Genomic DNA, 57,671 nt, shown 5'->3' on the forward strand with positions numbered 1-57,671 from the left:
AAATCACCACCCCACCCGCATGTTTACCGGCGTTACGCGTTACACCTTCGAGCTTGCGCGCCATATCAATGAGGGCCTTAACTTCCTCATCGGCCTCATAAATTTCCGGCAGCTGCGGCTCTGCGGCAAAGGCTTTTTCCAGCGTCATGCCTGGATCGGGCGGCACCAGTTTTGAAATACGATCGACAAACCCATATGGGTGCCCGAGCACACGCCCTACGTCACGAATAACCGCTTTCGCCGCCATCGTACCGAAGGTAATAATCTGTGATACCGCATCACGACCGTACATTTCCGCAACGTGATCGATAACTTTATCGCGTTTTTCCATACAGAAATCGACGTCGAAGTCAGGCATGGAAACACGTTCAGGGTTGAGGAAACGTTCGAACAGCAGGTCGAACTCTAGCGGATCCAGATCGGTGATTTTCAGCGCATAGGCCACCAGCGACCCGGCACCGGAACCACGCCCCGGCCCAACAGGCACGTCGTTATCCTTCGACCATTGAATAAATTCCATTACGATGAGGAAGTAACCGGGGAACCCCATCTGGTTAATCACGCCCAGTTCAATATCCAGACGCTCATCGTACTCTGGTCGCCGCGCAGCGCGCACTTCCGGGTCAGGGAACAGGAACTCGAGGCGCTCTTCCAGCCCCTTTTTCGAGCACTCAACCAGAAAGTCTTCCGTGGTCATGTCACCCGTCGGGAACTGCGGCAGGAAATATTCACCCAGACGAATCGTTACGTTACAACGCTTGGCAATTTCCACGCTGTTCGCCAGCGCTTCGGGGATATCCGCAAAGAGCTCGCACATTTCCTCTTCGGAACGCATGTACTGCTGCGGGCTGTAATTACGTGGGCGTTTAGGGTCGTCAAGCGTGTAGCCATCGTGGATAGCAACGCGGATTTCGTGAGCGTCAAAATCATCAGTGCTGATAAAACACACTTCATTGGTCGCCACCACGGGCAGCCCGTGCTTCGTTGCCAACTCGACGGCAGCGTGCAAATAGCTTTCTTCGTCGGGGCGTGACGTGCGGATAAGTTCCAGATAGTAACGCTGAGGGAAGTGCTCCTGATAAAACGCCAGACACTGCTCTGCCTGTGTCTGGTTGCCGCGCAGCAAGAATCGACCAACATCACCCCGGCGACCACCAGACAGTAAAATCAGTCCTTCACGATGCTCAATCAGCCAATTCCGGTCAATTGTCGGCCCGGCAGCACCATAACCCCGCTGGTAAGCCTGAGAAATCAGCAGCGTGAGATTCTGGTAGCCTTCATTATTCATGGCCAAGATAGTGAGATGCGCGAGTTCATCCCCTAATTCGTCGCTTTCGACACAGAAGTCTGCGCCGATAATAGGCTTGATGCCCGCGCCATGCGCGCCACCATAGAACTTAACCAGCCCACACAGGTTGGTGAAATCGGTAATCGCCAGCGCTGGCATGCCAAGTGCCGCCGCTTTTTTTACCAGCGGACCGACTTTAGCCAGCCCATCGATCATGGAATAGTCACTGTGAACACGCAGGTGAACAAAACGTGGTTCGGCCATCTCCAGATCCCAGAATTTATCGATTAGTCAGCATGGCAGGCACGACTACGTGCGCACGCCACACCGAGAGTTAATGATGATGTTTTACGCCAGCCCTAATGCTCGTTTGACTGGCGCGAAGCTCCGACGGTGAAACTCAGTGGCACCCAGCGCGGCCAGTTTCTCAAGATGGAAAGCCGTTGGGTAGCCTTTGTGTTGGGCAAAACCATAAGCGGGGAAGCGTTCATCCAACTCGACCATCTCACGATCGCGAGTCACTTTCGCCATAATCGAGGCCGCGCTGATTTCTGCCACGCGACTATCCCCTTTAACAACCGCCTGAGAAGGCATCGGCAATGCCGGGCAACGGTTACCATCAATCAGAACAAAATCGGGTACAACAGCCAATCCGGCCACCGCTCGCTGCATTGCCAACATGGTAGCATGCAGGATATTCAGTTGATCAATCTCTTCCGGCTCAGCCCGGCCAAGGCTCCACGCCAGCGCCTTCTCTTTGATTTCATCATAGAGTGCTAGCCGGCGTTTTTCACTCAGCTGTTTAGAATCTGCCAGCCCGACAATTGGCCTAGTCGGATCAAGAATCACCGCCGCCGTCACGACAGCACCAACCAGAGGACCGCGCCCCACTTCATCAACGCCAGCGATACAGGTCGCCTGCGGATAGATAAATATTTCACTCATGGCTTTATTAACATGGTCTTACGAATAGGGTTTTATTAACGCGGCTTGACTAATTCCAGTACCGCCTGAGCCGCTTGCTCATCAGCGTTACAGCGAATCTGCTGATGCAAATCCACAAATGTCGTACGCAGCGCAGCCGTTTTATCCGAATCTGCAAACAGCGGCAATAGCGCAGCGGCCAGTTTGTCAGGTGTACAGTCGGTCTGAAGCAATTCCGTCACCAGTTCGCGCCCAGCCAGCAAATTCGGCAGCGACACCCACTGTGTTTTGACCAGACGCTGTGCCAGCCAGAAGGTAAAGGGTTTCATGCGGTAACCCACCACCATCGGGCATTTTGCCAGCATACACTCCAGCGCCGCCGTACCGGATGCCAATAGCGCCGCATCACTGGCAATCATGGCTTCCCGCGCCTGTCCATCCAGCAGATGCACGCGCAAATCGGGGGCCACACTGCTTTTGATCTGCTCAAACTGTTCACGCCGCTTGCTGTTCACCAGCGGAACGACAATTTCCAGATCGGGAAAATGCTCGCGCAGCAGCACAGCGGTCTTGAGGAAATCGGCGCTAAGCATTTCTACTTCTGCGTTGCGGCTACCCGGCAGCAGCGCCAGACAGTGCGCCTCTGGCGCAATGCCCAACGTCGCACGTGCGGCCTGCTTATCGGGATGCAGCGGCATTGCATCGGCCATCGTGTGGCCGATAAAGCGGCAAGGCACATTGAAACGATCGTAAAACGCTTTTTCAAAAGGCAAAAAGGCCAGCACCAGATTGGTCGCTTTACCTATTTTGAAAACGCGTTTTTGACGCCATGCCCACACGGACGGGCTGACGTAGTGAATGGTATTGATGCCGCGCTGCTTGAGGTTCCCCTCCAGCGTGATGTTGAAATCAGGTGCATCAATCCCCACGAAGACATCGGGCTGAAGCTCGCTGAAACGTTGGGTCAAATCCCGCCGAATTTTCAGCAGGCGAGGAAGCCGACCCAGCACTTCAACAATGCCCATGACGGCCAGCTCTTCCATCTCGTACCAGGCTTCACAGCCTTCAGCCTGCATACGCGGTCCAGCAACGCCGACAAACCGCGCATCGGGCACCTTTTCTTTTAGCGCTCGGATCAGGCCTGCGCCAAGGATGTCGCCGGAAGTTTCCCCGGCGACCAGCCCAATAGTCAAAGGACGTGATGACATGGATTAACGAATGATGCCGCGAGTAGAACGGGCAAAGAAATCGGTAAACGCCTGCACAGCCGGGTGTTCCGCCGCCAGCGCTTCAATTTCCGGCTTCACTTCGTCCAGCGTTTTACCGCTGCGGTAGAGCAGCTTGTACGCGTTACGGATCGCGTGCAGAGTATCTTTCTCGAATCCACGACGCTTCAGACCTTCAATGTTCAGGCCAAACGGCGTGGCATGGTTACCCTGCGCGATAACATATGGCGGCACATCTTGCGCCACACCAGAACATCCGCCCACCATAACGTGAGCACCGATGATGCAGAACTGGTGTACTGCCGTCATCCCACCGATAATCGCAAAATCATCGACGGAAACGTGACCACCCAGCGTTGCGTTATTCGCCAGAATACAGCGATTGCCCACCACGCAGTCGTGCGCGATATGCGTGTTGATCATCAACAGGTTATCGCTACCGACTTTAGTCAACCCACCGCCCTGTGTCGTGCCGCGATGAATCGTGACGCTTTCACGGATGCGGTTACGATCGCCAATCTCAACGCGGGTCGGTTCCCCAGCATATTTGAGATCCTGATTCACTTCACCAATTGACGTGAACTGATAGATTTCATTATCGCGACCAATTTTAGTGACGCCATTGACGACGACATGTGATTTCAGCACCGTACCCGCACCGATCTCAACCTGAGAACCGATATAGCAGAACGGGCCAATATGAACGCCAGCGCCAATGATGGCACCGTCTTCAACAATCGAACTTGGGTGAATAAAGGCGGTTTGATCAATCACGTTATCAGGACTCCCGACGGCGAGCACACATCATTGACGCTTCGCAGGCCACTTCGCCATCAACTTTGGCAACACCTTTAAAGCGTGCAACGCCGCGACGCTCTTTGATGAATTCAACTTCAAGGATCATTTGATCGCCTGGCTGCACAGGGCGCTTAAAGCGCGCTTCGTCCACCGCGGCGAAATAGTACAGCTCACCCGGTTCCAGTTTACCCACGCTTTTAAACGCCAGAATACCAGTGGCCTGAGCCATCGCTTCCAGAATCAGCACGCCGGGAAAAATCGGTTTGCCCGGGAAATGGCCCTGGAAGAAGGGTTCGTTGAAAGAGACGTTTTTCACCGCCCGCAGAAACTTCCCTTCTTCAAAATCCAGTACCCGATCAACCAATAAAAATGGGAAACGGTGCGGTAATAGTTCTAAAATCTCTTCAATATGCAGAGTATGAGTGTCAGTAGTCAAAATACTCTTCCTGTCCATAAAAACTGATGCCATCAACAACACGGCCTGCGCAGACCCTAAATTAGGTGTCTTCAGGCAGGCCGCAAATAAAAACGCGAGTGATTAAACGTTATCGACTTTTCGTTCAACGGCTTTCAACCGTTTGCTTATCTCATCAATATTCATCACCAGCGCTGCGGTTTTACGCCATACTTTGTTGGGTTGCAAAGGAATGCCCGAAGAGTATACCCCAGGTTCTGTGATGGGTCGCATGACCATCCCCATTCCCGTTACCGTCACTTTATCGCAGATTTCCATGTGCCCGTTAATTACGCTGGCACCACCGATCATGCAATAACGACCAATTTTCAAGCTCCCCGCCATAATGACGCCACCCGCTACCGCGGTATTGTCGCCAATCACGACGTTGTGCGCAATCTGACATTGGTTATCAATGATAACACCATTGCCAATGACCGTATCATCCAACGCGCCACGATCGATAGTGGTGCTTGCGCCGATCTCAACCCGATCACCAATTCTGACCGTTCCTAACTGCGGGATTTTCACCCAGTTACCGCGATCGTTGGCATAGCCAAAACCGTCTGAACCGATAACCGTTCCCGACTGGATCAGGCAATGCTCACCCAGCTCAACGCGGTGATAAATCGTTACATTTGCCCACAAACGGGTACCGGCACCAATGCGGGCATCTTTACCGATAAAGCAGCCGGGGCCAATAACAACGCCATCACCCAACTGTGCGCCAGATTCGATGACGGCATTTGCACCAACGGATACCTGCTGCCCCAGCGTCGCGTCTGGCGCGATAACCGCGCTCGGCGCAATATCGGTTGCCGGTTGTGGCGTGGTATCCAGCAGTTGCGCCATACGCGCATAGGTAAGGTAGGGATTCTTCACTACCAGCGCAGTAACCTGACAGTAAGGTAAATCCGCTTCCGTCAGCACGACCGCTGACGCTTGCGTCCCAGCCAGTTGCTCACGGTAACGACTGTCGGAAAGAAACGTAATTTGCCCAGTTTTTGCCGAATGCATAGAAGCAACACCGGTGATGACGATATCGCCATCACCGTGTAATTGTGCATCCAACTGTTGAGCTAACGCGTCCAGTCGAATTGAATACATGTATTATTTAACCTGTTTCAGCACATCAGCAGTAATGTCTTTCGCATTGGCGACATACGCAACAGCGTTAGCGTCAATCACAACATCATAGCCTTCTTTGGTTGCAACAGCTTTCACGGCATCCTGAATACGGCTCAGGATTTTGTTGCGTTCTTCCATCTGACGACGACGGTTGTCCTGGTCAAAAGCCTGCGCTTTGGTAGAGAACTGCTCACGCTGCGCCATGACGTCCTTCTCCATTTTGCTGCGATCGCTCGCTTTCATGGTAGAACCATCACGCTGCAACTTCTGCATCTTGGTCTGTAAATCGTTTTCCATAGATTGCAGTTCAGAAGCACGGCCTTTGAACTCGTTTTCCAGCTGTTTGCCAACGGTTTCACGCTGCGGCAGCTGTTGGAAAATGCTGGAGACGTTAACAACGGCAATTTTGTCAGCAGCCTGAACGCTGGCTGAAGCAGCCAATGCTAAACCGAGGCCTGCGGCACATAACCACTTTTTCACTATAAACTCCTCAACCTAACCTATTTGTGTCTTAACACTTTAATTATGAGCATCGCGTCATAGTATGAACGGCTTATGTTCAACCGTTCATATTCACGAGCAACGATGCGACATTCCCTGCATACGACCTATTGACGTCACACTACCAGGTTTTGCCAATGTTAAACTGGAATTGTTCCGACTTGTCTCCATCGTACTTTTTAACCGGCTGGGCATAGGAGAAGACCAATGGCCCAAGCGGAGACATCCATTGCAACGCGATACCGCTGGAAACACGGAAGTTGCTCGCTTTGCTGTAATCCGGCACGCCTGCGGCAATCGTTTCAGGGGTATTTTCCCAGTTGGTATCCCACACCGTACCACCATCGACAAAGAAGGAAGTACGGACGGAGCTCGCGTATTTGTCGCTGATAAACGGCGTCGGCACAATCAGTTCCGCACTCAGCACGGCCATCGCGTTACCGCCCACGGCGTCATTTAGCCTGGTTTTATCAATTGCGCAGCTCGAATAAGGCGTTGAAGTTGTGGCACAGTTGTAATATGCCGCTTTAGGACCAATGGTATTCGACTGGAAGCCACGCACCGTGCTGGAACCACCGGCATAGAAGTTGTCGTAGAACGGCACTTCTTTACCACCGAGACCATCAGCAAAGCCCGCACGCGTACGGCCCATCACCACCCACTTACCACTCTCGGTCAACGGATAGTAACTCGCCGAATCAAACGTCAGTTTGTAGTATTCGTTATCCGAGCCCGGCACCGTGACTTTCACATTCGCAGACGCACGTGTTCCTTTCGTCGGGAAGTAGCCGCGATCCAGATTGTTATACGACCATCCGGTATTCAGGAAGAAATCGTTCGCTTTAAAGTCCGCACTCGACTTATTACTATTGCCAACAACAACTTCGGGATTTACACCCACAGAATTCAGATAACGCCACATCGCCACCTGCGGTCTCATATCCGACAGATCGTTATGTACATAATCCAGACCGACACGCAGTGAGTTATTCTCGTTAATCGGGAAGCCCAGCGTACTGCCAACGCCGTAACTCACGTTGGTATAGTCGGACAGATCGGCGTCTGACGCCTCAAATTTGTTATAGAAGATGCGGCCACCGAGGCTAACGCCATCGACGGTAAAGTACGGGTCGGTCAGTGACAGTTCAACATACGTCTGGTAGTCGTTTTTCGTCCCGCTGATACCAACAGAATTACCCGTTCCCAGCCAGTTGTCCTGCTGAACCCCGGCCTGGAAGCTCACGCCACTTTCTGTACCGAAACCGACACCAAAGTTGAAGGTACCGGTATTACGCTCTTTGACTTTATACGTTACATCAACCTGATCGACGACGCCGGGAACGCGCTGCGTTTCTACATCAACGCTTTCAAAGAATCCCAGTCGGTTTAGACGCTCTTTGCCCTGTTCAACCAGATCGTTACCTAACCAGGCCCCCTCCATCTGACGCATTTCACGGCGCAGGACAGTGTCTTTAGATGTGTCGTTACCATCAAAGCGGATATGGCGCACATAGAAACGGTTACCGGCATCAACGTTGATGTTTAATCTCACCGTCTTGTCTGCATCATTAATTTCCGGCTGTGTTACCACGCGCGGATAGGCATAGCCATAACGACCCAGCAGTTTCTTGATGTCCTCTTCCATCCGGGTCACTTTCGTCCCGTTGTAGAGTTCACCCGGTTCAATCTTCGTCAGCCCTTCGATTTCCGCGGAGTGACCAGCCAGATTACCTTTCACCGTCACGCCGGACAGCTTGTACTGCTCGCCTTCCGTCATGTTGATGGTGATGTAGATGCCTTTTTTATCTGGCGTCAGACTCACCTGTGTGGAATCAATATTGAAACGCGCATAGCCGCGATCCAGATAGAAACTCCGGAGGGTTTCCAGATCGCCGGACAATTTTTGTTTCTGGTATTTGCGATCGCCAACCACGTTCCACCACGGCACTTCATCACGCAGTTGGAAACGCGAGATCAATTCGTCGGAGCTGAACGCTTTGTTACCGACAATATTAATCTGTTGGATCTTGGCGGAAACGCCCTCCGTGAAGACCAGTTTCAGGTCTACACGGTTACGCGGAAGTGGCGTGACAACGGCTTTAACCGATGCACTGTACTTACCCACGCTGTAGTAGAAATCTTCCAGTCCTTTTTCGATGCTGGTGAGTGCGGTGCGATCCAACGCTTCACCGACGCGCACGCCGGAGGCCTCCAGGTTTTCTTTCAGCATGTCGTCTTTGACTGACTTATTGCCGGAAAACGTGACGCTGGCGATTGTTGGACGTTCTTTCACCTGCACAATCAGCGTTCCGCCGTCTCGCAGGACGCGAACATCTTCAAAATTTCCGGTCGCAAACAAGGCACGGATGGTATTACCGATATCATCGTCACCGATGGTATCACCAACGCGGACTGGCATACTAAGTAGTGCCGCCCCGACGGCAACTCTTTGCAGGCCCTCGAAATGAATGTCCTTCACTACGAACCCGTCTGCACCGTATACGGTTGCGCTGCTGAACAGCAGCGACGCTATGAGCAACTTTTTGATCGCCATCGTTGTTATGCGTTTTTCCTAACCTAATCCCGCGCCTAGAGACGAGAGAAATCATTGAAAAGTGCGAGTCCCATTAACAACATCAGCAACACTGTACCAATGCGATAGCTAACGTCCTGCACACGCTCAGAAACCGGCCTGCCCTTCAGCTTTTCAACCGCAAGAAAGAGCAGGTGTCCACCATCCAATACCGGCAGAGGGAACAGATTGATGATCCCCAAATTGACGCTGATTAAGGCCAAAAACATCAGGTAATAAATCAATCCATAATCTGCTGACATTCCTGCGCCCTGAGCAATCGAAATGGGACCACTCAGGTTGTTCAGCTTAACATCACCCATAACCAGTTTCCCTAACATACTGACGGTCAATTTCATCAGTTGCCAGGTTTTATCTGTTGCCTGGTAGATTGCGCTAAACGGCCCATACTGGCGCACAGTCCTGTATTCTTCAGGCAGTGGCGTCACACTTGGCATAACGCCCGCCAGCCCTTCAACTCTGCCACTCCCCACAGATTTGCTGTCTGGCGTTAACGTCAACGGTACTGCTGCACCGTTTCGCTCTACCTCCAGCGCAATAGATTGTCCGGGGTTATCACGCACGGCGATGACGAAATCACGCCATTGCGCTAGCACCTGCCCGTCGACTTTAACGATCCTATCACCGACTTGCAAACCTGCTTTTTCCGCCGCTGACCCAGCCTGCACCTGATGCAGTACCGGCTCAATTTGCGGACCGCGCGGAATAATCCCGAGCGAAGCGGCAGGATCTTGCTTATCAGGCTCAAACTGCCAATCGCGCAAATCCAGCGTTTTCTGGACGACACGGTCAGAACCTAACGGTGCGGTTCCAATCACCACCTCGCTATCGCCGATTTTACCGATCAGCGCCAGACGCGCAGTATCCCAATCAGGCGTTTCGATACCATCTACTGACTTTAGTTCCATTCCCGCCGACATTTCCGCTTGCGCCGCGATGGAGTTGGGCAGTATTTCACCCACAACAGGACGAACGCCCGGCACGCCGAGAATAAACACCAGCCAGTACGCCACAATGGCAAACAGGAAATTGGCAATCGGGCCAGCGCTGACGATAGCCGCACGCTGCCAGACCGTTTTACTGTTAAATGATTGGTGGCGGAATTCTGGCGCAACCGTGTCGACGCGCTCATCCAGCATCTTGACGTAGCCGCCAAGCGGGATTAGCGCGATCACGAATTCTGTACCGGTACGATCGCGACGACGCCATATTGCGCGACCAAAGCCAACGGAGAAGCGTTCGACCTTCACACCACAGCGGCGAGCCACCCAGAAATGCCCAAACTCATGGACGGTGACCAGCACACCCAGTGCGATGATAAACGCGGCAAGATTCCAGAGAAAACTCAGCATAAATAGCTCTACCGCTTTATTCTAAGCCACTTTAAACAGCAGCAGCATCAGGCAAGAGAACACAGGAACCGCAGCAGTCAGGCTGTCGATACGATCGAGCACACCACCGTGCCCCGGAATCAAATGGCTACTGTCTTTGATGCCCGCCTCGCGTTTGAACATGCTTTCCGTCAAATCACCCAGTACCGAGGCCAACGCAGCGGCGATAGAACAAATCAGCAACGTCGAGGGGGAGACCGTTAATGGCGCATAGAGGCTAAACAGCACGGAGATAAGCGCTGAGGTCGCCAGACCGCCGAGAAAGCCTTCCCAGGTTTTACCCGGCGAAACTTTTGGCGCGAGTTTACGCTTACCAAACAATTTACCGAACATGTAGGCACCACTGTCCGCTCCCCACACCAGCAGCATGACGTACAGCAGCCACCAGGCACCCGTGAACGGATTAATCGCGTAATTATAATGACGAAGCGCGACCATGCCCCAGAAAAACGGCACGATCGTCATGATGCCGAACACCAGCCGCAATGCGCGCGAATGGCGCCAGAAGGAGGCAGAAGCCGGATAGAACAGAACCAACAGCAACGCCACACCCCACCACACCAGCGATGACCAGAGTGCGATACTGATTTGCGGAATATGGACGGAATAATGGTAGGCCGGGAGTGACAACAGCATCAGCGCCAGCAAGAAACCACACAGGATCGCGAGCCACAGGCGTTGACCATAAGAGGCAAACCCTGCCAACTGACCCCATTCCCATGCCGCCAGCATACAGACAGCCAGCGTAACAAGCGTGAATCCCAGAGGAGGCAGCAAGAACAGCGCCGCAATAACAATTGGGATCAAAATAAAAGCAGTAATCAGGCGATACTTCAGCAAAAGTTCCCCCTAGGATGCATCAGCATCGATAGGTGTTGTTCCCCCGAAGCGGCGCTCGCGTTGTGCAAAAGCATTCAGCGCACCTTCAAAGACTTGTTCATCGAAATCAGGCCAGAGGACATCAGTAAAGTAAAGTTCAGCATAAGCAATTTGCCACAGAAGAAAATTACTGATGCGGTGTTCTCCACCGGTTCTGATCACCAAATCAACCGGAGCCAGATCATTCAGACAGATGTACTGACATAATGACGCTTCATTAATGCTATCAGGGCGCAGGATGCCTTCCTGAACCTGCTCTGCAAGTTGCCGTACTCCCTGAATAATATCCCAACGGCCGCCATAATTCGCGGCAATATTCAGTGTGAGCCCCTGATTCTTTTCTGTCAGCGCCTCTGAACGGCGAATGCGTTCTTGTAAACGCGGGCTGAAGCGACCGATATCACCGATCACCCGCAAGCGGACATTATGCTTGTGCAGACTTTTTACTTCGCTGTCCAGCGCCCGAACAAACAGTTCCATGAGTGCGGAAACTTCCTGCGCCGGACGGTTCCAGTTTTCACTACTAAATGCGTAAAGCGTTAGTGCGTCCAGTCCTTGGCTTACTGCAAAACTGACAGAACGTCGCACAGCCTTTACACCAGCCTGATGGCCAAAAATCCGCATTTTCCCCCGGCTTTTCGCCCAGCGACCATTGCCATCCATGATAATGGCAACATGCCGCGGTCCGGCGGGTGGCAGATCGTGAGTATTTTTTTGATTATCGGACGGCATAACGCGTACTTATTTCCTCAAGCAAGAAATACAACAGTCCTTCCGTAACATCAGACCCCGTTAGCGCAAAAAAAGCCGTGAACGATCACGGCTTAGCTTAATGGTCGATTAAACAACTTTCACATAATCAACCACTGAGTGGCGCAGACTATACCACCTCCACCGCACATGAACAAATTGTGCCACGGGTCTATCCGGCTATCGCGCGTAGTGTGTCAGGATCTGTGCTGCGGTCTGTCTGGCCCAGCGATCGATGTCAAGAACATCATCAACGCTGGCAGGCTCTGGTAATGTAAGTTGTTCAATAACATACCGATTTACCGCCGCAATATCCGTAAAGCGAATCTGCGACTGCAAAAATGCCGCTACCGCAATTTCATTCGCGGCGTTCAATGCCGTCGTGGCCGACTGACCCTGATTACAGGCATCAATTGCCAACTGTAAACAAGGATAGCGCGCATAGTCCGGCGCCAAAAATGTCAGCGCGCCAATCTGGCAAAAATCTAACGCTTTTGCGCCCGATGTCACACGTTCAGGGTAAGCCATCGCATGGGCAATCGGCGTACGCATATCAGGCGAGCCTAACTGCGCCAGAACGCTACCATCACGGTAACGCACCATCGAGTGAATCACTGACTGCGGATGAATAATGACTTCCATCTGCTCAGCAGAAGCGTTAAACAGCCAGCGCGCTTCGATATACTCCAGCCCTTTGTTCATCATCGTGGCGGAATCAACCGAAATTTTGCGCCCCATTGACCAGTTTGGATGCGCACACGCCTGATCCGGCGTCATGTCTGCCAACGCCGACACCGCTGTCTCACGAAACGGTCCGCCAGACCCAGTCAAAATAATCCGTTCGACACCATGCTGCGACAATGAAGCGTAGCCTAATTGACGCTGAATTTGCTCAGGTAAACTCTGAAAAATCGCATTATGTTCGCTATCAATCGGTAAAAGCTGTGCGCCACTTTGCGCTACGGCGTCCATAAAGAGACGCCCGCAGGTAACCAGTGATTCTTTATTCGCCAACAAGACCTGTTTTCCGGCATGAATTGCCGCCAGCGTCGGCAATAATCCTGCTGCTCCCACAATCGCGGCCATGACCTGATCGACGCCATCCAATGCAGCAAGGTCACACGCCGCCTGCTCTCCAGCCAAAACCTCCGTTTTGCAGCCGTACTCCGCCAACTGCTGACGCAGAGACGTTGCAGAGGCTTCATCAGCCATTGAGGCATAGGCGGGTTGGAAAGTGAGACACTGCTCCAGCATCAGCTTGACGTTATAACCGGCGGATAGCGCGCGCACAGAAAACTTATCGGGGTTGGCTTTAATGACGGCCAGCGAACTGACGCCAATAGAACCAGTGGAACCAAGAATTGTCAGTTGCTTCATTAAAAATGCTCTGAATAACCGGATTTGATGACAGGAAGGTACACGAGTCTGAGACGATTACCATGATATATCTCTGCTATCGATCACAGTCACGACAGCCGCAGACCTATACATAGCAAAAAATTGTTTACTACCCAGAGGGGCTGGCCTTCACCCATTCCTTGTACAAAAAATAAAGCGCCGCCGGAAAAAGGGGCAAGCCCACACGTTTCCTGCGACGCAATATCTAACAGGCTGATTAGAACTCCATCAGCTCCGCTTCTTTCTCTGCCAGTGCTGTATCTACTTTCTTGATGAAGTTATCAGTCAGTTTCTGCACGTCGTCCTGTGCACGACGTTCTTCATCTTCGCTGATCGCTTTATCTTTCAGCAGCGCTTTCAGTTTATCGTTAGCATCACGGCGCACGTTGCGTACAGAAACACGCCCTTGCTCCGCTTCGCCACGAACGACTTTAATCAGATCTTTACGGCGTTCTTCCGTCAATGGCGGCAGCGGAACACGGATGACGGTGCCAGCAGAAGACGGGTTCAGGCCGAGATCGGAAGCCATGATAGCTTTCTCAACTGCCGGGCCAAGCGTACGATCGAATACCGTAATCGCCAGCGTGCGGGAATCTTCTACGACAACGTTAGCAACCTGACGCAGTGGCGTTGCGCTGCCATAGTATTCAACCTGGATGCCATCGAGAATGCTAGGCGATGCACGGCCAGTACGGATTTTGCTGATCTGGTTTTTAAACGCTTCAACACATTTGTCCATGCGCGTTTCAGCATCTTTTCTGATTTCATTAGTCACGTTGTGAACCCTTGAAAACTGGTTGCCTGGCGGACCATGTCAGTACATGATCCGGTGAATAATTAATGCCAGCGCTCGGCTGACGTATGGAGCAATACTGAGAATATATTACCCCATAATCGGGATTAGCCGTTATTACTGACTAATCAACGTCCCTTCTTTTTCACCCATGACAACGCGACGCAGTGCGCCAGGTTTGTTCATGTTGAAAACGCGGATCGGCAAATTATGGTCGCGTGCCAGCGTGAACGCAGCAAGATCCATCACTTTCAGCTCACGTTCCAGCACTTCCTGATAGGTCAGCGAATCGTATAACGTTGCTGAAGGATCTTTTACCGGATCGGCAGAATAGACGCCATCAACTTTGGTCGCTTTCAATACAACATCTGCTTCAATCTCAATGCCGCGCAGGCAAGCCGCAGAATCCGTGGTAAAGAAAGGGTTACCGGTACCGGCGGAGAAAATCACCACGCGGTTATTACGCAGCAGGCTAATCGCTTCCGCCCAGCTGTAATTGTCACAGACGCCATTCAGGGGAATGGCCGACATCAGGCGAGCGTTCACATAGGCACGGTGCAACGCATCACGCATTGCCAGACCATTCATGACGGTCGCCAGCATTCCCATGTGGTCGCCCACAACGCGGTTCATACCCGCTTTAGCCAGACCCGCGCCACGAAACAGGTTACCACCGCCGATAACCACACCGACCTGAATGCCTAACTCAACCAGTTCTTTCACTTCCTGAGCCATGCGATCCAGAATGCTCGCATCGATACCAAAACCTTCAGTTCCCTGTAAAGCTTCGCCACTGAGCTTCAGCAGGATTCGTTGATAGACGGGTTTTGCATTGGTTGCCATGGTGTTCTTATCCTACAGGCTGTCGTCGTATTGGGGGGTTGTAAACATCAAAACTGTTCCACCCGGCACCTATCTGAATGCAGGAAGCCAAGCGTACTGAAACTATTTGGGCTGGATAAAAAGGAACCGCCAACTGGCGGCTCTTTTTTTTACTGATTAAGACTGCTTACTCATCGCTGCAACTTCAGCAGCAAAATCAGTCTCAACTTTCTCAATACCTTCACCCACTTCGAAACGGATGAAGTTAGTCACGTCAGCATTGTGCTCTTTCAGCAGCTGACCAACAGATTTGGCTGGATCCATAACGAAAGGCTGACCAGTCAGAGAAACTTCGCCGGTGAATTTCTTCATACGGCCTTCAACCATTTTCTCTGCGATTTCTTTCGGCTTGCCAGACTGCATCGCGATTTCCAACTGAACCTGGTACTCTTTCTCTACCACTTCAGCGGACACGTCTTCAGGCTTAACGAATTCAGGCTTGCTTGCAGCAACGTGCATAGCCAGGTGTTTAACCAGCTCTTCGTCAGCACCTTTAGCAGCAACCAGAACACCGATGCGCGCACCGTGTTGGTAGTTACCCAGAACTTCGCCTTCCAGAGCAGAAACGCGGCGAATGTTGATGTTCTCACCGATTTTCGCAACCAGCGCAACACGCTCTTCTTCGAACTGTGCTTTCAGCACGTCAACATCAGTGATTTTGCCTGCAACTGCAGCGTCCAGCACTTTGTCAGCAAATGCCTGGAAACCACCATCTTTAGCAACGAAGTCAGTCTGGCAGTTAACTTCCAGGATCACAGCGTAGTTACCGTCGATCTTAGTCTTGATTACGCCATCAGCAGCAACGTTACCTGCTTTCTTAGCAGCTTTGATTGCGCCGGATTTACGCATGTTTTCGATTGCCAGCTCGATGTCGCCGTTAGCTTCAACCAGCGCTTTCTTACATTCCATCATGCCCGCAGCGGTACGCTCACGCAGCTCTTTTACCAGGGATGCGGTAATTTCAGCCATTCTAAAATCCTCGGAAGATTTGTTCTGCCCGGTCGTCACGACCAAACAGCTTTAAAAGTGAAAAAGGGGCCATAAAAAGGCCCCTAACCAAACTAGTACTACCTGGTTAATAAGGGCTCAACGAGCCAGACTTATTATTCAGCTTCTACTAAGCCTTCTTCTGCCTGCACAGCCAGATCCTGAGAACGGCCTTCGCGGACAGCAGTAGCAACAGCGCTCAGGTACAGGCTAACTGCACGGATTGCGTCATCGTTACCAGGGATGATGTAGTCAACGCCATCTGGATCGGAGTTGGTATCAACCACGGCGAATACCGGAATACCCAGGTTGTTAGCTTCTTTGATTGCGATGTGCTCGTGATCGGCGTCGATAACGAACAGCGCGTCTGGCAGACCGCCCATATCTTTGATACCGCCCAGGCTGTTTTCCAGCTTGTCCAGTTCACGAGTGCGCATCAGCGCCTCTTTTTTGGTCAGCTTGTCGAACGTGCCGTCTTGAGATTGGGTTTCCAGATCTTTCAAACGTTTGATGGACTGACGAACGGTTTTCCAGTTAGTCAGCATACCGCCCAACCAACGATGGTTCACGAAGAACTGATCGCAGTTGTTGGCTGCATCTTTTACCGCTTCGCTTGCTGCGCGCTTAGTACCAACGAACAGAATTTTGCCTTTGCGAGAAGCAATTTTGCTCAGCTCAGCCAGAGCGTCGTTGAACATTGGTACAGTTTTTTCAAGGTTGATGATGTGAACTTTGTTACGCGCACCGAAGATGAATGGCTTCATTTTCGGGTTCCAGTAACGGGTCTGGTGACCAAAGTGTACGCCAGCCTTGAGCATATCGCGCATGGAAACAGTTGCCATGATTACCTCTATTAATTAAGTATGGGGTTATGCCTCCACATGTCCCATTGCGCCGACCCCATCCGGTGAAACACCTCAGGAGCACCCCGGCGAACGTGCCGACATGTGTGTGTTATTTACACAAAGTGAGTTTAGTCGATGTGGTTGGGTACCGTATAACCGATATCCAGCCGGATCATCGGCGCGCTTTATACCATAAATCCCCCAGCGACACCAACATTTGTTATTCAATCGTCCACGAATCAGAATGATAGTTTGGCAAGCCAGCGGCAGGACTGGTAACATAAGTTATTAGTTATTCATCTTAATTCTCGTGTCTTAAATGACACCTGCGGACGACCACCAATGGCAATTTCAATTAAAACTCCTGAAGACATCGAAAAAATGCGCGTCGCTGGCCGTCTGGCTGCCGAAGTCCTGGAAATCATCGAACCCCATGTGGTACCGGGCGTGAGCACTGCCGAATTGGACAGAATCTGCCACGATCATATCACCAACAAGCAGCAGGCTATTTCTGCCAGTCTGGGTTATCACGGCTTCCCGAAATCCGTCTGCATTTCCGTTAATGAAGTGGTGTGTCACGGCATTCCAAGCGATGACAAAATCCTGAAGGATGGCGATATCGTTAATATCGACGTCACCGTCATCAAAGATGGTTTCCACGGTGATACGTCAAAAATGTTCATCGCGGGAAAACCGACCATTCTGGGCGAGCGCCTCTGCCGCATCACGCAGGAAAGCCTCTACCTGGCGCTGAAAATGGTGAAACCGGGCATCCGTCTGCGCACGCTGGGCAAAGCAATCCAACAGTTTGCGGAAGGGAACAATTTCTCCGTAGTGCGTGAGTATTGCGGTCACGGCATTGGTAAAGGCTTCCACGAAGAGCCACAGGTGCTGCACTACGATGCGGATGACGGCGGCGTGGTACTGCAGGCAGGTATGGCCTTTACCATCGAACCAATGCTCAATGCCGGTGATTTCCGCATTCGTACCATGAAAGACGGCTGGACGGTAAAAACCAAAGATCGCAGCTTGTCGGCACAGTACGAGCATACTATTGTGGTAACCGATAACGGCTGCGAAATAATGACGTTGCGAAAGGATGACACCATCCCCAACATCATCACGCATGAACAGTAAACACTAAGCCGGCGAATGCCGGCTTTTTTTGGGCTGCGCTATGACAGATAACCGCTTTTCGCCAGACAGTACGCCACCCGATGCGTCCTCACCAGACAGCCCGGCAGACACCACAGCCCCCGTACAGCTCCCCGCGTCACCGCTGACCTACGCGGATGACATGCTGAATTGCCAGACGTTAAAACAGCAGTTGGAACTGTTTCAACTTTGGCTCGGTTCAGAATTCCGCGCCGGCGTCAGCGCAGAAAAACTCATAGATGCCAGAACCTTATTCATCGATCGCCTGTTACAGCGGCTGTGGTATTTCTACGGTTTTGAAAATATCGCCCAGACCTCGCTGGTCGCCGTAGGCGGATATGGCCGTGGTGAACTGCATCCGCTTTCCGATATCGATGTGCTGGTTTTAAGCCAGACGGCGCTGAGTGAGGAACATTCCCAGCGCGTCGGCCAATTCATCACCCTGCTGTGGGATCTGAAACTGGAAGTCGGCCATAGTGTCAGAACGCTGGAAGAGTGCCTACAGGAAGGGCGCGCCGATATTTCCGTCGCAACTAACCTGATCGAATCGCGCATGATATGCGGCGACGTCGCCCTGTTTCTCACGCTACAAAAACACGTGTTCAGTGACGAATTTTGGCCGTCATCCACGTTTTTTCCGGCAAAAATCGCCGAACAGCAGGAACGCCATCAACGCTATCACAGCACCAGCTACAATCTGGAACCCGACATCAAGAGCAGCCCTGGCGGGCTACGCGATATTCATACGCTGCTGTGGGTCGCGAGACGCCACTTCGGCGCCACCTCGCTGAATGAGATGGTGGGGTTCGGCTTCCTGACAGAGGCCGAACGTAAAGAGCTGAACGAGTGCCAAAGCTTTTTGTGGCGCATCCGCTTCGCTCTGCATCTGATCCTGCCGCGTTACGACAACCGGCTGCTGTTCGACAGGCAGCTTAACGTCGCGCAGCTGTTGCAATATCAGGGCGAAGGCAACACGCCAGTAGAGCGCATGATGAAGGATTTCTACCGCATGACGCGCCGCGTCAGCGAGTTGAACCAGATGCTGTTGCAGCTCTTTGACGAAGCGATTCTGGCACTGGATGCGAGTGAGAAACCTCGTCCGATTGACGATGAATTCCAGCTACGCGGTAATCTGGTGGATCTGCGTGATGAAAACCTGTTTATTAAAAAACCGGAAGCCATCATGCGCATGTTCTACCTGATGGTGCGTAACCGTGACATCAACGGTATTTACTCCACCACGTTGCGCCAGTTGCGCCATGCGCGTCGTCACCTCGCCAGCCCGCTCTGCACCATCCCAGAAGCGCGCCAGCTATTCATGAATATTCTGCGCCACCCGCATGCGGTGAGTCGTGCGCTGCTGCCAATGCATCGCCACAGCGTGCTGTGGGCGTACATGCCGCTGTGGGGAAACATTGTCGGTCAAATGCAATTCGATCTGTTCCATGCTTATACGGTGGATGAACACACGATTCGCGTCCTGCTCAAGCTGGAAAGCTTCGCCGACGAGGAGACGCGGCCACAGCACCCACTGTGCGTAGAACTTTACCCTCGCCTGCCTCAGCCCGAATTATTGCTGCTGGCCGCCCTGTTCCACGATATTGCGAAAGGCCGCGGCGGCGATCACTCTGAACTGGGTGCGCAGGACGTGCTGGAATTTGCCGCGCTGCACGGGTTGAATTCACGCGAAGCGCAACTGGTTTCCTGGCTGGTGCGCTGCCATCTGCTGATGTCCGTCACCGCACAGCGTCGCGACATTCAGGATCCTACCGTCATTCAGCAATTTGCTACCGAAGTGCAGAGCGAAACCCGCTTGCGCTATCTGGTCAGCCTGACGGTTGCGGATATCTGCGCCACCAATGAAACGCTGTGGAACAGCTGGAAACAAAGCCTGTTGCGTGAACTCTATTTCGCGACAGAGAAACAGCTGCGCCGCGGCATGCAAAATACGCCGGATTTACGCGAACGTGTCCGCCATCACCGCTTGCAGGCGCTGGCGCTGCTGCGTATGGATAACATTGACGAAGAAGCGTTGCACCGCATCTGGAGCCGCTGCCGGGCCGATTATTTCCTGCGCCACTCGCCAAATCAGCTAGCCTGGCACGCGCGTCACCTGTTGGAGCATGATGTCAGCAAACCGCTGGTGCTGATCAGCCATCAGGCCAGCCGTGGCGGTACAGAGATTTTTATCTGGAGTCCGGACAGACCTTATCTTTTCGCAGCGGTTGCCGGCGAGTTAGATCGACGCAACCTTAGCGTGCACGACGCGCAAATTTTTACCAGCCGTGACGGCATGGCGATGGATACGTTTATCGTACTGGAACCCGACGGCAGCCCATTGGCGCAGGATCGGCATGAAATGATACGCCACGCGCTCGAACAGTCGCTGACGCACCGGCATTATCAACACCCGCGCGTGCGCCGACCGTCACCCAAGCTGCGCCATTTCAGCGTGCCAACGGAAGTTAACTTTCTGCCGACACATACGGACAGACGCAGCTACATGGAACTTAGCGCGCTCGATCAGCCGGGGCTGCTGGCACGTATCGGTGAGATTTTTGCCGATCTCAACCTGTCGCTGCACGGCGCACGCATTTCCACGATCGGCGAGCGGGTAGAGGATCTTTTCATCCTGGCAGACAGCGACAGACGGGCATTAAAGCCGGATTTACGCCTTAAATTGCAAGAACGGTTGACAGAAGCCCTTAACCCAAACGATAAAGTACCATTGAGTTAATTTTCACAATCAGGAAAGAGAAATCAGGATGCACCAACAACTACAGAACATCATTGAGACGGCTTTCGAGCGCCGCGCTGAAATCACTCCGGCAAACGCAGACACCGTCACGCGTGAAGCCGTCAATCAGGCTATCAGCCTGCTGGATAGCGGCGCCCTGCGCGTTGCAGAGAAAATCGACGGCCAGTGGGTTACCCATCAGTGGCTGAAGAAAGCCGTGCTGCTCTCTTTCCGTATTAACGATAACCAACTTATCGAAGGCGGAGAAACACGCTTTTTCGACAAAGTACCCATGAAATTCGCTGACTATGATGAAGCACGTTTCCAGCGTGAAGGCGTGCGCGTTGCACCACCAGCCAGCGTGCGTCGCGGTGCTTATATCGCACGTAACACCGTACTGATGCCGTCTTACGTCAACATCGGCGCTTACGTTGATGAAGGCACCATGGTCGATACGTGGGTAACCGTAGGCTCTTGTGCTCAGATCGGTAAAAATGTTCACCTGTCCGGCGGCGTCGGCATCGGTGGTGTTCTGGAGCCATTACAGGCTAACCCAACCATCATCGAAGATAACTGCTTCATCGGTGCGCGTTCTGAAGTCGTGGAAGGCGTTGTCGTTGAGGAAGGTTCCGTCATCTCCATGGGCGTGTTCATCAGCCAAAGCACCCGTATTTACGATCGTGAAACCGGAGAAATTCACTATGGCCGCGTCCCAGCAGGCTCCGTTGTGGTTTCCGGCAACCTGCCGTCTAAAGATGGCAGCCACAGCCTGTACTGTGCAATCATTGTGAAGAAAGTGGATGCGAAAACCCGCGGCAAAGTGGGTATCAATGAGTTATTACGCTCCATCGACTAAACTAGAAACGGCGGGTTAATCACCCGCCGTTTTTTTTACCATAGAAGGTGACGCTATGTATGACAATCTAAAAAGCCTGGGCATTACCAATCCCGATGATATCGACCGCTATAGCCTGCGTCAGGAAGCGAACAACGACATCCTGAAGATCTATTTTCGTAAAGATAAGGGCGAGTTTTTCGCCAAAAGCGTGAAATTCAAATACCCACGCCAGCGTAAGACCATCGTGGCAGACAACAGCGGGCAGGGCTATAAAGAGATCAATGAGATCAGCCCAAATCTGCGCTATGTGATTGATGAGTTAGACAAGATCTGCCAACAGGAACAGGTTGAAGTCGATTTGAAACGCAAAATCCTTGACGATCTGCGTCATCTGGAAAGCGTCGTTTCCAACAAAATTACCGAAATCGAAGCGGATTTAGAGAAACTGACCAAGAACCGCTAAACACGATCATCGCTAACAGGCCGCAACGAAAACGGGAGCACGACAGGCTCCCGTTTCTCATTTCAGCACAGAATCACTATGCATCAACCAAATCAGACCATCCTTCAACCCACGGGCATGACATCACTTCCGGTTCTGGATGTTCGACGGCATCAATTTCCAAAACGTCGCCCAGACGCTTAGCACCGATGTCCTGCAATAGTGCATCGAAAAGATGCCCACCCGCGCAGAAATTCGGGTAGCTGCTATCGCCCAACGCGATCACGCCATAGCGCAGCGCAGGCTGGTAACCGCCTTTATCACGCAGTGCGGCGTAAAGCGGAACAATAGAATCAGGCAGTTGGCCTTGTCCCGTCGTCGACGTGACAACTAAAACCGTCTGCTCGCGGTAGCCCAACCAGGATTCCAGCGTCGCATCTTCAAAAACCTTAACCTCATGGCCACGATCCCTGAGGATATTTTCGGCTTCTTCGGCCACCAGCAATGCATTCCCGTAGACCGTACCAACAAAAATACCAATCTGCGCCATGCGTCTGACTCCCTTTTGAATTCGATGTGTTTGATATAAAAGTTATACGGCAGATATTACCCGACGACGTGCTCGCTATCCTGACCCGAGTCGGCAGGAAACTCAACCCCTTCAAACTCAGGGAGAATCCCCTGCCAGCCAAATTGAGTCATCACCCCCTGCCACGGCGCATCCCAGCGGGCCTGCAACGTCAATGGCTGTCCGCTCACTGGATGATCCAGTTGCAGCTCGCTGGCATGTAGCATAAGCCTGCCGCAGGAGAAATGCGTCTCCATGCCGCGGTTGTGTCGCAGGTCACCGTGCGCGGTATCGCCGATAATGGGATGACGGAGGTGTGACATATGGCGGCGGAGTTGATGTTTACGCCCGGTCTGCGGCTTCAGCTCCATCAGACTGTAGCGCGCCGTTGGGTAACGACCGATGGCAACCGGCATTTCGACCTGCGCCAAAGAACGATAATGCGTGACAGCGGGCTGCGGTGCCTTATCAGGATTAGTGAACTTGTCGGCGATCTTGTCCAGTTCTTCGGTGAGCGCATAGTCGAGCACGCCGTCATCCAGCACATAGCCTCGCACAACGGCATGATACATTTTCTGCATCTGGTGTGATTCAAACTGCTGGGATAACGCACGCGCCACCTCGCTGGACAGCGCGAGCAACAACACGCCGGATGTCGGCCTGTCGAGACGATGAACGGTATACACGTGCTGGCCTATTTGATCGCGCACGGTCTGCATCACCACGACCTTTTCTTTGCGATCCAGCCAGCTACGGTGAACTAGCCAGCCGCTAGGTTTATTGACAGCGACCAGATGCTCATCCTGATAAATAATCTCAAGCATCGTGTACTGCGCCATCCTGTGCATCCGGGCGGAACAGCTCATCGAGCAGCCCGATACGCAACAGGATCGCCGCCGTCTCTTCTGGCGTGCCTTCCAGCGCTTCTTCAAAATAGGGAAGCAAAGCCAGCTCAGCGGGCAACGCTAATTCGCTATCCAGTAAAGCATGCATACGCGGTAAAAAGACCCACTGCAACCACTCTTCGGGTTTCATGGTATCCAGGCTGAAAGGCTCAGTGCTGTTAAACGCCTCGTCTTCTGGCGGAACAACCTGCCAGAAAGGGCTTTCTCTCAATGCGCGCTCAATATCGAATAATGACTGACGAACCTGGTTCTCTCTACTCATGCGGTTTCTCGCCCTTGAAGCCAACAGTAATGGCGGCAAAGCATAGCATTGATATCAGCCTGACCCAATCGCCGGTGAAAAGACGGTTCGACTATTCACCCACCCCAGGCACATTCTCCATTTCTTGTTCAAACAACGTGCAAAACCCCTCTAAATGGGAGAAAAGCTGCTGCGTTCGTTCCTGACCCAACGCCCCGAAAACGCGTTCACTTAATATCTGCGATTGCGTCAAAATCGGTTGAGTGCGTTTCTTTCCCAGCTCGGTTAGCGTCAGGATCTTTTCCCGCTTGTCATGCGCGCTTTCAGTGATATCAATCAACCCTTGTTCTTTGAATAACTTGCAGATGCTAAACACGGTTTGTTTAGGCAGGCTCCAACGCTCACAAATATATTTTTGCGTGCATTTTCCATCTGGGGATACCGCCAAAGAATGCAGAACCGCAAAGGCATTCTGATTAAAGCCCAACTTCTTCATCCACTGTTGAAACAAGTTATCAAGGTGATTGAGTTGTCTGCCTAACTCATCTAATCGATGCATATAAAATATCCTACAAATGGGCTACTCGCTCAAAATCGCCAAGGCAATAACATCCAATCACCGTATTATCCGACATATTTCGGGTTACAGAGGTGTTGATATGATTGCCCGGCCCATCCATAGGCTTCGCGCTATTAGGGGCGGCAGCCGCTCTACTCGGCAGAGCGGCCACGTCCCCGATCGCTGACGCTTGTCAGCTTCCAGAGGGTATTCATTCGGTTGCTGGCTTTCCGTGCGACCAAATTATATTGGAGAGGAAGTAGGTTAGTACACTTTTTCCCCTTTGAAATAGGTTGCCAACACCTTGGTATCTTTCAATTTTTCCAGATCCACATTGCCAATATCAGTATCTACAATAATAAAGTCGGCGCTTTTCCCTTTCTCAAGACTGCCAGTGATATCACTGATACCAAGCTGTTTCGCCCCATTAATCGTGTAAGCCCGCAAGCTTTGATCTAACGTCATTGCCGCTTCGGTTGGAGGAAGGTAGCCAGCATGTGGCTGACCGCGTTTGATGGCATGATACATTTGGCTGAACGGGTTCACGGCATCAAAGGTGTTGGCGGGGTAATCAGAACCGAAGGTTATCGCGACGCCCTCACGTGCCGCTTGCCCAAGCAGGTATTGATGATTGTAGGCATCCTGACCAATTTTGGTTTTGGTCTCATCTTTCTCATTTACCACCGTCCAGTTTGGTGTCGTTTGCAGGAATAGATTGTCCTTCATGGCGGCAAATTTCTGCACACCCCGCGGTTCAAACACTTGATTATGGGCAATCACACGGGCCAAATGCGGGTTAATTTTTTTGTTAGCCTCAAAGGCGTCTAAAATCGACTGCTGCGCTTTATCGCCTATTGCGTGTACATGCACAGAGAAACCCGCTTTCAACGCCGCAGCAACATTGTCGTTAATCTGTTTCTGGCTTAAAAATGGCTCGACGACATTCCCATTGGGATAAGGTAGAAACATCGCACCTGAATCCATTTCAATCGTGCCATCCATGAATAATTTATACAAATTCATCGACAAATTGCCCTGATGGTATTTTTCACGCAGGGCTTTCAGGCTGGCAATATTTTGTTCAGTCGATTTGGCCGCATCATAAAAATAGCCGCGCTGATAATAAACTTTCAGTTTCCCCTGTTCGTTTAAGCGGGCAATGGCAGCCACTGTCGTGCTAAAGGTATCGCCAACATCAGTAATCGCCGTAAACCCCAGCGAGTGATAGGTCTGCAAAATCGGTTGAAGTTTCTCGGCAACGTTTTCTACCGCGTTAAATTGCTGCGCATCGACAACATTGTGCATCGCACTTTCGTGCATAAAGCCAGTAGGGCTACCTTTGCTGTCGCGCTCAAAGTAGTGTTTACCGGGAATAGGGTCAGGCGTATTCGCCGCGACGTGAGCGACGTTCAACGCAGCGCTATTCGCCCATCCCGCATGCATACCGCTGTCATACACGACGATAGGAACACGCTTGGACACCGAGTCTAGATCCGCAGCAGTCGGCAACGCGCCCTGCGGCAGGCCAAGCGAGGCAACATTAAATCCCTGCGCCAACAAATAGTTAGCATTTGGATGCGCGGCTAAATAATCTTTTAATTGGCTAAGAATCTGTGGCAAGGTTGCCGCACCGTCAACATACACAAAATCCCCCGCCTCCATCACCGCAACCGTTGCAGGATGAGCGTGACTTTCAATAAAGCCAGGCAGTATGGTTTTTCCTGCTAAATCAACCTGCTTACTAGCCGTTGCTTTAAATGGCTTCGCGCCGTCATTTCCACCGACGTAAACAATTTTTCCTTGATCCACCACCAGCACGGATGCCGCAGGCTGCAGCTCATTAGCAGTATAAATCCGTGCATTTTCATAGACGGTGTACGCAAAAGCGTGGCTGGTAAACAGGCCAAGTGCGACTGACAGCATTTTTACATTGAATTTCATCACTGCGTTTTCCTTTGCTAAATAGTCCGATAAATTACCAAAAATCCAATTTAGTAAACTTTCAGACTATTTGCAAACACCTGTCGCAAGTTCAGCATCAGCATTCAACGGCTGCTCAGATATAACGTTTTAAGCATTTTTCTGCGTAATAATGTGGCACAACATCAATGCGTTAAGAAGGAAGGAGCTTGTGCTAGAGGCAAAAAAGTGGGGGTACTGATTGCTCAGTACCCCCGGTTCGTTTTATAGCTATCCCGCTACACATTTGCATCCCTGCTCATCCGTGAAAACTTTTCCTTTTTGGTCATCCTGACCCACAATCCTTGCTGGCGTCCTACTTTCTTCCTGACGTTTCCATCCTGTATCTTCCGTGATTAAATCCCTTTAGGCTCCTGCCCCACCGATATTCCTAATCGGCTCTCGGTCTCCTTCCTGGAGGTGTCCCTGATTTCATCCTGAAACCGTGTTTCTTCCTGAAAATTGCGCTTCTTCCTGAAACCCGTGTTTCTTCCTAAAACAATGTTTATCCCTAAAACAATGTTTCATCCTGAAAACTACCCGAGTGCAGTAACGCTATTTTGTTACCGATAGTCACCATTACACACACTGTAACCGGTTACTAACTTAAGTAATAAGATGTATTAATTGTCAGCTTTCAGCAAGGGGTAAGTGACAATGTTTCTCAACGCCCCTTAAGTAATACGCTGATTTTTTATTGCAATTGGCTAATTAATAATGAAAAAATAAAAATGAAACATATTTTCAACATTAAAGATAAGACATTTCTTACAGCAAATGTAAGAGATCTCTCACAAAGCCGAAAGTGAAATTCGATTAACCATTAGACCGCTAACGGGTTAAGGCCAGAAAGAAACGCAGCCAGCGTCGGCGCTAAGATCTGACGCTTTTTCGTGCCGAATTCTTCCAGGATGATCTCACCGGAAATATTACATAACGACACCATTGTCATCTCTGAATCGGTCGTCGCTAAAAACAGCGTCGGCGTCAGCTTAAGGCGTTTCTGCGTTAACAAATGGCCAATCAGATTCTCCTGCATACGGGTGAAATCCTCCTCACTCCATACCTGCAACAGCTGACAAGAGAGCGAATCAAACTGCGCCGCCATATCTCCGGCATACTGCGCGGTGTAAAAAGCATGAACATCAGGATGCAGGCTGATGTCCAGCGCACGTTCCACGCCGTCCAATGCGGCTGAAGGAGCAAAAGGCTGTGGCGACCAGTAAACCGTATCCTCATGATTTTCGATAATGCATGGGGAAGGTATGCCGTAAAGGGCCTCACTGGCGGGCAAATGCCCCTTCTCCTGCTGCCAGCAATCAACATAGCGCTGGGTAAACGCCGCCAGTGCCGAAACAACCTCATGCTCCATAATTTTTCTCATCACTCTTTTAGTCAGGTTACACTATTCGCCATCACGTTTATCACATCAAGGTAACAGCATGTCCGTTTATGACAAGCATCAGGCCCTGAGTGGGCTGACTCTGGGCAAACCCACCCCCTATCACGACCGCTATGATGCCGCACTTCTGCAACCGGTGCCACGTAGCCTGAACCGCGATCCACTCGGCATTTATCCTGACAGCCTGCCTTTTCATGGCGCAGATATCTGGACGCTCTACGAGCTTTCCTGGCTAAACAACCGCGGCGTGCCTCAGGTGGCCGTCGGTGAAATGCATCTCAATGCGGAAAGCCTGAATCTGATTGAGTCAAAAAGTTTCAAGCTGTACCTGAACAGCTTTAATCAGACGACATTCGACAGTTGGGAAAGCGTACGCGCAACGTTAGCCAAGGATCTGGCGCACTGCGCTCAGGGAGACGTCAGCATCACGCTTTTCAAACTCAGCGAGCTTGAAGGCCAGCCGATAGCAGGATTCACAGGCGAATGCATCGACGATCAAGACATTCAGATCGACAGCTACGACTTCAACGCAGACTATCTGGCGACAAACGAACAGGACGCGCCTGTCGTTGAGGAAACACTGGTCAGCCACCTGCTGAAATCCAACTGTTTAATCACCCATCAGCCCGACTGGGGCTCTGTACAGATCCACTATCGCGGCAAACGCATTAACCGTGAAGCGCTGCTGCGCTACATTGTCTCGTTTCGTCATCATAACGAATTTCATGAACAGTGTGTGGAACGAATTTTTAACGACATCATGCGCTACTATCAGCCGGAAAAACTCAGCGTTTATGCCCGCTATACCCGACGCGGCGGGCTGGACATCAACCCGTGGCGCAGTAACTATCCGTTTAACGCACCAACTGGACGCCTGCCGCGCCAGTAACCGACCGATAAGTCGCAGGCCCGCGCGATAATATGCGTAGCGTCACGCAAATGGGTTCTAAGACTGCCGCCAACATTGGAAAAAATGATGGCAGCACGTTAAGGTGGTGTGCCAGACAACAAAAGATCCATAACGTCTGAACGGTGCTCAAGTAGGTTTCATTTAGGCTCGCGGTATTTAACGTATGACGTTCCGCCTCGCGCCTTAAATGGATGACATTCGTGCCATGTTGCTGAAGCGTCGAGCGTGTAGCAACGGAACGTGCTCTCGGCAGCCAGCATGGCATCGCGAATTATATTGCGTTTCAAGGAGCAAAATTGATTACACATATCAGCCCATTGGGATCGATGGATTTGTTATCGCAGTTGGAAGTGGACATGCTGAAAAGCACAGCCAGCAGCGATCTCTACCGTTTGTTTCGCAACTGTTCCCTCGCCGTACTGAATTCCGGTAGCCAGACCGATAACAGCAAAGAGCTGCTGTCTCGCTATGAAGATTTTGATATCAACGTGCTGCGCCGTGAGCGCGGCGTCAAACTGGAACTGGTAAACCCGCCGGAAGACGCTTTCGTTGACGGCAACATCATTCGAGCCTTGCAGGCTAACCTATTCGCCGTATTACGCGACATTCTTTTCGTCAACGGCCAAATCGCCAGCGCGGGTCGCTATCAGAACCTGAATCTGGAAAATTCCGCCCATATCACCAATCTGGTGTTCTCTATCCTGCGTAATGCCAAGGCGCTCCACGTCGGGGAAGAGCCGAACATGGTAGTTTGCTGGGGCGGCCATTCGATTAATGAAATCGAATACCAGTATGCCCGCAAGGTGGGCAGCCAGCTCGGCCTGCGTGAACTGAATATCTGTACGGGCTGCGGCCCGGGTGCCATGGAAGCGCCAATGAAAGGTGCCGCCGTCGGCCACGCACAGCAGCGCTATAAAGAAGGGCGTTTCATCGGTATGACCGAGCCGTCAATCATTGCGGCCGAACCGCCAAATCCGCTGGTCAATGAACTGATCATCATGCCGGACATCGAAAAGCGTCTGGAAGCGTTTGTCCGTATCGGACACGGCATCATCATTTTCCCCGGCGGGGTCGGAACGGCGGAAGAGTTCCTCTATCTGCTAGGCATCATGATGAACCCGGAAAACAGCGAACAGGTGTTGCCAATTATCCTGACCGGGCCGGAAGAAAGCGCAGACTATTTCCGCGTACTGGACGAATTCATCGTTGGCACGCTGGGACGTCAGGCGCGCCGTTACTACTCAATCATCATTAATGACGCCGCGGAAGTCGCTCGTCAGATGAAGAAAGCCATGCCGTTGGTGAAAGAGAGCCGTCGCCATACTGGCGATGCGTACAGCTTTAACTGGTCACTACGCATTGCGCCCGATCTGCAACTGCCCTTCGAGCCGACACATGAAAACATGGCCGATCTCAACCTGCACCCGAACCAGCCGGCTGAAGAACTGGCTGCCGCACTGCGCCGGGCCTTCTCCGGCATTGTTGCGGGTAATGTGAAGGAAGTTGGCATTCAGGCGATTGAGCAACGTGGACCGTACAAAATTCATGGCGATCCGCAGATGATGAAAAACATGGATACCCTGTTACAGGGCTTTGTGGCACAGCAGCGCATGAAGCTGCCCGGCAGCGCCTATATCCCCTGCTACGAAATCTGCTCCTAACGGTTCACCGATCGCACTAACGCGGGGAAGCCTCGCTTCCCCCCTCTTTATCACGGATAGCACTATCAGGGATTACGCGATGCCCGTCCATTTGCTGATTGTCGACGCGCTCAATCTGATACGTCGCATTCATGCGGTACAAGGTTCGCCCTGTATCACAGCATGCCAACATGCACTGCATCAGCTCATACAAAACAGCCAGCCTACACACGCTGTTGCAGTGTTTGATCATGAAGAATTTGATGATGAAGGTCGCGTCACCAGTTGGCGCCACCAACTCTTGCCTGACTACAAGGCAGGACGCACGCCAATGCCGGACACTCTGAAACAGGAACTCCCGCAGATTAAAGCGGCGTTTGCCGCCGTTGGCGTAGCAAGCTGGCATAGTCCCGGCAATGAGGCCGACGATCTGGCGGCGACGCTAGCCACCAAGCTGTCATCAGCGGGTCATCAGGCAATCGGTCACCAAACAACGATTGTGTCGACCGATAAAGGATACTGCCAGCTATTAGCGCCACATATTCAGATCAGGGACTACTTCCAAAAACGCTGGTTGGATCTGCCGTTTGTTGAACAGGAGTTTGGTGTGTCACCGCAGCAGCTTACGGACTATTGGGGGCTTGCGGGCATTAGCAGCAGCAAAATACCGGGCGTCGCGGGCATCGGCCCTAAAAGCGCCGCACAACTTTTGCAACAGGCAGGGAGTCTGGAAGTGCTCTATCAACAATTAGATGCCGTGCCAGAAAAGTGGCGTAAGAAGCTGGAACAGCATAAAGACATGGCGCTAGTCAGCCGTCAGATTGCCACACTGCGTACCGATTTAACGCTCAATGGCAATCTGCAACAGTTGAGGCTGCCGGTGCAGAGTGTCGCTCAGTCAGATCCTCACTAGCGACATCGATTAATACGGAAGCGTATCCGTTACCCCAGATACGCGTCCGCGTGCTGTTATCGCTCGTCGCGACGGCCAGGCACTGCGCTCCAGAAACGACGAACGTGTACCGTGATTTCCTCGCGGTCATGGTACAAATGCTTGGCATGCACTTCGGCATTGATGCCATTTTCACTCAGGCGTTCTCGCAGCACCGCCAGATTATGCGACACCTCTTCATAACGCTTCTTCATCGGCAGTTTCAGGTTGAAAATAGCCTCGCGACACCAGCCCTTGATCAGCCAATCACTCATCAGGCTAGTAACTTTCGCCGGCTTCTCCACCATGTCGCACACCAGCCAGTACACGTTATTACGCGGCGGTTCAAAGCGGAAGCCGTCCGCCTGATGGTGCATCACCTGCCCGGTTTCCATCAGGCTTGGCGCCATGGGTCCATTGTCTACCGCATAAACCATCATGCTGCGTTTAACCAGTTGGTAAGTCCAACCGCCGGGGCACGCGCCTAAATCCACCGCGTACATTCCGCTGCCCAAGCGTTCATCCCACTCATCCGCAGGAATAAAGACGTGAAACGCTTCTTCCAGCTTCAATGTCGAACGGCTTGGCGCATCAGAAGGGAATTTAAGCCGTGGGATACCCATGTAAAACGGCGAGTTATTATTGCTATAGGAGTAACCGACATAGCAGCAGCCTGGAGCAATGAACAGCACATGCAGCACCGGACGATCCGCTTTTTCATAACCCAATAAAATTTTATGTTCGCGCAACGCCGCACGCAACGGCACGGTGAATTTGCGGCAGAACTTCATCAGTTCTTTGCTTTCGTTGGTGTCAGGAACTTCAACCCGCAGTTCTCCTGCGCGTTCAATGGCTCCCGACAACATGCCGACAATTGGCGTGATGCGATCTTCCGGCGGCAGATCGCGCAGCAATTCACCGCTCACGAACATCTGACGGGCAAAAATCAGCTCATGGAACGGCAGCGTTTTCACCAGACGTTCGGCATCCTCGTGCTGGTAGCATTCAAACACCACGTAGCCGCTGTTTTCTTTTACCCGCGCGAAGCCGAACGCATTATGCTGCGTGGCTTTTTCCGTTATTTCCGCCGCACACTCTTTCTCAAACCCAGGGCGGCAATACAAAATGACTTTATTCATGGCGTTCAGCCTTTCTCTTCAGACGCAGTGCGCCAATCAATAATAATATCCATCCCACCAAAAAACAGGTTCCGCCAATCGGCGTCACATAAACCCACAGTTTCAGGTGAGAAAGCGCCAGACAGTACAAACTTCCGCTGAAGAGTACTGTTCCCAACGCCAGAAAAACGCTGCTCCAGTAAAACCACAGATTGGTTCGCTGTTGCATCGCAACCGCCAGCGCCAGAATCGCTAGCGTATGAAATGCCTGATATTCAAGGCCGGTTTTCAACCAGCCCAGTTCTGTTACACCCAGCGTCTTGCTAAGAACATGGGAACCAAACGCGCCCAGCGCGACAAAAGTGAAGCCGCTGATAGCAGCAAACACCAGCATGAAACGACTATTCATCGTAGTTACCTATAATCGTTGTTATCTATCATCGTAGCTATCAGCATAAGTTATCTACGTGAGTTATTCGGTCACTCAACCTTCGACTGCCAGCTGACACGGCTTTAGCGCGTGCCGTTGTCATAGCGGAAACGAAATTTTTCCTGCTCGCTGGCTGCCCGCGCCAGAATCCAATGGCGAAAGGCGGCTATTTTACCCAGTTCTGCCTGACTGTCATGACATACCAGATAAAAAGCGTTCCGGCTGACCAGCACATCGTTAAACGGACATACCAAACGCCCGGCTTCGATTTCCGTTTGTGCCATTACATTATTCGCCAGCGCCACGCCCTGCCCGTGAATGGCCGCCTGCAATACCATCGCGCTGTGGCTGAAAATCGGCCCCTGCTGCACGTTGATCTGCACCCCAAGCTGGCGCGTATAGGACAGCCAGTCACGACGCGACGCATCGTGCAGCAGCGTATGTGCAACCAGATCGTCCGGCGTTTTTAACGGATGATTCCCCGTCAGCAATGCTGGCGAGCAAACCGGCAAGAGATACTCAGCGTACAGCTTTTCTACCCGTAGTCCCGGCCAGTTCCCCCGGCCGTAGAAAATCGCGACATCCACGTCATCCGCCAGACGATCTTCATCGCGATCCACCGCCTGAATACGAACATCAATCCCCGGATAGTCGGAGTTAAAGCTCGACAGACGCGGTACCAGCCAATGAATGGCAAAGCTGGGCAGCAGGCTAACCGTCAACGCACCTTTGGCGCTGCGGGATTGCAGCTTACGGGTTGCGTCATTCAAAGATGAGAAGATCTCTTTGATATCAAGATAGTAACTTTGCCCCTCTTCCGTCAGCAGCAGGGAACGATTACGACGGCGGAATAATTTAAGCCCCAGAAAATCTTCCAGTGACTTAATCTGGTGACTGACGGCAGCCTGCGTAACAAACAGTTCTTCTGCCGCTTTGGTAAAACTTAAATGGCGAGCCGCCGCATCAAAAACGCGTAATGCGTTGAGCGGAGGGAGACGTTTTGACATGAATGAAATCTTTTGGTTTACGCTAAATCAGCGATTGATCAGGTACATTCGTACCCATTAAATCTTAAGATGCAGAAAGGCAACAACGGGAAAGATCGCCTGCCAATTAGCTGGCTAAGCGATTAATACCAGTGGCAACAGCCAGATTCTCTGCAACGAAAAGATGACGGGTACATATATTAGTTTTTGTAATCCGAGACATTATAATTTGTCCGTTGAGGATGTACCAGCAAATACCTATATTAGCGCAACTTCCTGGGCCGGAACGAAAAGTGCGGATGGGTGACCTGAGGTGCTTTTGGCTTGTGGTTGTGATGTTGTGTTTGCTATTTGTTTGTCTGCCTTTTGCAGATGTGGTAGCGAGTCTACCCTATTCACTTCCTGTACATTTACCCTGTCTGTCCAAAGTGATTTTTTGTGTAGCACCGCAAATTGCGGTGCTTTTTTTTGCTTACGTTTCACACCTGAAATGCCATGTCACACCTATCTGAGTCTGACAAGGCTTAACGGGCAACGTGTAAGGGTAAGCAAACAGCACTACTTCCCTTTCGCCATTTCTTTCACATTATCACGATTAATTTGCTGCTGCTGACCGTAGGCATCGGTATAGCTGATCATACCCGTCTCATCATCAACCTTCGGTTTCCCCTCAGCAACAATGGTACGACCGTCATTGGTATGCATGACGTAATTACTGGAACAGGCTGCCAGAGAAAACGCCATCACGATAGCGGCAAAAATAGAAATTTTATTCTTCATAGTTAACCCTCAATGAATTTAAATGTTTTCTAGTTAACCTTATTCATCAGGAAATCCTGAAAATTAACACTTTAAAGCGTAGCAATAGTTGCTTTTTTTTCCATAAAATCGCATTAGGCATAGTCCTAAACTTGTCTCTCTCGACAAAATGGGACAGGATCTGCCCTCCAAAAGAGGATGCTCATGACACCGTTTAACCCCGCCACCTTTCGCCAACAGTTCCCCGCACTCCAGCATTCAACGGTCTATCTTGATAGCGCCGCGACTGCGCTGAAGCCGCAGCCCGTTATTGATGCGGTGCAGGCGTTCTATGGCAGCGAGAGTGGTACGGTGCATCGCAGCCAGCATCGCGGCGCGCAGGCGTTAACCCAGCGTTTTGAGGGCGCTCGTGAGCAAGTTGCCGCGTTGCTCCACGCAGACGATCCGCGTTCCATTGTCTGGACCAGAGGCACGACGGAAGCGATCAATCTGGTCGCGCAGAGCTATGCGCGCCCTCGCCTTCAACCGGGCGACGAGATCGTCGTGAGCGAAGCGGAACATCACGCTAACCTCATTCCGTGGCTGATGGTGGCGCAGCAAACGGGCGCGAATATCGTGAAGTTACCGATAGGCGCGGACTGGTTACCGGATATCGAACAGCTCGCCACGCTGATCACGCCAAAAACCCGCCTGCTGGCGCTGGGGCAAATGTCAAATGTGACGGGTGGCCAGCCCGCTCTGGCACGCGCAATTGCACTGGCTCACCGCTACGGCGCGGTGGTGATGGTTGACGGCGCACAGGGCATCGTTCACTGTCCGCCGGATGTACAGGCGCTGGATATCGATTTCTACGCATTTTCTGGGCACAAGCTTTATGCCCCAACCGGAATCGGCGTGCTGTACGGTAAAACCGCCCTGCTGGAAAGCATGATGCCGTGGCAAGGCGGCGGGAAGATGATGACACAGGTGTCCTTTGACGGCTTTAAACCGCAGGCGATTCCACAACGATTTGAGGCGGGAACCCCCCACATTGCCGGCGTGCTTGGCCTGTCTGCGGCACTAGACTGGCTGACCACGCTGGACTGGCACGCCGCAGAACAGCACAGCCAGAGTTTGGCACAGCTCGCCGAAACCCATCTGGCGCAGTTCCCCGGCTTTCGCAGCTTCCGTAGCCCACACTCCAGCGTGCTATCCTTTGATATTGCCGACGTGCACCACAGCGATCTGGTGACACTATTAGCCGAAAGCGGCATCGCACTGCGTGCCGGACATCACTGTGCGCAGCCGCTCATGGACGCGCTCGGTGTCAGCGGCACGCTCCGCGCCTCATTTGCTCCGTACAATAACCAACAGGATGTTGCCGCGCTGATCGCCGCGGTAGGCAACGCCCTTGAATTACTGATCGACTAAACCATGAACGAGACAACTGACACCACACATCCTTTCGGCCACACCATCACCGTCGCCGAGCTACTGGCGCGCTTCGATACCTGTCGCGCATGGGAAGATCGCTATCGGCAGCTCATTTTGTTGGCAAAAGTGCTGCCAGCCCTGCCAGATGCACTAAAAACCGAGGATATCTCATTATCCGGCTGTGAAAATCGCGTCTGGCTGGATTATCAACGTCAGGAAGATGGCAGCCTGCATTTTTACGGTGACAGCGACGGACGCATCGTGCGGGGATTGCTGGCGGTATTGCTCACCGCCGTTGAGGGAAAAACGCCAAATACGCTATTACAGCACGATCCGCTGGCGCTCTTTGACATGCTGGGGTTACGCGCTCAGCTCAGCGCTTCACGTTCAAGCGGGCTGGCTGCGCTGGCCGCCAGAATCCGAGACATTGCGGAACAAGAAGCAGCGGATAAGTAGCGACATTCGCGCGACTTCTGTACCGCAGGCTTTCTGTTACGTCGCAGACGCTCTTTCCATTTTAGCCATCATCTTCTTCAGCGCATGGGATACCGCAACAAATCCGAAGGTTGCGGTGACCATCGTCGCGGCGCCAAAGCCTGACGCGCAATCCATACGCATTACGCCATCTGCCGTGCTGCGGGACGCACAAACGGAACCGTCAGGCTGCGGATAAACCAGCGGCTCGCTGGAAAACACACAGTCGATCCCCAGCTTTCCTTTGCTGTTCTTCACCACGTTAAAATCGTGCTTTAACCGCTCGCGCAGCTTGGCCGCCAGCGGATCCTGAATCGTTTTCGCCAGATCGACCACTTCAATCCGAGTCGGATCGATCTGCCCACCTGCACCGCCGGTTGTCACCACCGGGATCTTATAGCGGCGACAGTAAGAGAGCAGCGCCGCCTTCGGGCGCACGCTGTCGATGGCGTCAATCACATAGCTAAAGTTTTGATTGAGCAGTTCGGCCACGTTTTCCGCACTAATGAAATCATCCACGCAGGTGACGCGACACTCTGGGTTGATCGCCAGAATACGTTCGGCCATGACTTCCGTCTTCGACTGCCCGGTGTGCTGACGCAGCGCGTGGATCTGCCGGTTGGTATTACTGACACACACATCATCCATATCAATCAGCGTAATCGCGCCGATGCCGGTACGCGCCAGCGCCTCAGCCGCCCAGGAACCGACGCCACCAATGCCAATCACGCAAACGTGAGCCTGGGAAAACAGCGCCAGCGCCTGTTGACCATATAACCGCGCGGTGCCGCCGAAACGTTGCAAATAGGCTTCGGATAATTGCGTACTCATTCAACCAACCTTACGAAAACAAAATCACAGAAGAATAAAACAGCGAAAAAAGCGGCTCAGGATAGCGCTAAACCCGCACGACATCCACCAGACAGCTCATGGCATTCGGCCCCTGTGTCAGCGGCGACGTGCCGATATCCAGCGTCAGTACATTCGCATTGCCAGACTGTTCAACCGGATGCCACGTTTTCTGACCAAATCCCGGCTCGAACCAGGCACCGGTGGACATGATCACCACGCCCGGCGTGACGCCGTCGGTAATCTGCACGCCAGCCAAAATACGACCACGCGCATTTCTGACTTCCACCTGCGAACGGTCAGTGATATCGCGCGCAGCAGCATCCTGTGGATGCATGTAAAGCGTCTCTTTTCCTGCAGTCTTATTCGCAGCAACCTGCGGCGTCGCGGCCAGTTGGCTGTGCAAACGATCGGACGGCTGAATGGAAATAAAGTGCAGCGGCCATTCTTCCGTGCTTTTGGCTCCTAGCCATTCAACGGGAGGCTGCCACTCCGGGTGCGGTGCAAAATCGGCATAGCCATAGCTGGCAATCGCGGAGCTAAACAGTTCAATTTTACCGCTGGGCGTACTGAGCGCATGCTGCTGCGGATCGCAGCGGAAATCCTCAAAGAACACAAATGGCTTTTCATCCATCGGGATTTCTACATGTCCCTGCTGCCAGAAATCCTCAAATGACGGCCAGCTGTCGGCAACGTCTCGCTGCCTTGAACGGCACTCGTCATAAAGGTGTTCTAACCACTGTCGCTCACTGCGATTTTGCGTGAACGTGTCGCCATAACCCAAACGTTCCGCCAGCTCGCTGAAGATATCCACGTCATTACGCGCCTGATGCTGCGGCGCAATCGCCTGATGCATGGCAAAAATAAAGCGATCGCGGGACGAACCGCCGATGTCATTACGTTCCAGCGTGGTGGTAACAGGCAGCACGATGTCAGCCATCTGCGCCGCTGGCGTCCAGACGATATCCTGCACAATCACCGTATCCGGTTTGCGCCAGCCGTCCACCAGACGGTTCAACTGCTGATGATGATGGAACGGGTTGCCGCCCGCCCAGTGAATCAGATGAATATCGGGATAAGTATGGGTTTCGCCCTGAAAGGTATAAGGCGTGCCGGGATGCAAGAGCATATCGGCGATGCGCGCCACAGGGATCGCCCGTCCCGCATTCGGGGTGGACGGCGAAGCCGGCGCAGGCGTTGAAATACGCTCGTTGCCCACGCTGTTCATCGAACCGTGGCCAAAGGAGAACCCCCCGCCCGGTAAGCCCACTTGTCCCAGCATTGACGAAAGCGCAATCATCATCCAGTACGGCTGCTCGCCGCGATGCGCGCGCTGCACGGAGTAAGAACAGGTAATAAAGCTGCGCACGCCAATTAGCTGCTGCGCCAGACGCCGGATACGCTCGGCAGGAATGCCCGTGATGTCGCTGGCCCATTCGGGCGTTTTCACCACGCCATCGCCGCGGCCGTGCAAATAGTCGCTCAGTTGCTCGTAGCCAACACAGTAGCGTTGCAGGAAATCTTTATCGTCAGCGCCTAAACGCTGGATCTCATAGCCTAATGCCAGCATCAGAGCGACATCGGTATTCGGGCGAATAGGAATCCACTCGGCGTTCACAAATTCAGGGCAGTCATCACGCATCGGGCTGATGTTAATGACCGGAATCCCTTTCGCGACTAACGTTTCCAGCGCAGGCTTAAGCGTATGATGCCCGGCCCCGCCGGATGCCACCTGTGCGTTTTTCAGCGCCAGACCGCCAAACGCGAGGAAAATATCACAGTGTTCGGCGACGCTGCGCCATTCCGTCACCTTGCCCGTCAGTGGATGAAAAGTACCAATCACATACGGCAAGAAGAACTGCGCCGCGCCCCAGCTGTAATTCCCCTGCTGATCGACCGCACCGCCGCCGGAGAAATAGAACCGTCGCACCTGAGAACGTGCATGGTGATAGCGCCCGGCAGACGACCAGCCGTAGGAACCGGCAAACATGCCGTCTGCGCCGTAGCGATCGCGAATACGGCGATTCTCCTGAGCGACCAGATCGAGCGCCACATCCCAATCAACTTCAACAAAATCTTCCCGACCACGTAGCGTTCTGTCGCTGTTTTCGCGTTTCTGAAGCCAGGAGCGACGCACCGAAGGCCGACGGATGCGCCGATCGGAATACACCAGCGGCACGATGGAATCGAGCATAGGGGAAGGAGCGGGATCGCCCGCAAAGGGCTCACATCGAATCAACCTGCCATCTTCCACCACAGCGGTAAACGCGCCCCAATGCGCAAGATGCGGATAACGTTTAATCGCCATGACAACCTCAGAGAAGAATCAATTTTGTTGATAATTAACCAGCAGCGAAGAACCCGATCCATTCGCCGTACTGCTTTGTGCGTTCTTCAACACCCAGACCCGACCATAGTGGTTATAGAACCCCGCCGAGTGCCCCGCATCCGGCCCAATGCCCTGATACATATCGAAGTGCTGGCCTTTAATCGCGCCACCGACATCCAGTGCAATCATCAGGCGCATTTCATACTTGCCGGTGAATTTACCAACGTTATCCAGCAACGGCACTTCCATTAACAGAGCCGTACCTGCCGGAATCAGTGAACGGTCAGAGGCGACGGAGGCTTTCGCCACCAGCGGCACGGCGCTTGCGCCTTTGACGGGCGCAGACATCATTGGCTTGAAGAACACAAAAGAAGGATTCTGCTCAAACAGCTTGCGTACTTCATACTCGGAATGCTGCTCCGCCCATTTGCGGATGGCCTGCATAGACATCTCTTCACGCGGGACTTCACCACGGTCGATCAACACCTTACCAATACTGCGGTAGGCATGGCCGTTTTTGCCAGCATAGCCGAAGAACGTCAGCGGGCGCCCATCGCCAAAATCAATATAGGCGCTGCCCTGCACTTCCATCATGAAGTTATCAACCAACGAGTTGGTCCAGGCGAGAACCAGCCGATCATCCAGTGCGCCTGAATAAATGCCGGCACGATCCGGCAAACGACGGTTATTTTTCCCCTTTGACGGCATGGCATATAAAGGATGGCGGAATTCCCCCTGACGGGTATGGCGCGCCTGCAATACCGGCGTGTAATAACCGGTGAACTGCACGTTACCAAAGTTATCAACGCCTTCCATCTGCCAGGCGTTCAGACCAAACTTGCTCAGTTCGCGAGTGTCCGCCCCGGACATCATCCAGTTTTCAATTGCCTGAAAGGTTGTATTATTGCGCGTATACAAATTAGGTGACGCCGACCGGATTTCAGAAACCTGTGTCATGAAATCCCGCGCGTTGACCGGTTTTCCTTTGGCATTGGGCTCATTCACCAATTCCAGAGGCTGGTTGAGGTGACCATCTTTATATTGCTGCCCGCGATCGGTTGGCCTGGATTGACACCCTGCCAGAATGGCAATGACCACTGCGGTCAGCACATATTTTCCCCACCGTCCCTTCATCTTTGCGCTCGCTTTTTACATCAAAAAATTTACCGTCGAACGATAACAAACGGCTATCGAGAAAGGAATGGGACAGCACATAAATCCACGGATCGCGCGTATGCCGTTCGGCACGCGGCACAGTAAAAGGTGGGGTTTCCTCCCATCGCCACATTACGGTCACAAAACAACCTACAAGGCGGTAAATCAATCACCTGACAACCAAATACCGCGCTTTTTATAGAAATAGGTTGCATCAATGCTCATGGAGAGTATAGTGCGCATCCACGGACGCGGGGTGGAGCAGCCTGGTAGCTCGTCGGGCTCATAACCCGAAGGTCGTCGGTTCAAATCCGGCCCCCGCAACCAATTGATGTGAGTCGTCCATCAAGAAAAGTGAAAGTAAAGATAGTCAGTAGTAAAAAGTTAGCACGGACGCGGGGTGGAGCAGCCTGGTAGCTCGTCGGGCTCATAACCCGAAGGTCGTCGGTTCGAATCCGGCCCCCGCAACCAACTGATGTGAGTCTTCCATCAAGGGAAGTAAAAGTAGTAAAGAAAGTCATACGGACGCGGGGTGGAGCAGCCTGGTAGCTCGTCGGGCTCATAACCCGAAGGTCGTCGGTTCGAATCCGGCCCCCGCAACCAATTAAGACTATTTTCAATTACGTTCTGTTCGATTAAGAACGCAGCGATAAAGCACCTTAACAGGTGCTTTTTTGTTTTCTGCGCGACCTACTTCTTCTGAACCGCGCCGGTTAGGCGCGGTCATCGTATGATATCAGCAACATCAACTACTGCTGAGCCTGACTGGCAAAGTAAGCTTTAATGCCTGCAAAAATGGATTCGGCAATTTGCTGCTGGAAATGGCTGGTGCGCAGCTTGCGCTCTTCCTCCAGATTACTGATAAATGCCGTCTCAACCAGAATAGACGGAATATCCGGCGCTTTCAGTACCGCAAATCCAGCCTGATCGACGCTGTTTTTATGCAGGCGATTCACTTTGCCCAACCGACTCAGGATCTCTTTACCAAACTTCAGACTGTCGCTGATAGTGACGGTCTGCACCAGATCGAACATGGTGTGATCCAGATAGCGATCGCCGCTCATGCTCACGCCGCCAATCAAATCCGATTCGTTCTGAGTTTCTGCCAGAAATCTGGCGGCGGTACTGGTTGCCCCTTTCTTCGAGAGTGCAAAAACCGACGAGCCTCTTGCCGATCGATTGGTAAACGCATCCGCATGAATCGAAATGAACAGATCGGCACGCTGCTTGCGTGCTTTCGCCACCCGCACGCGCAGCGGAATGAACACATCTTCATTGCGCGTCATATACGCCTTCATGTTGGATTCATTATCGATCAGCTTGCGCAAGCGGCGGGCAATTTGCAGCACGATGTCTTTCTCGCGCGTTTTATTCTTGCCAATCGCACCGGGATCTTCACCGCCGTGGCCGGGGTCGAGCATAATAATCAGCGGACGATCCCGCCCTGCCTTCCCGACTTTCGGCGCTTCTGCTGGCAGCGTACGCTCCAGATCGCCCTTGTTGTAATCCTCCAACAGCGCCAGCAGCGGATCGTCTTCGTTGTCATAGCGCCCTGCGGCAGGGTACAAATCCAGCACCAGCCGATGCTTGAATTCAGCCACCGGCCCCAGCGTAAAGACTTTGGTCGTCGCCTGCTGTTTGAGTTCCAGCACCAAACGCACTGTGCTTTTATCAAACTGGCCGATGCGCGCCTCTTTAATCAGCGGATCGTTATCCTGCTGAAACTGGCTGGCTATTTCCTTCAATACGCTGTTCAGGTGAACATTTTCAATATCCACCACGATGCGTTCAGGGTTACTGAGACTAAACTGTTTATATTTCAGCGAGTGATTAGATTCCAGCGTGACGCGGGTATAGGCGGAGGATGGCCAGACGCGCACGGCAACGACCTGTGTGGTCGCCGCTATCCCCACACCGCTTACGCTTAACAGCCAGGTTGCTGCTGCGCTTTGTAATAGACGCCGTCGAGTCAGATGATGATTCGAATGAGACATGCCGCTCCGATCTGATTGCTGTGCGTTATCCTGAATTTTTGTTTGCTACTGCATGGGATAAGCGATCAAAAAATGAATAAAGGTAAAAATTGTCAAAAACTTTAACGAATCTGCCCGGTGCTGTCATGCAAAAATCATCTACAGGCCTTATAACAGGCGGATATCATAAATTTGAAGCATTAACCTCGCTTTTCTGGTTAATACTTCCTCTTGCGTTTTACGCTATAAAGAATAAAAATACATAAATTACGAATAAAAATGCAAAGAGGGCTCGCAGTGAAGGAACGTAGTACAGAACTGGTTCAGGGCTTCCGCCATTCAGTTCCCTATATCAATGCCCACCGTGGCAAAACGTTTGTCATCATGTTAGGCGGCGAAGCCATTGAGCATGCCAACTTCTCTAGCATCGTAAATGATATCGGGCTGCTGCACAGTCTGGGGATCAAGCTGGTGGTCGTTTATGGCGCTCGCCCCCAGATCGATGCCAACCTGACAACGCACCACTACGAGCCCCACTACCATAAAAACACCCGCATCACCGACAGCACCACGCTGGAATTGGTTAAGCAGGCAGCGGGGATGTTGCAGTTGGACATCACGGCCCGACTGTCGATGAGCCTGAACAACACGCCGCTGCAAGGCGCTCACATTAACGTCGTCAGCGGTAATTTTATTATCGCGCAGCCGCTTGGCGTGGATGACGGCGTGGACTACTGCCACAGCGGCCGCATTCGCCGTATTGATGAAGAAGCGGTTCACCGCCAGCTGAATAGCGGTGCGATTGTCCTGCTCGGCCCGGTTGCGGTTTCAGTCACGGGTGAAAGTTTCAATTTAACCTCGGAAGAGGTCGCAACCCAGCTCGCTATTAAGCTGAAAGCAGAGAAGATGATTGGCTTCTGCTCGTCTCAGGGCGTGACCAATGAAGAAGGCAGCATCATTTCCGAGCTGTTCCCGGATGACGCACAGCAGCGTATTGATGCGTTGGAACAGGCTGGCGATTACCATTCTGGTACCGTCAGATTCCTGCGCGGCGCAGTCAAGGCCTGCCGTAGCGGCGTACGCCGCAGCCATCTGATCAGCTATCAGGATGACGGTGCACTGCTGCAGGAGCTGTTCTCACGTGACGGAATCGGTACGCAGATCGTGATGGAGAGCGCCGAGCAGGTTCGCCGTGCGACCATCAATGACATCGGCGGCATTCTGGAGCTAATCCGCCCGCTGGAAGAGCAAGGCATTCTGGTAAGACGCTCGCGCGAGCAGTTGGAAATGGAGATCGACAAATTCACCGTCGTGGTACGCGATAACCTGACCATCGCCTGCGCTGCGCTTTATCCGTTCCCGGAAGAAAGCATCGGCGAAATGGCCTGCGTTGCGGTTCACCCGGATTACCGCAGTTCATCGCGCGGCGATATGCTGTTGATGCGCATTGCCGCTCAGGCACGTCAGCAGGGCCTGCAAAAGCTGTTCGTGCTGACGACGCACAGCATCCACTGGTTCCAGGAACGCGGCTTTTTACCCGCCGAAGTGGAAATGCTGCCGAAGAAAAAACAGGCGCTGTACAACTACCAGCGTCGCTCGAAGATTCTGGTGCTGGATCTCTGAGCTATTCCACTCGATAACGCTTCTCGTGGCCGACCGTAAAATCGGCCACGATCGTTTATCAACTTATGGCTGCTTACCAAATTCACAGCTCAGCGTTGTCCACTTCCTTGCCTGCTCACTCAGCGTAAATCCCAACCCCAGACGATCGGATACCCACATCCGCCCATCGCGCAATTCTAGCTGCTCGTTGAAGAGCGGATTTAGCCATTCAAAGTGTTCCAGCCAGGGCTCAATCGGATAGGCCGCAGCCAGATGCAAATGCACTTCCATCGCAAAGTGCGGCGCCAGCTTACGCCCGTGCTTCGCAGCCAAATCCATAATTTTCAGGAAAGGCGAAATCCCGCCCACGTGCGGCGCATCCGGCTGCACGAAATCACTAGCGTTACCGAGGATCAGCTGTTCGTGCTCGCGGAAGCTGGTCAACATCTCACCGGTCGCAATCGGTGTATCCAGCGCCGCCGTCAGCGCCGCATGACCTTCCACATCGTAGGCATCCAGCGGCTCTTCAATCCAAATCAGGTTAAAGGCTTCCATTTTTCTCCCCATCCGAATCGCCGTTTCGCGATCCCACTGCTGATTGGCATCCACCATCAGCGGGAAATCGTCTCCCAGCGCTTCGCGCACCGCCGTGAGGCGACGGATATCCTCCGCCGTATTCGGCTGCCCGACTTTCAGTTTTATCCCACCGATACCGCTTTCACGGGAGATGACGACATTTTTTAATACCTGATCCAATGGTGTATGCAGGAAGCCGCCGGAGGTGTTGTAGCACCGCACGGAATCACGGTGTGAGCCCAACAGCTTAGAGAGAGGCAGACCTGCGCGTTTGGCTTTCATATCCCACAGCGCGATGTCGAGGGGAGAAATCGCCTGTACCGCCATTCCACTGCGGCCAACCGATGCCCCAGCCCACAGCAGCTTGGTGTAGATCTTATCGATATCATTCGGATCTTCGCCCAACAGGTTATCCGCAATCTCTTTCGCGTGCGCATAGATGCCCTGTCCGCCCGCCCGCTTGGAGTAGCTGAACCCCACGCCTTCAAACCCATCACGACTGCGAATTTCCGCAAAAATAATCGCCACTTCGGTCAGCGGCTTCTGCCTTCCGGTCAGCACTTTCGCATCGCTAACCGGCGTGGCCAGCGGCAAAAATGCCAGAGAAAGTTTTACCCATTCGATTCGATCGCCCGACTCGGCAGCCGTTCTGACGTTCGTGACTTTTGCATAGCTCACCGCCGCTGAATTTGCACTGATGGTCATGTCTCACCCCATAAAATGATTGCGCTAACATTCATAAACAGAAAAGACGATAGCGATAAATGAAGAAAAAACATGCAATACAGATCACACAATAATCATTATCACGATAAAATCGTTCATTAATCGCCATCATTAATGATTGCGCAATCACCATAAAAAGTAAGAGGATATAACGGGAATACGGCATAGCTAGCTCTGGTGCCAACCCGCAAAAACGGGGCAATTCGGCAGGTTGCCAGATACGCGGGCGGCTGGAAAACCGATATGCCATCAACGATAATCCGACGACATGTGAATGTGCGCGTAGCCTCAGAAGGGAACCCGTGATTGAAACGCGATAAGAACGCCAGCAGTCCCCCACCGCGCGTACCCACGCTTGAAGATGTCGCGCGTGCCGCAGGCATTTCGCCCATGACGGTCAGCCGTGCGTTGAACAACCCGAAGATTGTTCGTGCAGAAACCGTGAACAAGGTGATGGAAGCCGTCCGTGCTACGGGTTACATCCCCAATATGCTAGCGGGCGGGCTCGCGTCTCGGCGCAGCAAGCTAATTGCCGTCGTCGTACCGCAGATCAATAACAACATGTTCGTTGATACCGTTCAGGCGATAAGCGATGAACTGGCCGCACGCGGTTACCACATGCTGCTGTGCGTCGCCGGCGATACCAATGAATCCGAGGCGGAGATTGTCGCCACCCTGCTTTCTCGTCGCCCGGATGGCATCGTCCTCACCGGTATTCACCACACGCCCGAACTCAAACGTCTTTTGCTTAACGCCACGATCCCCGTTGTTGAGATCTGGGATCTCACGCCAACGCCGCTTGATATGCTGGTTGGTTTTTCCCATGAAAGCATCGGGAACGCCATCGGGCATTATTTGCTGGATAAAGGACATTCACGCTTCGGCCTTGTCTGGACTGAAGATGCACGTGCCGGGTTGCGTAAGAAAGGGATTTACGACGTCATACAAAAGCAGCCGAATGGTTATATACGTGAGGCCATCGCCCCGTGGCCTGCCACGCTGGCGATAGGGCGACAAGGGCTGAGCGATCTGCTCGCCGATGGCGAAGATTTTGATGCCATTATTTGCAGTTCCGATACCCTGGCACAGGGCGTGATGATCGAAGCCGCAGCCAGAGGATTAGCGGTGCCGAAGAAACTGGCAGTGATGGGATTTGGCGATCTCGATTTCGCCGCTCACAGCATACCGAGCATTACCACCGTCAGGATCGATCGCTGGAAAATTGGCACCGATGCAGCAGCAATGCTGGCAGAAAAGATTGAGGGGAAAAGCGTGTCCTCCCCCATCGTGGATATTGGTTTTTCACTGATTGAGCGCGAATCTGCCTGACGTTAATATCTCATCAAAACAGTTCACTATAAGCAGTATGCTCTCAAGAACATGCCATTAACGCGCTGATTCGCTCTTCCAAACCGCTATAGCGCTGCGTTGGCGTCTTCACCGCACGACAGAGGATCTTGATGTCGGTATAGAGAGACAAACGCTGGCGCGCACGGGTGATGGCGGTATACACCAGCTCCCTCGTCAGCACCGGCAAATAGTGGTTCGGCAACACCAGCGCGGTATGATCGAACTCCGACCCTTGCGATTTATGTACCGTCATCGCATAGGCCGTTTCGTGCGGCGGCAAACGGCTTGGCGTGACGTCTTTGGTTTCGCCATTCGGCAAGGGGAAAAACACGCGTAGTTCACCGCTTTCCCCCGTCATGGCGATACCGATATCACCATTGAACAGACCCAAAGCAGCATCGTTCCGTTCAATCATGACCGGTCGGCCGGGATACCAGCGGTTAAGCGGATTACGGCTGCGCTGAATCAACCCAGCCTGATGCAAAGCCTGCTCGATGCGCTGATTCAGCCCTGCGACGCCAAACGGCCCTTCGCGCAGCGCGCACAGCTGGCGATAGCGCTGGAAGGCAAGCAGCACGGCATCCGGCGAGGCTCCCGCAGCAATCAGTTGCAGATAATCGCGATACCCTTCAACACACTGTGTCAGCATGGACTGATACTCTTCAGCCTCAGCTAATGGACTACAGGTGATATCAGCAAACTCGCCGTTCAGCACCGCACGCACGCGAGCATCATCGCCGCCGTTCACCGCCAGCGCCAGTTGGCCAATACCAGAATGCGGATCGAAACGGTAGCTCCGGCGCAACAGACAGATACTGTCACTGACCGTCGTCTGCCCTTCAGGGCCGCTTTCATCCAGCTTACAGCCCGTCAGCCGCTGCAACTGCTGCGCCCGCGTGCGGCTATAGCCCGCCTCGGCAAAACGGCAGATATCGCCCAACACCGCACCCGCTTCGACGGACGCCAACTGATCGCGATCGCCCAGAAAGATAATTCTGGCGTGTGGCGGAAGCGCGGCGATCACATTTGCCATCATCGGCAGATCGACCATCGACGCCTCATCCACAATCAACACATCCAGATGCAGCGGATTATCCTGATTGTGGCGCAGGCGCTGGCTATCCGTCACCGCACCCAAGAGCCGGTGCAGCGTTGTCGCTTCCTGCGGAAACGCATCCCGCTGCTGAGGTTCCACAGCCAGACGATGCAGGGCCTGCCCCAGCGACTCCGTGAGCCGCGCCGCCGCTTTCCCGGTCGGTGCGGCTAATTGAATACGTAACGCTTCTCCCGTATTCAGCTCAATCAACGCAGCCAGCAGCCTGGCGACCGTCGTGGTTTTTCCCGTACCCGGCCCGCCAGAAATAATCGCAATACGGCGCGTCAATGCGACGGCGGCGGCCACCTTCTGCCAGTCAACCGCTTCGCCCGTATCAGGAAACAACCGCTCCAACACTGCCCGAATCGCAGGTTCATCAACAAGTAGCGTATCGCGTTCGCTGGCGATAAACCGCGCCACACGGCCCTCACTCTGCCAGCTGCGCTGTAAATAAAGCTTTTCTCCTTGCAACACCAGCGGCGTCGACGAGCTGCCGTCGCTGACGGCATCAGATGCCAGTAAACGCTGCTGCCATGCGGAAACCGTGTTTAGCCCTGCCTCCGTAAGCAGCTGTTGCGCCAGCTCAGGATCGCGACCGTCAAACAGCGTTTGTGCCTGCAAATTCTCCAGCGGTAAACACACATGCCCCGCCCCCGAATGCGCGCTAAGACAAGCGGCGGCTAGCAGCAGCTCGGGCTGCGTCTCATCCACCAGCATTCTGGCAAACTGAATATCCAGCGGGCGCAGCAGCCGTCGCGCCAGTGCCGTTTCAAGTAAGGCAATCATGAGGGAATTCCTGTATCAGCATCGTCAGGCGTCTTTCCCTTGAAAAGCATATCAAGCCCGAAAACAAATTCAGCGGAGGGACGACAAGCAAAGATGCCATTGCCGGGGTGAGACTCCTCAACGCCGCGTAAAAACAGATAAAACACGCCGCCAAAATGACGCTCATAGTCGTAATCCGCAATGCGGTGACGGAGATAGCGATGCAAAGCCAGCGTATAGAGCTGGTATTGCAGGTCATACCGGTGTTCGGCCATCGACTGCATCATGGCCGCTTGGGTGTACGCACTGGCATCAGGGCCGAGCCAATTGGATTTGTAGTCCAGCAGGTAATAGCGCCCTTCCCAGCGGAACACCAGATCGATAAACCCTTTCAGCATGCCTTTCACCTGCTGAAAAGAGAGTGCCGGGCAGCGAGCAGAGAGTGGATCGTGATGCTTTGCCAGCCGATCAAGCTGCGCCGCCTGTATCGGGGCCTCGATCGGGATATAGAACTGTAATTCAGCCTGCTTATCTGCATTATCCAGCGCCAACAGAGTCATCCCCTGCTCGTTAAGCGGCGTATGCAAAAGCGTATCCATCCATGTCTTCAACACGGGTTGCCAGTGGGCTTCAAACCCCTGTAGCTGCAACTGCTCGGCCAGCCAGTCATCATCAACGGGCTGAGTGAAATCCAGCGTTTCAAACAGGCTATGCAAAAACGTCCCCGGACTCGCGCCACGTGGGAACGTATGCGGCGTCAGCTGGGCTTCATCCGTTTCCTGACGTTCACCTATCGCTTCAATATCCAGACGCGGCACCAGATCCTGCGCGCTTGCAGTACCATGTTGCTGAAGCCCCGAATAGCTGGTGACTCGCCAGCCGTCGCGCAGTTGGCGTTCAATGTGGCGAGCCCGCAGCTCTGCCAATTCAGGTCTATCCGGCTGCCAGCGCTGCTCTTCCGCCGCCTGTAGCGGTGTCAATGCGACACCGTCACCGACCATGCCTTCTAACTCACTGACTAACGTGGCGACCTCGGCCTCTTTACCGCGCTGGAGTAAATAACCCAGGGCGCTCTGGTGCATATCACTGCTGCCGTCTTTTTTACGTGACCGCTGAATCGGCGCGACGCCCACGCTACAGTGATAAATAGAACGGGTCAGCGCGACATACAGTAAACGTAAGTCTTCCGCCAGCCGCTCTTCTTCCGCCAGCGTCTGACTTTCTTCATGATTTTGCAGATCCAACACGGCCTGATAGCTCTCGCGATCGTGATAAATCCCCTGATCCTGCACGCGGAAGTGGCTAATGAAAGGCAGCCACACCAGTGGATACTCCAACCCTTTCGATTTATGGATCGTCACGATCTGCACCAGATGACGATCGCTTTCCAGACGCAGCTGCTGGTTCTCTGCCTGCGGATTCGGCTGAACAATCTGTTGCGATAGCCAGCGTACCAGCGCGTGTTCACTGTCGAGCGTTGCCGAGGCATCCTGCAACAACTCACCGATATGCAGAATATCGGTAAGACGGCGTTCCCCTTCCGCGCTCGCCAACAGGTTCTCCGCTAACTGATGTTGGCTCATCAACGCACGCAGCATGGGCAGCACACCTTTCTGGCGCCACAACGCGCGATAACCCGCAAACTCATCCACCAGCGCATCCCACGTGGCTTCGCTTTGCCCTAATGCATCAACCTGCCCGGCATCCAACCCCATCAGAGCTGTCGCCATCGCGCTGCGTAACGTGCGCTCCTGTTCCGGCGCCAGCACCGCCTGCAACAGCCACAACATATCGCTGGCTTCCGGCGTGCTGAATACGCTGTCGCGATTGGACAGATAGACTGAGGGAATGGACAAACGGCTCAGCGCATCACGAATCAGCGAAGCTTCACGTCGGCTACGCACCAGCACGCTCATGTCGGATGCCTTGACCAAACGCCGGGAATCATCGGTAACCAACCAGGCTTCATTACGCTGGCTGGCCGCCAGCCAGTCACGAATCTGCGCCGCACACTGGCGCGCCATCTGCTGCTGATAATCTCCAATGCCAATCGGTTCTGAGCCCGTTAGCCAGAATTGCAGCGCAGGCTGGGACTTCCCGGCAACCTCAAACAGCAAACCGCGCTTAGATTCGGCAGGCTTGACCGGCAGGAACGGGATGTTTTGAAAAATAAAAGGAGAGTCGAGGCGTTCAAACAGACAATTAACGCCATGTACCATCTGGTGCGACGATCGCCAGTTCGTGCCCAGCGTATAATGCGCAGCCACTTCTCCGCGCGCGTGCATATAGGTAAAAATATCCGCACCGCGAAACGCATAAATAGCCTGCTTAGGGTCACCGATCAACAGCAGCCCACACTGCGGCTGCCCGACATACAGCGCCCGAAAAATACGGTATTGCTGAGGGTCTGTATCCTGAAATTCATCGATCATCGCCACCGGATAGCGTTCGCGAATGGCGCTGGCAAGCCGTTCCCCGCCCGGCTGTTGCAGCGCAACATCCAGACGGCTCAGCAGATCGTCAAACCCTAGCTCTGCGCGCTGCCGCTTTTCCTCGCTCACTGACTCCCGGATTGCCGACAGTGCACGCACAATCACTAAATCACGCAGTGACAGCGGTGTGGCAAGCAACCGGTCTGTTTCCTCAAAGAGGGCATGAACGGGCGGTTCCCCTTTCTTCGTCTTTTCAATGAGCGCTTGCTGGGAAAACCGTACCAGATCCTTCGGCAGTTGGTAATCCAGCGTCGGCTGCTGCTCTGCCCACAGAGTAACTTTCTGTAGCCAGTTGGGTAGATGCTTACTGCTGTAGCTGCGTTTATCGACGCCAGAAGCGCTAATCAACGCTTCCAGATCCCCTGCTGACGCCAGCCAGCGTTGTTTGTACGCGTCGATCGTCGCCACGATCTTCTCATGGCGGCTCTGCAACGTTTCGCCCTCTTCTGGCGGCAAGCGAAACACAGGCGCTTCACCGTGCAGATAAGGAGCCAGATCGGCCAGCAGGTTTTCCGGCCCTTTCCACTCCAGACCGACAATACGTGCGACCTCTACTGGCAACGGATAGCAATAACGACGCCAAAAGTCGGCGCAGGCCTGACGGCGCAGCGGCTGCTCATCTTCTATCAGCACCTGTTCAAAAAGCACACCAGACTCAAACGCATTGGTACTGAGCATACGCTGGCAGAAACCGTGGATCGTGTAGATCGCCGCCTCGTCCATTTGCCGTTCGGCCGCCAGCAAGACGTCGGCCGCATCGCAATGGTCAGAAATCTCCGCCAGCAGCTGCGCTAGCGAAGCATCTTTGGGCTTTTCCGCCACCTCCCCCTGCGCGCTTTTACGCAGGCAGGCAATGCGCAAGGCGTGGATTCTGGCACGAATACGCTCCCGCAGCTCTTCGGTCGCGGCCTCCGTAAAGGTCACAACCAGAATCTCCTCGACCAGTAGCGGACGTGGATATGCGGCTTGCTTACCCAGCCCCAACAGCAGGCGCAGGTAAAGCGCCGCCAGCGTATAGGTTTTCCCTGTTCCGGCCGACGCCTCAATCAGCCGCTCCCCCAAGAGCGGCAACGTCATGACGTCTAATGATTGCGGCGCGGCGCTTGTCATTCTGCTGAGACCTTACCGACAGCTTCCGATGCTGTAGTATCTGCTGCTGGCGCAGGGATCATCGCAGGCGCTTTGTCACGCGGTAACGTTTTCTGCAGCGAAGACGCATCCGCGTAGGTGTGCCATCCCTTCGGTGCGGCATAGTCCGCTTTACCATGATGGCTACCGGACACCTGCGACAGAATAGCCAGACCTTCCGGCTTCAGCGCCTGCTGGAAGAAATCGGCCACTTGCGTCACCGTCAGCGGTTTGATTTGTTCGAGCAGCTTCTCACGCGAGTCAAAAGCAAAGTTTTCCTGATCCAGATCTTTACGCAGTCGGCCAGCTTCTTCGCCTAAGGTTTGCGGGCGCTGATTCAGTTCATTCATCACGCCTTGTTTATACTGCGCAAATTCTTCTTCACTCATTTCACGCAGCCGTTTTTGCGCTTTCAGGTAAAAATCTTCATAGCGCTGATAGAGATAAGCTGGCTGCTTGCTATTACTTTGCAGCAGGAAGCCAATGCCCATCTGTCTGCCAACAGACGTCGGGAAGGCAAACACGGCATAGCCCAACTGCTCTTCTGTTCTCAATTGGCTATAGAACCAAGGCTGGACGATCTGTCCCAGCACAGAGCTGTATGCCGTACTCTGCGTTTCTGAATACCCCGTCGGTACATACACCGCCGCTAACGCAGAATCCGTGCTGCTGCCTGGACGCTGTAGATTAGCAAGCTGTGTCTTACTGACTTTGACATCATCGCTGCGCGACAGATTTTCACCATCGGCCTTCAAATGCGCTTTCAGCGTGTTCGCTAGCTCGGTGACTTTCTCTGGTGCCAGATTGCCAACGACCAGCATTTCCGGCGTGGCTTTTTGCAGCAGATCTTTGCGGTAGTTAACCACATCCTGTAAGCGGATATCCTTCAGCAGGTTACGACGTTCTGCGCGCTCGAAGTAAGGCAGTTGCGATATCGCCTGAACCGGCTGTAACGCCTGTTCAAAGGCTTTTGATTTCTCTACCGCATCCAACTGCTGTATGTACCAGGATTTCGCCTGTTCCAGCTGTGCTTCCGTCGAGGTAAAGGAGGCGTAGCCATCCGCCAACGTCAGTAGCAGCCGTGGCAAATGCTGGGTATAGCCATTGGCGTTAATCACCAGACCATCATTGCTGCGGGTGGAGAAACTGATGCCACCAACCGAGGCCTGATAGCTGAGTTCATCCAATGCCAGTCCCGCCAGATAATCATTTAACGCAAACAGCACCTGATTACGGGCGGTACTGCGCGCTTCCTGATTCCGCAGAAACAGCGTGATTTCCGCTTTCGGTTCATCGGCGAAGTAGTGGCTTGGCATATACAACACGCGTAACCCCGGCTGATTCAGCAGGAGCGCCGGCTTAGTCATCGCCTTATCAGCTTTGATCAGGGAAAAATCATCGGGGATATATGGATTGATTGTCGGCAACGACAGCGACATTTTCTGTCCCAGCGTTTTCCATTTTGCGAATGTCGCCGACGGAATTTTATCCATCTCGTACGGTGCATCGACAAAATAGGCCACTTTATTATGCGGCTCATTCGGACTGATGACCCAGACGCGTGCGTTCTGCGGCGTCATTTCATCCAGACGTGCGGCGATAGCCTTCGGATCGTAGCGATCCGCAACATACTGCGCATCCAGCGTATGTTCGACCGGCACACGCAGCATGGTATCCACCAACCATTCGATGTAGTCCATATCACGGCTGATGGACGGGTAGCGGAAATCCAGATCCAGAACGCGTGCAATCTCATCAAAATAGCGCTGCTGAATCCCCTCAGTGCGGATTTGTTGCAGATAACGGAATATCGCAGCGATCACTTCATCACGCTGTGCCAGACCTTTATCGGTCAGCGAGGCCGAAATAGCGAACATACCGCCGTTACGGTCGATGATCGGGGAAGACCCCGCACCGATAGACTCAACCAGCCCTTCCTTTTGCAGCCAGTCAGAAAGCGTATTCTGGCTGCGGTTGCCGATCAGATAGCTAATGTAGGTATCCGTCTTGCTGCGAAACTCCTGGCTAATATCGCTGACGCGAAACTCAATACGCAGCTGTTTTCTCGGCTGCGCAGGAACATAGTGAATCATTACACCGCGCTGCTTCTCCGTCGTGACAGGAACGGTAACCGCAGGAACGCTGGCGTTGTGATTGGCAATGCGCCCGAATGTGTCGGCCGCCAGTTTCGCCAGTTCAGGCAGAGGTTGATTACTGTAAATCACCCCTTTCATCAAGTTGGCCGAGTAATATTTCTGATAAAACTTCACCAGCTCATCATGCAGTTTGCTGCCGGGCTTATCGCTCAGGGTTTCAAGATTCCCCCCCGAAAAACGCGCGCTCGGGTGCGCCGGGTTCAGCGTCTCTGCACCTACCTGCGCCATACGGTGACCGTCACGCGAACGCGCCATCGTTAATTCCGCATTCACCGCGTTACGCTCACGATCGGCATTCACCGGATCGAGCAGCGGCTCCGCAATCGCATCGGCCATGCGATCGACCGCTGGCCGCAGCGCATCATTTTCTACTTCGAGATAAAACGCCGTGCGGTAAGACGCCGTGCTGGCGTTGTGGCTGCCGCCATGTTTTTTCAAAAACTCGGACAGCGCTTCCGGCTCTGGGTAACGTTTCGATCCCATCAGTACCATGTGTTCGAGGTAGTGCGCCAATCCCAGTTGATTATTCGGATCGTCCAGCGAGCCAATAGGCAACGCCAGTGATGCCAACGATTTGGGTGCCTGCGGATCGGAAACCAGCAGAACGGTCATTCCGTTATCCAGTTTAATCGCCTGATATTGCCGCGGATCTTTTTCGCTTTTTCGAATGGTCTGAGCCAGCGGCTGCCAGCCCGTCTCTGCCCAACTCGCCGGAAGCCAGAATGTGAATAAAAGAAACCACCCGGTAATCCAGACCCACTGTTTACGCATGCAATTCTCCAACCTCATATCCATCACTTTTCACGTTGCAGTGCGTTATCTTCTCGCACCTCGAAATCAACTCGGGCATTACCCCAAAAAACTCATCATGCCAGATTAGAGCGGAACGGTGGCAGTAGCCAGATTTGCGCCGCTTCAATCACCTCATTCATTCGTTTTTCATCCAACTCACGGATAATGCGTTGCAGGTAATAATCCTCGCCTTCACCACGCATTCCCATATTGCCCTGCCAAGCCTGCAGTAAACGGGCACGCGCTTTGTTTTGCGTCTCTTCATCCGAGCGCAGGCTATCGCTTTCACGATCATAACATTCAGCCAGCCAGGCGCTCCCTGCTTTATTGAGCAATAACAGCGGCTTGCTCATTCCCTGACGATACCCATTCAGCATGAGAGCAAGATGTTCTCTGGCCTGCGTTTCCGACAAGGCTGCAAAGCGCCACGCGGTATCTTCCCGCCCATACAACCGGCTTTCGCCTTGCCCACCGGTCGCACAATAGGCCAGATGTTCCAACCACAGCGTAATGCCATCTTTCATGGAAAGCGTGCCGGGGCGCCAGCGTAACAAACCATCCGGCTGCACCTGATTCAACCAGCCGCTGATGCGCACACCGTCAAGGAGGATATCCACTTCCCGGCTCACCGACAGCGAGGGCGTTAACTCATCGCGCACGCGCGCCGCCAGCTGCGCCATATCCTGCTGTTGTTCCTGCCAGTAAATTTCACCGAACGCGCCATAGGGAAGCTCACCCGCAGCTCTGGCACGGCGATACAGTTTTTCCGTATCACCTTCATTAATCAAGGTATTAAGCAACTCACTATTCAATTGGTAGCGGTTAAGGCTATCAACCACAAAGGGCTCTTCATCCAATAGCTCATCGCTGTGTAGCATGAAACTCACACCAAGCCGCAGTTGAAAAAAGGCTCGCACAGGATGACGATAAAAACGCTTCAGATCGTCTAGGCTGACATCGCTATCCGTTGTTCTTTCGGACAGCGCTTCACGATCGAAATCAGGCTGGGCTTCCCCTTTTCGATTCGCCGCCGCCAGCCACTCTGCCGCAAAGCTCAATGGCTTCGGTGCTGGCAGAAAGTTATCCGCATCGAAAGGCATGCGGCTATGTTCGCGGCAGAGGTGCTTCACCACCCGCTCAGCGCTGCTATCGATATCCAGCGTTTCATCGCCCGGCAAGACGTAACTTTGCGCGATATATTCCGTCAGTTCGCTCACCAATACGGAAGGATAGCGGCGTGTATTATCCTGAATCGAGCGCCCGATATAGCTGATATAAAGTTTGTGCTGCGCCGATAGCAGCGCTTCAAGGAACAGGTAGCGGTCATCGTCACGTCGGCTACGATCGCCGCGTTTGATCTTCCGCCCCATTAGATCGAACCCGAGCGGCGGCAGCGTTCGGGGATAGACACCATCATTCATCCCCAGCAAGCACACAACCTTGAACGGGATAGAACGCATCGGCATCAGCGTACAAAAGTTAATCGCACCGGCCAGAAAACGTTGGCTGAGCCGTTCCTGATCGAGACGCCGCGACAATTCATCACGTAATCGGGAAATCGGCACCTGCTGTGGATAATGCGCCATCGTGCCCATGCCAATCACGTACTGCCACTGTTTTTCAACTAACGCCAGCGCTGCTTCGGTCTCGCTGTCAGCATCAAAGAAAGTTTCGATCAACTCTCGACATAGCGGTAGCCAGTCGACAAGCACGCGCGGTTGAGACAAGCGCTGACGCCACTGATGAATCTGCATCAGCAGTTCGGCCAGTTGACCAGCCAGTTCCGCAATCAATCCGCTGGATTCATCGTAAGGCAGCACGCCCTGCCAGTCGCCGACCTGACTGTCCATCGCATAACCCAGCAGCATTCTCGTCAGACCGAAACGCCACGTATGCTGGCCCGTCGGCGGCAACATGAGATCGCGCACGTTGTCGTCATCCAACCCCCAGCGCACGCCGGATTCCACCACCCACAGGCGCAGACGCCGTAGCCCTTCTTCCTGAATACCGAAACGGGCAGCCAGCGCGGGGACTTCAAGCAATGCCAGAACCTGTTCCGCCGTAAAACGGCTTGTCGGTAAATCCAGCAGGCTGATGACCGCCTGCAAGGCGGGATGCGCATGTCGCGCACGCTGATCGGAAATGGCAAAAGGCAGGTAGCGGTTATCTGGCGCGTTGCCAAACACCGCCTGAATAAACGGCGTATAGCTGTCGATGTCCGCCATCATCACAATGACGTCACGCGGCATCAGCTCAGGATCGTCTGCCATCATGGCTAGCAGCCGATCGTGAAGCACTTCAACCTCACGTTGCGGACTATGGCAGGCGTGAAAATCAACCGAACGGTCGTCGAGTGCCAGCAGGCGTTTTTGCGTGCT

At 53.1% G+C, this 57,671-nt stretch carries 47 protein-coding genes and 3 tRNA genes (2 of these 50 running past the window's edge); 14 read left to right on the plus strand and 36 right to left on the minus strand.

The features are described from left to right. The 16 genes from dnaE to rpsB form a co-directional block, all read right to left on the minus strand. Nucleotides 1–1,552, minus strand: the 5' portion of a protein-coding gene (dnaE, locus tag WCT94_RS00445; protein WP_336867212.1) for a DNA polymerase III subunit alpha. It extends 1,931 nt beyond the left edge of the window; 1,552 of the gene's 3,483 nt are visible here — the first part of the coding sequence; the start codon lies at nt 1,550–1,552; its stop codon lies off the left edge, out of view. Nucleotides 1,553–1,636: 84 nt separating this feature from the next. Then, nucleotides 1,637–2,233, minus strand: a complete 597-nt coding sequence (rnhB, locus tag WCT94_RS00450; protein WP_012773643.1) for a ribonuclease HII — start codon at nt 2,231–2,233, stop codon at nt 1,637–1,639. A 35-nt stretch (nt 2,234–2,268) separates the two neighbouring features. Beyond that, nucleotides 2,269–3,420 (minus strand): lipid-A-disaccharide synthase, encoded by a 1,152-nt coding sequence (gene lpxB, locus WCT94_RS00455; RefSeq protein WP_180778216.1) that lies wholly within the window; start codon nt 3,418–3,420, stop codon nt 2,269–2,271. Nucleotides 3,421–3,423: 3 nt separating this feature from the next. Next, a complete protein-coding gene (gene lpxA, locus WCT94_RS00460) occupies nt 3,424–4,212 on the minus strand; it encodes an acyl-ACP--UDP-N-acetylglucosamine O-acyltransferase (protein WP_012773641.1) in 789 nt (262 codons plus the stop codon). Nucleotides 4,213–4,216: 4 nt separating this feature from the next. Then, complete coding sequence (gene fabZ, locus WCT94_RS00465; RefSeq protein WP_010284842.1) at nt 4,217–4,672, minus strand: 3-hydroxyacyl-ACP dehydratase FabZ; 456 nt, start codon at nt 4,670–4,672, stop codon at nt 4,217–4,219. 102 nt (nt 4,673–4,774) lie between these two features. Beyond that, a complete protein-coding gene (lpxD, locus tag WCT94_RS00470; RefSeq protein WP_180742186.1) occupies nt 4,775–5,797 on the minus strand; it encodes a UDP-3-O-(3-hydroxymyristoyl)glucosamine N-acyltransferase in 1,023 nt (340 codons plus the stop codon). A 3-nt stretch (nt 5,798–5,800) separates the two neighbouring features. Continuing rightward, nucleotides 5,801–6,298 carry a molecular chaperone Skp gene (skp, locus tag WCT94_RS00475; RefSeq protein ID WP_012773638.1) on the minus strand — a complete coding sequence of 166 codons (498 nt, stop codon included), beginning with the start codon at nt 6,296–6,298 and terminating at the stop codon, nt 5,801–5,803. A gap of 142 nt (nt 6,299–6,440) precedes the next feature. Beyond that, nucleotides 6,441–8,873 (minus strand): outer membrane protein assembly factor BamA, encoded by a 2,433-nt coding sequence (gene bamA, locus WCT94_RS00480; protein ID WP_336867217.1) that lies wholly within the window; start codon nt 8,871–8,873, stop codon nt 6,441–6,443. A 35-nt stretch (nt 8,874–8,908) separates the two neighbouring features. Further along, nucleotides 8,909–10,264, minus strand: a complete 1,356-nt coding sequence (gene rseP / locus WCT94_RS00485; RefSeq protein ID WP_336867219.1) for a sigma E protease regulator RseP — start codon at nt 10,262–10,264, stop codon at nt 8,909–8,911. A gap of 21 nt (nt 10,265–10,285) precedes the next feature. Beyond that, on the minus strand, nt 10,286–11,143 hold the full coding sequence (cdsA, locus tag WCT94_RS00490; protein ID WP_336867220.1) for a phosphatidate cytidylyltransferase: 858 nt from the start codon (nt 11,141–11,143) through the stop codon (nt 10,286–10,288). Nucleotides 11,144–11,152: 9 nt separating this feature from the next. Continuing rightward, nucleotides 11,153–11,914: a (2E,6E)-farnesyl-diphosphate-specific ditrans,polycis-undecaprenyl-diphosphate synthase gene (gene ispU / locus WCT94_RS00495; RefSeq protein ID WP_012773634.1), complete on the minus strand. Its 762-nt coding sequence runs from the start codon at nt 11,912–11,914 to the stop codon at nt 11,153–11,155. A 198-nt stretch (nt 11,915–12,112) separates the two neighbouring features. Continuing rightward, nucleotides 12,113–13,309, minus strand: a complete 1,197-nt coding sequence (gene ispC, locus WCT94_RS00500) for a 1-deoxy-D-xylulose-5-phosphate reductoisomerase (RefSeq protein ID WP_336867224.1) — start codon at nt 13,307–13,309, stop codon at nt 12,113–12,115. Between the two features lie 238 nt (nt 13,310–13,547). Then, the gene (frr, locus tag WCT94_RS00505; protein ID WP_012773632.1) at nt 13,548–14,105 is read right to left on the minus strand and encodes a ribosome recycling factor; all 558 of its coding nucleotides are present in this window, start codon (nt 14,103–14,105) and stop codon (nt 13,548–13,550) included. 135 nt (nt 14,106–14,240) lie between these two features. Further along, nucleotides 14,241–14,966 (minus strand): UMP kinase, encoded by a 726-nt coding sequence (gene pyrH / locus WCT94_RS00510; protein WP_012773631.1) that lies wholly within the window; start codon nt 14,964–14,966, stop codon nt 14,241–14,243. Between the two features lie 156 nt (nt 14,967–15,122). After that, entirely contained in the window at nt 15,123–15,974 is an 852-nt protein-coding gene (gene tsf / locus WCT94_RS00515) for a translation elongation factor Ts (protein WP_010296401.1), read from the minus strand. Nucleotides 15,975–16,108: 134 nt separating this feature from the next. Continuing rightward, nucleotides 16,109–16,834: a 30S ribosomal protein S2 gene (gene rpsB, locus WCT94_RS00520; protein WP_010284816.1), complete on the minus strand. Its 726-nt coding sequence runs from the start codon at nt 16,832–16,834 to the stop codon at nt 16,109–16,111. A gap of 345 nt (nt 16,835–17,179) precedes the next feature. Between rpsB and map the strand changes: the two genes are divergently transcribed. The 4 genes from map to WCT94_RS00540 are packed head-to-tail and all read left to right on the plus strand — an operon-like array spanning nt 17,180 to nt 22,030. Beyond that, entirely contained in the window at nt 17,180–17,974 is a 795-nt protein-coding gene (gene map, locus WCT94_RS00525; protein ID WP_319846843.1) for a type I methionyl aminopeptidase, read from the plus strand. A gap of 40 nt (nt 17,975–18,014) precedes the next feature. Beyond that, nucleotides 18,015–20,729 (plus strand): bifunctional uridylyltransferase/uridylyl-removing protein GlnD, encoded by a 2,715-nt coding sequence (gene glnD, locus WCT94_RS00530; RefSeq protein ID WP_336867228.1) that lies wholly within the window; start codon nt 18,015–18,017, stop codon nt 20,727–20,729. A 28-nt stretch (nt 20,730–20,757) separates the two neighbouring features. Beyond that, entirely contained in the window at nt 20,758–21,585 is an 828-nt protein-coding gene (dapD, locus tag WCT94_RS00535; protein ID WP_225087144.1) for a 2,3,4,5-tetrahydropyridine-2,6-dicarboxylate N-succinyltransferase, read from the plus strand. 55 nt (nt 21,586–21,640) lie between these two features. Then, entirely contained in the window at nt 21,641–22,030 is a 390-nt protein-coding gene (locus WCT94_RS00540) for a DUF3461 family protein (RefSeq protein WP_010284811.1), read from the plus strand. A gap of 76 nt (nt 22,031–22,106) precedes the next feature. Here the strand turns inward: WCT94_RS00540 and WCT94_RS00545 are convergent, their stop codons facing one another. The 6 genes from WCT94_RS00545 to syd all read right to left on the minus strand — a co-directional run bounded on the left by WCT94_RS00545 (nt 22,107) and on the right by syd (nt 27,613). Continuing rightward, nucleotides 22,107–22,559 (minus strand): flavodoxin, encoded by a 453-nt coding sequence (locus WCT94_RS00545; RefSeq protein ID WP_336867231.1) that lies wholly within the window; start codon nt 22,557–22,559, stop codon nt 22,107–22,109. A 56-nt stretch (nt 22,560–22,615) separates the two neighbouring features. After that, nucleotides 22,616–23,401, minus strand: coding sequence for a tRNA pseudouridine(65) synthase TruC (truC, locus tag WCT94_RS00550; RefSeq protein WP_336867649.1), 786 nt, complete (start codon nt 23,399–23,401; stop codon nt 22,616–22,618). Then, on the minus strand, nt 23,394–23,744 hold the full coding sequence (locus tag WCT94_RS00555) for a YqcC family protein (protein ID WP_012773624.1): 351 nt from the start codon (nt 23,742–23,744) through the stop codon (nt 23,394–23,396). Before WCT94_RS00555 ends, truC begins: the two co-directional genes overlap by 8 nt. 91 nt (nt 23,745–23,835) lie before the next feature. Then, on the minus strand, nt 23,836–24,282 hold the full coding sequence (locus WCT94_RS00560) for a MarR family winged helix-turn-helix transcriptional regulator (protein ID WP_336867234.1): 447 nt from the start codon (nt 24,280–24,282) through the stop codon (nt 23,836–23,838). A 264-nt stretch (nt 24,283–24,546) separates the two neighbouring features. Beyond that, nucleotides 24,547–26,223 (minus strand): amidohydrolase, encoded by a 1,677-nt coding sequence (locus WCT94_RS00565; protein WP_336867650.1) that lies wholly within the window; start codon nt 26,221–26,223, stop codon nt 24,547–24,549. Nucleotides 26,224–27,064: 841 nt separating this feature from the next. Further along, a complete protein-coding gene (gene syd, locus WCT94_RS00570) occupies nt 27,065–27,613 on the minus strand; it encodes a SecY-interacting protein (RefSeq protein ID WP_336867235.1) in 549 nt (182 codons plus the stop codon). Nucleotides 27,614–27,683: 70 nt separating this feature from the next. On the opposite strand from syd, the gene queF reads away from it, so the two are divergent. The 3 genes from queF (at nt 27,684) to xni (ending at nt 31,106) form a co-directional block, all read left to right on the plus strand. Then, nucleotides 27,684–28,532, plus strand: coding sequence for an NADPH-dependent 7-cyano-7-deazaguanine reductase QueF (gene queF / locus WCT94_RS00575; RefSeq protein WP_336867238.1), 849 nt, complete (start codon nt 27,684–27,686; stop codon nt 28,530–28,532). 317 nt (nt 28,533–28,849) lie between these two features. Beyond that, nucleotides 28,850–30,214, plus strand: coding sequence for a nucleotide 5'-monophosphate nucleosidase PpnN (gene ppnN, locus WCT94_RS00580; protein WP_336867241.1), 1,365 nt, complete (start codon nt 28,850–28,852; stop codon nt 30,212–30,214). Nucleotides 30,215–30,293: 79 nt separating this feature from the next. Beyond that, on the plus strand, nt 30,294–31,106 hold the full coding sequence (gene xni / locus WCT94_RS00585; protein ID WP_336867244.1) for a flap endonuclease Xni: 813 nt from the start codon (nt 30,294–30,296) through the stop codon (nt 31,104–31,106). A 56-nt stretch (nt 31,107–31,162) separates the two neighbouring features. Here the strand turns inward: xni and rlmM are convergent, their stop codons facing one another. From rlmM to WCT94_RS00605, 4 genes are all read right to left on the minus strand, one after another. Next, on the minus strand, nt 31,163–32,263 hold the full coding sequence (gene rlmM, locus WCT94_RS00590) for a 23S rRNA (cytidine(2498)-2'-O)-methyltransferase RlmM (RefSeq protein WP_336867247.1): 1,101 nt from the start codon (nt 32,261–32,263) through the stop codon (nt 31,163–31,165). Next, entirely contained in the window at nt 32,256–32,651 is a 396-nt protein-coding gene (locus tag WCT94_RS00595; protein WP_336867250.1) for a DUF423 domain-containing protein, read from the minus strand. Before WCT94_RS00595 ends, rlmM begins: the two co-directional genes overlap by 8 nt. Nucleotides 32,652–32,755: 104 nt before the next feature. Next, the gene (locus WCT94_RS00600) at nt 32,756–33,679 is read right to left on the minus strand and encodes a transcriptional regulator GcvA (protein WP_180742166.1); all 924 of its coding nucleotides are present in this window, start codon (nt 33,677–33,679) and stop codon (nt 32,756–32,758) included. A gap of 537 nt (nt 33,680–34,216) precedes the next feature. Next, nucleotides 34,217–34,438, minus strand: coding sequence for a YgdI/YgdR family lipoprotein (locus WCT94_RS00605; RefSeq protein ID WP_005975888.1), 222 nt, complete (start codon nt 34,436–34,438; stop codon nt 34,217–34,219). A gap of 183 nt (nt 34,439–34,621) precedes the next feature. Between WCT94_RS00605 and csdA the strand changes: the two genes are divergently transcribed. Together csdA and csdE are read left to right on the plus strand one after the other, a co-directional pair. Beyond that, nucleotides 34,622–35,827 (plus strand): cysteine desulfurase CsdA, encoded by a 1,206-nt coding sequence (gene csdA / locus WCT94_RS00610; RefSeq protein WP_336867254.1) that lies wholly within the window; start codon nt 34,622–34,624, stop codon nt 35,825–35,827. A gap of 3 nt (nt 35,828–35,830) precedes the next feature. After that, nucleotides 35,831–36,286 (plus strand): cysteine desulfurase sulfur acceptor subunit CsdE, encoded by a 456-nt coding sequence (gene csdE / locus WCT94_RS00615; RefSeq protein WP_336867255.1) that lies wholly within the window; start codon nt 35,831–35,833, stop codon nt 36,284–36,286. Between the two features lie 36 nt (nt 36,287–36,322). Here csdE and tcdA read toward each other — a convergent pair whose 3' ends face one another. The 3 genes from tcdA to mltA all read right to left on the minus strand — a co-directional run bounded on the left by tcdA (nt 36,323) and on the right by mltA (nt 40,616). Then, on the minus strand, nt 36,323–37,135 hold the full coding sequence (gene tcdA / locus WCT94_RS00620) for a tRNA cyclic N6-threonylcarbamoyladenosine(37) synthase TcdA (protein WP_336867256.1): 813 nt from the start codon (nt 37,133–37,135) through the stop codon (nt 36,323–36,325). Between the two features lie 67 nt (nt 37,136–37,202). Continuing rightward, complete coding sequence (locus WCT94_RS00625) at nt 37,203–39,461, minus strand: molybdopterin-dependent oxidoreductase (protein ID WP_336867257.1); 2,259 nt, start codon at nt 39,459–39,461, stop codon at nt 37,203–37,205. An 18-nt stretch (nt 39,462–39,479) separates the two neighbouring features. After that, the gene (gene mltA, locus WCT94_RS00630) at nt 39,480–40,616 is read right to left on the minus strand and encodes a murein transglycosylase A (protein WP_336867259.1); all 1,137 of its coding nucleotides are present in this window, start codon (nt 40,614–40,616) and stop codon (nt 39,480–39,482) included. 271 nt (nt 40,617–40,887) lie between these two features. Between mltA and WCT94_RS00635 the strand changes: the two genes are divergently transcribed. From WCT94_RS00635 to WCT94_RS00645, 3 genes are all read left to right on the plus strand, one after another. Continuing rightward, a tRNA-Met gene (locus tag WCT94_RS00635) sits at nt 40,888–40,964 on the plus strand. Nucleotides 40,965–41,031: 67 nt separating this feature from the next. Beyond that, nucleotides 41,032–41,108, plus strand: a tRNA-Met gene (locus tag WCT94_RS00640). Nucleotides 41,109–41,163: 55 nt separating this feature from the next. After that, nucleotides 41,164–41,240: transfer RNA gene (locus tag WCT94_RS00645), tRNA-Met, on the plus strand. Nucleotides 41,241–41,386: 146 nt separating this feature from the next. Here WCT94_RS00645 and amiC read toward each other — a convergent pair. Beyond that, nucleotides 41,387–42,631, minus strand: coding sequence for an N-acetylmuramoyl-L-alanine amidase AmiC (gene amiC, locus WCT94_RS00650; protein WP_336867261.1), 1,245 nt, complete (start codon nt 42,629–42,631; stop codon nt 41,387–41,389). A 258-nt stretch (nt 42,632–42,889) separates the two neighbouring features. On the opposite strand from amiC, the gene argA reads away from it, so the two are divergent. Continuing rightward, the gene (argA, locus tag WCT94_RS00655) at nt 42,890–44,233 is read left to right on the plus strand and encodes an amino-acid N-acetyltransferase (RefSeq protein WP_336867263.1); all 1,344 of its coding nucleotides are present in this window, start codon (nt 42,890–42,892) and stop codon (nt 44,231–44,233) included. A gap of 63 nt (nt 44,234–44,296) precedes the next feature. Here argA and WCT94_RS00660 read toward each other — a convergent pair whose 3' ends face one another. Further along, the gene (locus WCT94_RS00660; protein WP_336867265.1) at nt 44,297–45,493 is read right to left on the minus strand and encodes an L-talarate/galactarate dehydratase; all 1,197 of its coding nucleotides are present in this window, start codon (nt 45,491–45,493) and stop codon (nt 44,297–44,299) included. Nucleotides 45,494–45,524: 31 nt separating this feature from the next. Beyond that, a complete protein-coding gene (locus WCT94_RS00665) occupies nt 45,525–45,764 on the minus strand; it encodes a hypothetical protein (protein ID WP_336867268.1) in 240 nt (79 codons plus the stop codon). A 56-nt stretch (nt 45,765–45,820) separates the two neighbouring features. On the opposite strand from WCT94_RS00665, the gene WCT94_RS00670 reads away from it, so the two are divergent. Continuing rightward, nucleotides 45,821–46,843, plus strand: a complete 1,023-nt coding sequence (locus WCT94_RS00670) for a LacI family DNA-binding transcriptional regulator (protein WP_336867271.1) — start codon at nt 45,821–45,823, stop codon at nt 46,841–46,843. Nucleotides 46,844–46,886: 43 nt separating this feature from the next. On the opposite strand, the gene recD is transcribed toward WCT94_RS00670, so the two are convergent. The 4 genes from recD to recC form a co-directional block, all read right to left on the minus strand. Further along, nucleotides 46,887–48,746, minus strand: coding sequence for an exodeoxyribonuclease V subunit alpha (recD, locus tag WCT94_RS00675; RefSeq protein ID WP_336867272.1), 1,860 nt, complete (start codon nt 48,744–48,746; stop codon nt 46,887–46,889). Next, nucleotides 48,743–52,327, minus strand: a complete 3,585-nt coding sequence (gene recB / locus WCT94_RS00680) for an exodeoxyribonuclease V subunit beta (protein ID WP_336867275.1) — start codon at nt 52,325–52,327, stop codon at nt 48,743–48,745. Before recB ends, recD begins: the two co-directional genes overlap by 4 nt. Continuing rightward, nucleotides 52,324–55,272, minus strand: a complete 2,949-nt coding sequence (gene ptrA, locus WCT94_RS00685; protein ID WP_336867277.1) for a pitrilysin — start codon at nt 55,270–55,272, stop codon at nt 52,324–52,326. The genes recB and ptrA overlap by 4 nt, the downstream gene beginning before the upstream one ends. Nucleotides 55,273–55,367: 95 nt before the next feature. Next, on the minus strand, nt 55,368–57,671 hold the 3' portion of the coding sequence (recC, locus tag WCT94_RS00690) for an exodeoxyribonuclease V subunit gamma (protein ID WP_336867279.1). It continues 1,095 nt past the right edge of the window; 2,304 of the gene's 3,399 nt are visible here — the last part of the coding sequence; its start codon lies beyond the right edge, outside the window — the gene reads right to left on this strand; the stop codon is at nt 55,368–55,370.

The sequence above is a fragment of the Pectobacterium sp. 1950-15 genome, assembly GCF_037136835.1.
GTDB lineage: Bacteria > Pseudomonadota > Gammaproteobacteria > Enterobacterales > Enterobacteriaceae > Pectobacterium.

Excerpts from the sequence above, each read along its gene's own strand:
- WCT94_RS00605 (WP_005975888.1), bottom strand. The coding sequence starts at position 34,438 with ATGAAGAATAAAATTTCTATTTTTGCCGCTATCGTGATGGCGTTTTCT.
- map (WP_319846843.1), top strand. The coding sequence starts at position 17,180 with ATGGCAATTTCAATTAAAACTCCTGAAGACATCGAAAAAATGCGCGTC.
- argA (WP_336867263.1), top strand. The coding sequence starts at position 42,890 with ATGCAAAGAGGGCTCGCAGTGAAGGAACGTAGTACAGAACTGGTTCAG.
- xni (WP_336867244.1), top strand. The coding sequence starts at position 30,294 with ATGCCCGTCCATTTGCTGATTGTCGACGCGCTCAATCTGATACGTCGC.
- csdE (WP_336867255.1), top strand. The coding sequence starts at position 35,831 with ATGAACGAGACAACTGACACCACACATCCTTTCGGCCACACCATCACC.
- truC (WP_336867649.1), bottom strand. The coding sequence starts at position 23,401 with ATGCTTGAGATTATTTATCAGGATGAGCATCTGGTCGCTGTCAATAAA.
- tcdA (WP_336867256.1), bottom strand. The coding sequence starts at position 37,135 with ATGAGTACGCAATTATCCGAAGCCTATTTGCAACGTTTCGGCGGCACC.
- rnhB (WP_012773643.1), bottom strand. The coding sequence starts at position 2,233 with ATGAGTGAAATATTTATCTATCCGCAGGCGACCTGTATCGCTGGCGTT.
- recD (WP_336867272.1), bottom strand. The coding sequence starts at position 48,746 with ATGATTGCCTTACTTGAAACGGCACTGGCGCGACGGCTGCTGCGCCCG.
- WCT94_RS00555 (WP_012773624.1), bottom strand. The coding sequence starts at position 23,744 with ATGAGTAGAGAGAACCAGGTTCGTCAGTCATTATTCGATATTGAGCGC.
- syd (WP_336867235.1), bottom strand. The coding sequence starts at position 27,613 with ATGGAGCATGAGGTTGTTTCGGCACTGGCGGCGTTTACCCAGCGCTAT.
- WCT94_RS00660 (WP_336867265.1), bottom strand. The coding sequence starts at position 45,493 with ATGACCATCAGTGCAAATTCAGCGGCGGTGAGCTATGCAAAAGTCACG.
- glnD (WP_336867228.1), top strand. The coding sequence starts at position 18,015 with ATGACAGATAACCGCTTTTCGCCAGACAGTACGCCACCCGATGCGTCC.
- lpxB (WP_180778216.1), bottom strand. The coding sequence starts at position 3,420 with ATGTCATCACGTCCTTTGACTATTGGGCTGGTCGCCGGGGAAACTTCC.
- ispU (WP_012773634.1), bottom strand. The coding sequence starts at position 11,914 with ATGCCGTCCGATAATCAAAAAAATACTCACGATCTGCCACCCGCCGGA.
- amiC (WP_336867261.1), bottom strand. The coding sequence starts at position 42,631 with ATGTCTCATTCGAATCATCATCTGACTCGACGGCGTCTATTACAAAGC.
- WCT94_RS00625 (WP_336867257.1), bottom strand. The coding sequence starts at position 39,461 with ATGGCGATTAAACGTTATCCGCATCTTGCGCATTGGGGCGCGTTTACC.
- WCT94_RS00595 (WP_336867250.1), bottom strand. The coding sequence starts at position 32,651 with ATGAATAGTCGTTTCATGCTGGTGTTTGCTGCTATCAGCGGCTTCACT.
- rpsB (WP_010284816.1), bottom strand. The coding sequence starts at position 16,834 with ATGGCAACTGTTTCCATGCGCGATATGCTCAAGGCTGGCGTACACTTT.
- bamA (WP_336867217.1), bottom strand. The coding sequence starts at position 8,873 with ATGGCGATCAAAAAGTTGCTCATAGCGTCGCTGCTGTTCAGCAGCGCA.
- rlmM (WP_336867247.1), bottom strand. The coding sequence starts at position 32,263 with ATGAATAAAGTCATTTTGTATTGCCGCCCTGGGTTTGAGAAAGAGTGT.
- csdA (WP_336867254.1), top strand. The coding sequence starts at position 34,622 with ATGACACCGTTTAACCCCGCCACCTTTCGCCAACAGTTCCCCGCACTC.
- WCT94_RS00565 (WP_336867650.1), bottom strand. The coding sequence starts at position 26,223 with ATGAAATTCAATGTAAAAATGCTGTCAGTCGCACTTGGCCTGTTTACC.
- ispC (WP_336867224.1), bottom strand. The coding sequence starts at position 13,309 with ATGAAGCAACTGACAATTCTTGGTTCCACTGGTTCTATTGGCGTCAGT.
- tsf (WP_010296401.1), bottom strand. The coding sequence starts at position 15,974 with ATGGCTGAAATTACCGCATCCCTGGTAAAAGAGCTGCGTGAGCGTACC.
- queF (WP_336867238.1), top strand. The coding sequence starts at position 27,684 with ATGTCCGTTTATGACAAGCATCAGGCCCTGAGTGGGCTGACTCTGGGC.
- ptrA (WP_336867277.1), bottom strand. The coding sequence starts at position 55,272 with ATGCGTAAACAGTGGGTCTGGATTACCGGGTGGTTTCTTTTATTCACA.
- WCT94_RS00600 (WP_180742166.1), bottom strand. The coding sequence starts at position 33,679 with ATGTCAAAACGTCTCCCTCCGCTCAACGCATTACGCGTTTTTGATGCG.
- lpxD (WP_180742186.1), bottom strand. The coding sequence starts at position 5,797 with ATGTATTCAATTCGACTGGACGCGTTAGCTCAACAGTTGGATGCACAA.
- recB (WP_336867275.1), bottom strand. The coding sequence starts at position 52,327 with ATGACAAGCGCCGCGCCGCAATCATTAGACGTCATGACGTTGCCGCTC.
- WCT94_RS00560 (WP_336867234.1), bottom strand. The coding sequence starts at position 24,282 with ATGCATCGATTAGATGAGTTAGGCAGACAACTCAATCACCTTGATAAC.
- WCT94_RS00665 (WP_336867268.1), bottom strand. The coding sequence starts at position 45,764 with ATGGCATATCGGTTTTCCAGCCGCCCGCGTATCTGGCAACCTGCCGAA.
- dapD (WP_225087144.1), top strand. The coding sequence starts at position 20,758 with ATGCACCAACAACTACAGAACATCATTGAGACGGCTTTCGAGCGCCGC.
- pyrH (WP_012773631.1), bottom strand. The coding sequence starts at position 14,966 with ATGGCAACCAATGCAAAACCCGTCTATCAACGAATCCTGCTGAAGCTC.
- rseP (WP_336867219.1), bottom strand. The coding sequence starts at position 10,264 with ATGCTGAGTTTTCTCTGGAATCTTGCCGCGTTTATCATCGCACTGGGT.
- mltA (WP_336867259.1), bottom strand. The coding sequence starts at position 40,616 with ATGAAGGGACGGTGGGGAAAATATGTGCTGACCGCAGTGGTCATTGCC.
- WCT94_RS00540 (WP_010284811.1), top strand. The coding sequence starts at position 21,641 with ATGTATGACAATCTAAAAAGCCTGGGCATTACCAATCCCGATGATATC.
- WCT94_RS00545 (WP_336867231.1), bottom strand. The coding sequence starts at position 22,559 with ATGGCGCAGATTGGTATTTTTGTTGGTACGGTCTACGGGAATGCATTG.